The sequence below is a fragment of the Roseiconus lacunae genome, from assembly GCF_008312935.1.
Lineage (GTDB): Bacteria > Planctomycetota > Planctomycetia > Pirellulales > Pirellulaceae > Stieleria > Stieleria lacunae.
Genome location: NZ_VSZO01000009.1, coordinates 115,344 through 173,014 on the forward strand (window position 1 = coordinate 115,344; position 57,671 = coordinate 173,014).

The 57,671-nt window shown below is 54.8% G+C and carries 34 protein-coding genes (2 of these 34 cut by a window edge); 12 read left to right on the forward strand and 22 right to left on the reverse strand.

The window, feature by feature from the left end:
- The 6 genes from FYC48_RS13210 to FYC48_RS13235 form a co-directional block, all read right to left on the reverse strand.
- Positions 1 to 13 carry the beginning of a response regulator gene (locus FYC48_RS13210; RefSeq protein WP_149497186.1) on the reverse strand. Its footprint begins 1,184 nt before the window's first position, so 13 of the gene's 1,197 nt are visible here — the first part of the coding sequence; the start codon lies at positions 11 to 13; the stop codon falls past the left edge of the window.
- Entirely contained in the window at positions 10 to 1,812 is a 1,803-nt protein-coding gene (locus tag FYC48_RS13215; RefSeq protein ID WP_149497187.1) for a hybrid sensor histidine kinase/response regulator, read from the reverse strand. The genes FYC48_RS13210 and FYC48_RS13215 overlap by 4 nt, the downstream gene beginning before the upstream one ends.
- A 34-nt stretch (positions 1,813 to 1,846) precedes the next feature.
- A complete protein-coding gene (locus tag FYC48_RS13220; protein WP_149497188.1) occupies positions 1,847 to 4,225 on the reverse strand; it encodes a PAS domain-containing protein in 2,379 nt (792 codons plus the stop codon).
- Positions 4,222 to 4,830 (reverse strand): thioredoxin domain-containing protein, encoded by a 609-nt coding sequence (locus FYC48_RS13225; protein ID WP_149497189.1) that lies wholly within the window; start codon positions 4,828 to 4,830, stop codon positions 4,222 to 4,224. The genes FYC48_RS13220 and FYC48_RS13225 overlap by 4 nt, the downstream gene beginning before the upstream one ends.
- A gap of 448 nt (positions 4,831 to 5,278) precedes the next feature.
- Positions 5,279 to 6,736 (reverse strand): ATP-binding protein, encoded by a 1,458-nt coding sequence (locus tag FYC48_RS13230; RefSeq protein WP_149497190.1) that lies wholly within the window; start codon positions 6,734 to 6,736, stop codon positions 5,279 to 5,281.
- A 235-nt stretch (positions 6,737 to 6,971) separates the two neighbouring features.
- Positions 6,972 to 8,243: a DUF1559 domain-containing protein gene (locus tag FYC48_RS13235; protein ID WP_149497191.1), complete on the reverse strand. Its 1,272-nt coding sequence runs from the start codon at positions 8,241 to 8,243 to the stop codon at positions 6,972 to 6,974.
- Positions 8,244 to 8,745: 502 nt separating this feature from the next.
- Here FYC48_RS13235 and FYC48_RS13240 point away from each other — a divergent pair.
- Together FYC48_RS13240 and FYC48_RS13245 are read left to right on the forward strand one after the other, a co-directional pair.
- Positions 8,746 to 8,928, forward strand: coding sequence for an outer membrane protein assembly factor BamD (locus tag FYC48_RS13240; protein WP_149497192.1), 183 nt, complete (start codon positions 8,746 to 8,748; stop codon positions 8,926 to 8,928).
- Between the two features lie 405 nt (positions 8,929 to 9,333).
- Positions 9,334 to 10,599 (forward strand): DUF1559 domain-containing protein, encoded by a 1,266-nt coding sequence (locus FYC48_RS13245; RefSeq protein ID WP_149497193.1) that lies wholly within the window; start codon positions 9,334 to 9,336, stop codon positions 10,597 to 10,599.
- A 120-nt stretch (positions 10,600 to 10,719) separates the two neighbouring features.
- On the opposite strand, the gene FYC48_RS13250 is transcribed toward FYC48_RS13245, so the two are convergent.
- The 5 genes from FYC48_RS13250 to FYC48_RS13270 form a co-directional block, all read right to left on the reverse strand.
- Positions 10,720 to 12,108 carry an asparagine synthase-related protein gene (locus tag FYC48_RS13250; protein ID WP_149497194.1) on the reverse strand — a complete coding sequence of 463 codons (1,389 nt, stop codon included), beginning with the start codon at positions 12,106 to 12,108 and terminating at the stop codon, positions 10,720 to 10,722.
- 451 nt (positions 12,109 to 12,559) lie between these two features.
- On the reverse strand, positions 12,560 to 13,993 hold the full coding sequence (locus tag FYC48_RS13255; RefSeq protein ID WP_149497195.1) for a peptidylprolyl isomerase: 1,434 nt from the start codon (positions 13,991 to 13,993) through the stop codon (positions 12,560 to 12,562).
- Positions 13,994 to 14,137: 144 nt separating this feature from the next.
- Positions 14,138 to 15,649 carry a Gfo/Idh/MocA family protein gene (locus FYC48_RS13260; protein WP_235034238.1) on the reverse strand — a complete coding sequence of 504 codons (1,512 nt, stop codon included), beginning with the start codon at positions 15,647 to 15,649 and terminating at the stop codon, positions 14,138 to 14,140.
- 80 nt (positions 15,650 to 15,729) lie between these two features.
- Positions 15,730 to 17,094, reverse strand: a complete 1,365-nt coding sequence (locus FYC48_RS13265; protein ID WP_149497196.1) for a Gfo/Idh/MocA family protein — start codon at positions 17,092 to 17,094, stop codon at positions 15,730 to 15,732.
- Positions 17,095 to 17,276: 182 nt separating this feature from the next.
- Entirely contained in the window at positions 17,277 to 18,353 is a 1,077-nt protein-coding gene (locus tag FYC48_RS13270) for a formylglycine-generating enzyme family protein (protein ID WP_235034239.1), read from the reverse strand.
- Between the two features lie 490 nt (positions 18,354 to 18,843).
- Here FYC48_RS13270 and FYC48_RS13275 point away from each other — a divergent pair, with 490 nt between their 5' ends.
- The 4 genes from FYC48_RS13275 to FYC48_RS13290 all read left to right on the forward strand — a co-directional run bounded on the left by FYC48_RS13275 (position 18,844) and on the right by FYC48_RS13290 (position 23,221).
- A complete protein-coding gene (locus tag FYC48_RS13275; RefSeq protein WP_149497197.1) occupies positions 18,844 to 19,200 on the forward strand; it encodes a YbaB/EbfC family nucleoid-associated protein in 357 nt (118 codons plus the stop codon).
- Positions 19,201 to 19,294: 94 nt separating this feature from the next.
- Entirely contained in the window at positions 19,295 to 19,894 is a 600-nt protein-coding gene (gene recR / locus FYC48_RS13280) for a recombination mediator RecR (RefSeq protein WP_149497198.1), read from the forward strand.
- 406 nt (positions 19,895 to 20,300) lie between these two features.
- A complete protein-coding gene (rpoN, locus tag FYC48_RS13285) occupies positions 20,301 to 21,803 on the forward strand; it encodes an RNA polymerase factor sigma-54 (RefSeq protein WP_441347157.1) in 1,503 nt (500 codons plus the stop codon).
- Positions 21,804 to 21,823: 20 nt separating this feature from the next.
- Complete coding sequence (locus FYC48_RS13290; protein ID WP_149497199.1) at positions 21,824 to 23,221, forward strand: excinuclease ABC subunit UvrC; 1,398 nt, start codon at positions 21,824 to 21,826, stop codon at positions 23,219 to 23,221.
- 136 nt (positions 23,222 to 23,357) lie between these two features.
- Here FYC48_RS13290 and FYC48_RS13295 read toward each other — a convergent pair whose 3' ends face one another.
- The 6 genes from FYC48_RS13295 to FYC48_RS13320 all read right to left on the reverse strand — a co-directional run bounded on the left by FYC48_RS13295 (position 23,358) and on the right by FYC48_RS13320 (position 39,595).
- Entirely contained in the window at positions 23,358 to 24,677 is a 1,320-nt protein-coding gene (locus tag FYC48_RS13295; protein ID WP_149497200.1) for a Gfo/Idh/MocA family protein, read from the reverse strand.
- A gap of 923 nt (positions 24,678 to 25,600) precedes the next feature.
- On the reverse strand, positions 25,601 to 26,029 hold the full coding sequence (locus tag FYC48_RS13300; RefSeq protein ID WP_149497201.1) for a response regulator: 429 nt from the start codon (positions 26,027 to 26,029) through the stop codon (positions 25,601 to 25,603).
- A gap of 7 nt (positions 26,030 to 26,036) precedes the next feature.
- Positions 26,037 to 27,491: a sensor histidine kinase gene (locus FYC48_RS13305; protein ID WP_149497202.1), complete on the reverse strand. Its 1,455-nt coding sequence runs from the start codon at positions 27,489 to 27,491 to the stop codon at positions 26,037 to 26,039.
- A gap of 193 nt (positions 27,492 to 27,684) precedes the next feature.
- The gene (locus FYC48_RS13310; RefSeq protein WP_149497203.1) at positions 27,685 to 36,006 is read right to left on the reverse strand and encodes a cadherin-like domain-containing protein; all 8,322 of its coding nucleotides are present in this window, start codon (positions 36,004 to 36,006) and stop codon (positions 27,685 to 27,687) included.
- Between the two features lie 63 nt (positions 36,007 to 36,069).
- Positions 36,070 to 37,494 carry an outer membrane beta-barrel protein gene (locus FYC48_RS13315; RefSeq protein WP_160149505.1) on the reverse strand — a complete coding sequence of 475 codons (1,425 nt, stop codon included), beginning with the start codon at positions 37,492 to 37,494 and terminating at the stop codon, positions 36,070 to 36,072.
- A 1,183-nt stretch (positions 37,495 to 38,677) separates the two neighbouring features.
- Positions 38,678 to 39,595, reverse strand: coding sequence for a TIGR03009 domain-containing protein (locus FYC48_RS13320; protein WP_235034240.1), 918 nt, complete (start codon positions 39,593 to 39,595; stop codon positions 38,678 to 38,680).
- A 453-nt stretch (positions 39,596 to 40,048) separates the two neighbouring features.
- On the opposite strand from FYC48_RS13320, the gene FYC48_RS13325 reads away from it, so the two are divergent.
- Positions 40,049 to 41,140: a WD40 repeat domain-containing protein gene (locus tag FYC48_RS13325; RefSeq protein WP_160149506.1), complete on the forward strand. Its 1,092-nt coding sequence runs from the start codon at positions 40,049 to 40,051 to the stop codon at positions 41,138 to 41,140.
- 154 nt (positions 41,141 to 41,294) lie between these two features.
- Entirely contained in the window at positions 41,295 to 46,118 is a 4,824-nt protein-coding gene (locus tag FYC48_RS13330; protein ID WP_235034241.1) for an SdrD B-like domain-containing protein, read from the forward strand.
- Positions 46,119 to 46,235: 117 nt separating this feature from the next.
- On the opposite strand, the gene FYC48_RS13335 is transcribed toward FYC48_RS13330, so the two are convergent.
- The 3 genes from FYC48_RS13335 to FYC48_RS13345 all read right to left on the reverse strand — a co-directional run bounded on the left by FYC48_RS13335 (position 46,236) and on the right by FYC48_RS13345 (position 51,687).
- Positions 46,236 to 48,734, reverse strand: coding sequence for a polysaccharide biosynthesis tyrosine autokinase (locus tag FYC48_RS13335; protein ID WP_149497207.1), 2,499 nt, complete (start codon positions 48,732 to 48,734; stop codon positions 46,236 to 46,238).
- 255 nt (positions 48,735 to 48,989) lie between these two features.
- Complete coding sequence (locus FYC48_RS13340) at positions 48,990 to 50,624, reverse strand: glutamate ligase domain-containing protein (protein WP_149497208.1); 1,635 nt, start codon at positions 50,622 to 50,624, stop codon at positions 48,990 to 48,992.
- Between the two features lie 145 nt (positions 50,625 to 50,769).
- Positions 50,770 to 51,687 carry a uracil-DNA glycosylase gene (locus FYC48_RS13345; RefSeq protein ID WP_149497209.1) on the reverse strand — a complete coding sequence of 306 codons (918 nt, stop codon included), beginning with the start codon at positions 51,685 to 51,687 and terminating at the stop codon, positions 50,770 to 50,772.
- A 135-nt stretch (positions 51,688 to 51,822) separates the two neighbouring features.
- On the opposite strand from FYC48_RS13345, the gene der reads away from it, so the two are divergent.
- Together der and FYC48_RS13355 are read left to right on the forward strand one after the other, a co-directional pair.
- Positions 51,823 to 53,160, forward strand: coding sequence for a ribosome biogenesis GTPase Der (der, locus tag FYC48_RS13350; protein WP_149497210.1), 1,338 nt, complete (start codon positions 51,823 to 51,825; stop codon positions 53,158 to 53,160).
- 55 nt (positions 53,161 to 53,215) lie between these two features.
- On the forward strand, positions 53,216 to 54,574 hold the full coding sequence (locus tag FYC48_RS13355; RefSeq protein WP_160149507.1) for a hypothetical protein: 1,359 nt from the start codon (positions 53,216 to 53,218) through the stop codon (positions 54,572 to 54,574).
- On the opposite strand, the gene FYC48_RS13360 is transcribed toward FYC48_RS13355, so the two are convergent.
- Positions 54,552 to 55,574, reverse strand: coding sequence for a CPBP family intramembrane glutamic endopeptidase (locus FYC48_RS13360; protein ID WP_149497212.1), 1,023 nt, complete (start codon positions 55,572 to 55,574; stop codon positions 54,552 to 54,554). The genes FYC48_RS13355 and FYC48_RS13360 overlap by 23 nt on opposite strands.
- Before the next feature lie 4 nt (positions 55,575 to 55,578).
- Positions 55,579 to 56,235 carry a CDP-diacylglycerol--glycerol-3-phosphate 3-phosphatidyltransferase gene (gene pgsA / locus FYC48_RS13365; RefSeq protein WP_149497213.1) on the reverse strand — a complete coding sequence of 219 codons (657 nt, stop codon included), beginning with the start codon at positions 56,233 to 56,235 and terminating at the stop codon, positions 55,579 to 55,581.
- A 183-nt stretch (positions 56,236 to 56,418) separates the two neighbouring features.
- Between pgsA and FYC48_RS13370 the strand changes: the two genes are divergently transcribed.
- Positions 56,419 to 56,874, forward strand: a complete 456-nt coding sequence (locus FYC48_RS13370) for a 3-hydroxyacyl-ACP dehydratase FabZ family protein (protein WP_149497214.1) — start codon at positions 56,419 to 56,421, stop codon at positions 56,872 to 56,874.
- Positions 56,874 to 57,671 carry the 5' portion of an SDR family oxidoreductase gene (locus FYC48_RS13375; RefSeq protein WP_149497215.1) on the forward strand. The gene runs 36 nt beyond the window's last position, so 798 of the gene's 834 nt are visible here — the first part of the coding sequence; the start codon lies at positions 56,874 to 56,876; its stop codon lies beyond the right edge, outside the window. The genes FYC48_RS13370 and FYC48_RS13375 overlap by 1 nt, the downstream gene beginning before the upstream one ends.

The following is a 57,671-nucleotide window of genomic DNA, read 5'->3' on the forward strand; positions in this document are numbered from 1 at the left end:
GCAGAACGTTCATGAAACGGCCTCCATCTGGATCTCGTTTGCGTCCGTTTCCTCAATCGCGTCATCCACCGTCAGTGGCAATTCGATGATAAACTTCGTGCCTTCCCCCTCTTCCACATCGAACGAAAGTGTTCCCCCATGTTTATCGACAATCACTGACCTTGCGATCGCCAATCCCTGCCCCGTCCCTTTCCCAATATCTTTGGTCGTAAAGAACGGTTCGAAGACACGATCACGGACAGAGGAAGGGATTCCACCTCCGTTATCGGAAATTTCGACAATGACGGAAGACCGCTCCGCTCGGGTGGAAATCCGAATAACCCCTCGACCGATACGCTCACCCTCGATTTGGTCTCGAATCGCATGGACCGCATTGACGATGATGTTGAGGAATGCCTGATTTAGCTCGCTGGGAAACCCGAGTAGATCCGGTAAGTCATCTGAAAAATCCGTTTCAAGTTCTGCCGTATGCTTCCACTCGTTGCGGGCAACTGTGATTGTGGAATTCAAGATGTGATTCAAACTAAGCAATGACTTTTCGTCCCGTCCCGGATGGCAAAACTCCTTCATCGCCGAAACGATTTTTGCAACAGCATCGACCCCAACGATGGAATCCGAGAGTGCTTCCGGGATTTGAGTGATCCAGTCATCTAGCTTACGTTTGGTGGTCGATCCGATCACTTGCCCACGCAACGTCAAAAACTCTTCGTCACTGATCGAATCATCAATCAGGGAGGGAAGACAATCGAGAAGAGCTTTAAGCCGTTGGTACGTTTTGGAGACATAGCGAATGTTATCACTAATGTATTGCATTGGCGTATTAATTTCGTGGGCGACGCCGGCGGCGAGCTGACCAACGGACTCCAAACGTTGTGCTTGATCCAATTGAGACTTCAGCATGATTTGCAAGGTGATATCGTTAGCCAATATCAATCGAGCGGCGGAGGATGCTTCGTCAACGATCGGAAAAACATGAAATTCCAAAGTAAGCGTACTTCCCGCCGAATCCAGGAACTGGATTGATTCACGGACGGGACCTTTTGCAGATCCGGCAGAGACCAAACGCTGGACATTTTCCGGTACCAGCCAGTTGATCGAAAGTTCGTTCCAAGCCTTGCCGATTGCATCAGGCTCCCGGATACCAAACACTTGCTCGGCAATTGGGTTCCAGCGAGAGACTAAGCCATTTGAATCGAGGCTGACCAAGATTGAGGAGATCGACTGGATCAGCGTTTCGGCATTCTCCAACGCATCCTGCAATTCCAACGACTGTTCATCGACGGTATGTTCAAGCGATTCCATCTTCTGGCGTGAGAGATCTAGCAGGCGACGTTTTTCGCAGAGGGAAGTCGCCAACTGGACCACTTCGATCTCATCGAAAGGCTTCTTCAGAATTAGTAAGCGATCGGTCTGCCCAAGATTCTCAACAATCTTGGACCATTCATGATCTGAATACGCGGTGCAAATCACTACCTGTAGACATGGATCAACATCCCAAAGGTGCTTGATCGTTTCTACTCCGTCCCATCCCGGCGGCATCCGCATATCGACGAACGCCGCACCAAAAGTTTCGCCTTCGGAAAGTGACTTCTTCAATATCTCCAAGCCGTCTCTTCCTTGGAAAGCATGTTCCAGTTTGAAATCAACTTGCTCGACTTGTTCGTCGCCTGGACCGAACAGTTCGAGGTCGAGCTGATCGAGTTCAGAATGATTCGACGTATGCCGGAGGATTTTGTCGAAGTCGGCATGAATCGATTCGTTGTCATCGATTATCAGTATGTGTCGATATTCTTGATCACTATTTAGTCTCATAGTCCAACCTCATTCAAAGTGTCGCCGTCAATGTTCAACTCGTTTGAGCAACCGATTCGATTTCTCCCGAAGGACGTGTCTCCTTTTCCGGGCAAATCGGAATCGTCAATTCGAACGAGGCTCCACATCCCTCGCCCTCGCTAGCCACCGTCAGTCGACCACCGAGTTCTTTTGCCGCATTGGCACTACTGTGTAAACCAAAGCCAAACCCTCCCTTTTTGGTGGTGAATCCGTGTTGAAAGATTTGGTCGAGTCGATCTTGACGAATCCCCACACCGTTGTCCGCTACACGCATGCTGACATGATCAGCCTCTTTCTTCGCGATGACCGAAATCTTCGGTGATTGGACGTTCGAATCCCGAAGCGCATCGACTGCGTTTTTTATCAGGTTGACAAGGATTTGTAGTATTCGGTGCTTATCGGAAACGATCGTCGGAACGTCGTCGTCGATCGATTGACTCAGGTTGATACGATGACTCTGCAGTGATGCCTTGTTCGCCGAAATCGAATCATTGAGCAAATCACGAATTTCTAGACTTTGCATCAACCCAGATGACTTAGCCATCGTTTGCTGGACGGAGATGATTGCCTTGATATGTTCGATGTTCGAGACCAAGTCATTGACTTCGTCACGTACCGTTTGCCGTTCACCTTGCAACGCATCGGTGACATGACGAATATATTCCGGCACTTTTTGCCCACGCCGGTCGTCTTTAACGAAGGCAGGAAACGTTTGGCGATACTCATCGATCAACCCAGAGATCTTTTCCAGGTTGCGTAGCGGACTTGAGTCAAGTTGTTTCTGAATTTGTGTCGCCGAAACATTGACGCTATTTAGTATGTTCCCGACGTTGTGAAGAACTCCGGTAGCGATCTCCGCCATGCCGGCTTGCCGTGACGCGTCAAGCAAATCTTGTTGCAACTTCAGATTTTCTTGCTCGGCTTCGATCCGGTCGGTAATATCGAATAGCGTCCCGTCGACGATCGCACCTGAATCCGACTGTTCACTACATGTCCCGCGTTCCCAAACCCAACGGACATGGTCGTTCTTATCAGTGATCCGGTATTCAATCGAAAAATCCGATCTGTCATTGATCGCATCCTGGAAAGTCTTGTTGACGCGTTCATTGTCGTCGGGATGAACGAAATCCAGATGGGAGCGTTTGGAGAGCAAAAAGTCCGGATCCGGAGTTTCAGGAACGATAAACTCTTCCGCGGGATATCCGGTAATCGTTTCGATCCATCGACTCATAAAGACGCTTTTGTCGTCTTGTCCGAGATGGCGTCGGTAGAACGCACCGGGCACGTTGTCCAGGATCGACCGTAGTTGCTGCTCCGCTTCGGCGAGCGATAGTTCCACAGCTTTCCGTTCGCTGACATCACTATTGATGACGATAAATCGCGGGCTTCCGTTGTCTTTGTTTTTTGTCGGGCGGATCTCTGTGGCCAACCAATACGCGTCGCCGTTCTTTCTTCGGTTCTGCAATTCCAAATTGCAAGCGCTTCCGGTACGGAGCGCCTGACGCATCTTGTTCACCGCGGCAGCATCGGTTTCCTCACACTGCTGAAACTGCAGAACGTCTTCTTCAATTACATCCTCGGGTAAATATCCGGTGATCCTTGTATACCCTTCATTCACCCATTTGATCCGACCTTCGGCATCGGTGATCGCGACTGCATTGTCGGTATACCGAGCTACCATCGCCAGCATTTCAGCTTCGTCGGTTTTATGGAGTAACAAGTTATTCGTTTGGATCAAAGCCTGAGTTCGCTCGTTCACTTGTTGATCAACACTTCTTTTTGATCTTTCAATCTCACCCTGGCGATCGCAAAGCTCTTTGAATTCGCGCCGCAGACGGTGACAGCACGGAATTAGGAACGAAACCTCGAACAGTACCCAAGCGACATGCTCAAGCCAGCGAAACGAGCTTTCCGCGGTGACCCCAAACACAGACAGCGGGTAGAAGACGCCTCGAACCCAATGATCGATCGCGACGGTTGCGGTCGCCGTTACCAGCACTCGCCAGTCGCGGTAACTGCTGAGGATCGCCAACGATGCAAAGACGTGGAAGTGTGTTTCGATTCGTCCACCCGAAAGGTGAATCAGTAGCGCCGACCACATCATCTGACTGACAGCGATCACATGCCGAGAATGGGTCGCGTTAGGAAAAGTGGCCACCCACAAGGCGGCAAAACTTGATAATGCACCGCCGGCAAAGACTGCCGCCCAAACATGAAGATGAACGTAGCTGGTGCTACCAATCCATGTGTATGGTGACCAAAAGAATGCGAACAGAATGCCGACCATCCACTGGACGAGCATCAACTTCGCCATAAAGCGATGCACCCATCGGCACTCTTTGTTATAGCGAAAATCAAAAAGTTGGTGATCGGTGCTGTTGGACGACGTCATTGGAGCCTCTGCGAATTCGCTAGTGTGCAACCAAAGATGGGCCAACTGGTGTATGGTTCCCTGGCATCATTAACGCAGTGAATGAGTTGAGCGAGCGACGGGCAATCGCCCTCATGACCACGCAGTGGATTTATGCCGCCACTAAAGACGATGCCTCGTTCGTCTTCAAAAACAAGGCAATGGCCGGACGTCGTGATGCCGATCAACTTTGCCGTTTCACCATCAGGATCTGCAACGACCTTGGCCCCTTCGATTTGACGAAGCAGATCGGTCCCATCGGATTCGATCCAACTTTCCGCTTCCGATTGGGGATAAAACGCAAAGGCGTAGACTGATGCCGGTGACTTTAAAAGCGGAACCGCCCGCTGAAGGCTGCGAATTGTAGCGACGGTGCATGGACATTGAGGGTGGTAGAACAACAGGATCGATACGGTGTCCGGATCGGGATGGAATTCTTCCAATACCGAACGGATGGCCCCCGAAGAGTGAATCGGACTAGCAATAGCGGGACGAGTTGAATAGTCCGTCAGCATGAAAAAACCGGCCGCGTACGACAGCAGCAGCCCGGGAAGGGCAATGAATCGGATGAAACAATCGAAACTCATCGTGCCGAATTGTGTCTCATTAAGGCGGGGGTTCCGGTGGGACCGAGCAATGACAGCACCTTTGTTCGTTCCGACAATGGAATGAATGCTTCGCTACTCGAATGGGTGTGCAACGCTAGCACAGAGAGCGATGCCTGCGTCGGCGGAGTTCCCTTCCCGTCGGAAACCGGGCACGGGCTAACAGTGAAAATGAACACTCTTGTCGGCTACTGCTCAGCCAACGAGCGATAGCAGACATCGTCAGAGGAAGGCTTCCTACCAGAACCCTCAAGTATTTCGTCGACATACCAAACGAGGATAAATCGATTGACGTAAGCCACGGTTTCGGTGCACTAACCGAGGCTAACCCCTATTGGCTAAAGAGCCGAACGAAGAATTGGCTTAGACAATCACCGCGTGACGGCAGAACGCATGCCGACGAAGAATGAAGCGACGTGGGAAACCGCGATCAGAATCCGTTACTAGTGTTTTCCGGAGTGATCGTCATCTGAAAAGAAGCACCACCGATCGATGAATTTCGATGCGCGACAATAATGTCCCCGCCATGGGCATCGATAATGCGTTTGACGATCGCCATCCCCAGCCCCGTTCCACGTGTCTTCGTCGTATAGAAAGGCTCAAAAATTCGATGCGCTTGGTCTCGCGTTAGACCGGGACCGTTGTCTGACACCGAAACGACGGTGTCGCCATTGTCGGCCTGAGAAAGCGTGATGTGAATTTGTGCCGGATCGTTGGTAGCGGCAAGTGCGTTCTCAAATAGATTGCGAAAGACTTGTTCCATTCGCTGCGCGTCGAGCGACGTTTTGTGATGTTTGCGGTCATCGATTTCAATCAATTCGCAAGTGCGTCCCACACGCGAGGACTCCAGATTGCGCCATGCCCGGCGATAAATATCTTTGCAGTCGGCCTGAACTCGATGCAGGTGAATCGGTGCGGCGAACGAACGGATCTCTTCGAGCAAGGAATTGAGATCGGTCGCAGCCCGTTGTACGGTTTGCAAGTCTTTAGTCGCTTCAGGATCATCGCCAATATCCAGCTCGAGCAATTCCAAACCGGATTGAATTCGCTGCAAGGCGTTACGACTTTCGTGAGCCAGCGAAGCCATCGTCTGACCGATCGCCGCGAGTCGCTCGCTTTGTGCGATTTTTTCCTGCGCGTCAATGATGTCTGTCACATCGACTCCGACGGCCAGTACACCATCCAAGTTGCCCGCGCTATCTTCCAGCGTTGTGTTGCACCAACGGATCTGACGCTCTGTGCCATCACTGGTGATGATCGCATTGATCACCCCAGACGATGAACCCGACGTTGTCGTTGTCGAGAAAACATGCTGAATCAAGTCATGATCTTGAGGCGGAACGAATGTCGCGAACCATTCCTTACCGCGGACCTCATCAAGTTTTCGGCCAGACAATCGCTCAAAGTAAGGATTAAACCGAACGATCTTTCCTTCCGGATCAAGTACCAACACGATCGCTTCGGCTGTCGAGAGGACACGATCGGCAAACTGCTGCTCCTGCCGTAATTCAAGCTCAACGCGTTTGCTTTGCAAAATACGACAAACCGTGTGCCGCAACGCCTCGGGATTGATTGGCTTGATCAAGAAATCAGAAGCTCCGGATCGGAACGCTGAAATCGTGCTATCCATATCGGCATAGCCCGTGACCACGACGATGTCAGCCTGAGGGGCGAGATCGCGAAGGGTTGGGATATGGCGTTCGGCGGGTCCGTCGGGCAATTTTCGGTCAAGAATGATGATCGCGACCGCCTCGTCGATCAGCCTAAACGCTTCGGAAATCGTGCTGGCAACAAGAACATCATTCCCATCGATCTCGAGCACATCGGTCAGCGTCGCACGAGTGTCTTCGTCGTCTTCGACCAAAAGGATCGATAGCTGATCCTGCATCTTCGCGGTGTCGGGGCCCGAGGAAAAAACGGTTTTGAATCAGTATATCAAAGGGGAAGCCGATTCGGTGCCCCAATTGATTCCTGTCCCGTAGCGAGCCCCTGGCTTCCCCCAGATCGCATCGCTTGGCAGAAACGTTGCTTCACAAAGATTGGTTCCGGCAAGTCGCCTCGACAAGTTCAGATGACAAGTTGAATAGCGTCGCCCGCGGATCTCTCGTCGGTGAAAACGCGTCTTAGTTAAAACTTTCGGAAATGACCTCACGCGATGCTCGCGTTCCCAACGCTCCCCACAGACCGTAAGGACTTGACGACCCAACGCTGGAAGGCCCCGTTCCACCGCTCCAAACATTCGGGTGGTGGACGTCGCCTGCTTCGATTGAATCGGTGACAAACGTAATCGATCCATCTCCCATCATCACGTGAATGCCGCCGATGTGCCGGCTGCTCGCCGGAGCCACTCCCATGGACGAAGCGTCACCAGAGGCGCCGCCACCAAGGCAGATTTCCTTGTTAGGCGGCAAGATCGTATTCATCGCTGAGAATGAAGTCCCCCCGGATGCCCAGCGATAACCACGCCCGGCATCGAACGGCGCAAGCGTTGGCGCGACGCCGTATGTACCGTCCGACCAAAACGAAGGACGCTCCGGATCGATCAAGTTTTCATGCTGACAGTGATCCGGTTCGTCTCGGATCTCGACCGAATCCCTTTGAATCGAAGCGATCGTTCGCTTGTCCCGATCTCCTAGGTCCGTCGCGATCTCACCCGCAAAAACGGTATTGGAAAGTCCGTCTAGCACATCCCGAAACCGCATCGTACGGCGGGCGACAAACGGTCCTCGGCAGCTGGCGTTTGCTTCCACGGCAACGGTCGCGGACATCGGTTGTGCCAATATGCCACCTGACTGTTCGAAATGTCCCTGATCCATCATCCAGGCCGAGTCGCCCAAACAAGCCGCATAGTTGGTGCGTCCGAAGGCCGGCAATCCGACCCCGGGATCACTGGGACAACGCATTGTCGGGATTTCAGTACGCCACGGCGGGTAATTTGCCTGTGAAGTCGGCGGTCCCATCGGTGGCCAAGGCGGTGATCGCCTGGCGTCCGCATCGTAAATCTTGGTGTTGGGATTCGAGATTTGGTCCCAGAGGCCCTGTTGCTCAAAGAACGGTGTGATCCCAACCCAAATGGAAAGGTCCATCCGATTGTCACGGTTGTCCGAACCGTCCGACCCATTCGACCAAGTGCCACCTTTGTAGATCGGCAGCTTTTTGTACGCCGAATGGTAGTTGTGAATCGCAAGCCCCAATTGTTTGAAGTTGTTGCTACAGCTCATCCGGCGAGCTGCCTCACGAGCGGCTTGCACGGCCGGTAGCAACAATCCGACGAGGATGCCGATGATTGCGATCACGACCAAGAGTTCGACCAATGTAAACGCTTGACGATGGCTCCCCCATCGACGACCTCGCTGAAAAACTGAGGCAAGAAAAGCTGGCTGCGACTGGTGCATAAATAGTCTCGTGACGGCAATTGAGTGTTCGTTGCATTCCGCGACAGGGAACCTTCGAGTAGGCCAACACCTCGTAGATAACGCGTAAAGCGCAAGATCAATCTGCGGGCTGAACTTTTAAGTCCGGAATAGCGATCAAAATCGAACGGTCCGTAGGTACGGAACCTTTGTCTGAGCAAAACCCAAACATGAAGAGTAGATAAACGCGAGGAGGCGAACAGATGTTGCACTTTAGTCTGAAAAAGCAACTTTGGCGCCATGGTTTTTACATTGCAAGCCACTCCGATGCGAGCACCAACGCGATTGACCATATCGATCACCTTAAACACCGCGTTCTCGCCCGGAGCAGCCAACGTGAATTCGCCTTCACGGGGAGCCACCGAAGGGTTGTTTGCAGGCCGCCCAGATGTTCGCTAGGTTGAAAATGGGCTGCGATGACGCACCCCAAATCAACCGTTTTCCCAAACCGATCTCGATCGCGAGATCAATGAGCGTAGGTAAGATGAAAAAATTGTCGAAGCTTTTGGTAGCTGGATTGTGCGTCTCGTCGCTGACCCTGGTGGGTTGCGGACATAGTGAAGCCGTCGTGGAAGCCCCACCGGCAGACGAAGTCCAGGAGGATATTCCCGCGATGGAAGGGATGTCCGATGAGGAGTATTCCAAAGCGATGGACGCAGAAATGTAGCTCACCATCGATCCGCTACTTCGGATTGCGTGCCTAGGAATCGCCGATCGACGTTTGCTACGGATTTCCTTGAACGGACCATAGCAAACGGACTTCGGCGGAGAGGCCAAAGCCAACGCTGGGCGAGTCGCGACACTCGCCACAACTCAACAACGTACCACGAGAGTCATCCTGGGCGTCTCGCCTGACGCGGATCGGCCCGTACTTGGCAACCTACAAGGGTTAGCGAAAAGAAACCGCGACGTTGAGTCGCCAAAAACCCAGGTCGTCAAGAAAAGTTTCGCAGAGACCACATTTTTTTCTCTAATTCCGGCGAATCACACCTTTTTGCTACTCAACGGGGCCGCCGGCTCCGTTAAGGTCAGGAGGTGTGATATTTACATCCCCAGATTGATGGAGTGTTGTATGGACCGTCGGACGCGGCAAACGAAGGGTTTCACACTGGTGGAGCTTCTCGTTGTCATTGCCATTATTGGTATTCTTGTGGGCCTCTTATTGCCCGCAGTTCAGGCTGCCCGCGAGGCAGCGCGGCGAATGAGTTGTAGCAACAATTTCAAGCAGATCGGCTTGGCGATGCACAACTACCATTCCGCCTACAAACAGCTGCCGATCATGGGCGGCGGAACGGGAATCGGTTTGCAGAACAATCGTTGGTGGCAAACCGGTAACGATGCAAGTCACGAATGCAATAGCGCGTTGGTGCCCTTAACTTCGTTTTTCGAGCAACAAGGGATTTGGGATATGATCTCCAATCCCTCTACTCAAACGGTTACCGGCGGCGCGCCACCGGCAACCACCGGATTGACCAATCCACCGCGGTGGCCGGCGATGGGCCCCAACCCACGAAACTTCTCGCGCAACCCGGGCTACGTCCCTTGGGCGACCGAGATCCCAACGTTGCGTTGCCCAAGTGATCCGGGCGTTGGCTTGCCCGCATTAGGGCGAACGAACTATGCCTTGTGCATGGGGGATTCGCCACACGGTTGGCATACCAGCCTGAAAACAGGCGACTTACGCCCGGCTGGCAACGGTGCGGTGATGAACTTCAACTCGGTCAGCCGAGGCGTGTTTATGGTCCGCCGAGATGCTAAATTCCGAGACATTCTTGATGGATTGTCGAACACGATCGCGATGGGCGAAATCATCACCGACTTGGGCGACCGCGATATCCGTGCGGCAGCCTCTTGGTTGCAGCAAGGTGGTCACCTTGTCAACGACAACCCAAAGTATTGTGTTGACCAAGGCGAAATTGATCCCGAGCGTCCACGTTTTTGGTGTAGTGATTCGGCCAATTGCACCGTGCCACCACACTTGCGTCAACGTGTCTGGGACTCGCGGGGGAGTGCCTGGGCAAACTTTCGCCCACACTGCACGCAGGTCTACACCGTCTTACCGCCAAACTCGGAAGTCTGCGTTGGACGATGGATCGATGGGCCGGGAACGATGCCTCCGAGTAGTAACCACCAGGGCGGCGCTCACATCTTGATGACCGATGGTGCCGTTGTCTTCATGACCGATTCGGTCGAAGCGGGTAACCCGCGAAACGGAGCGGTGCGTCGGAATGCAGGCGGGGGCCCACGTGAACCGGGCCAAGTCAGCCCCTATGGGTTGTGGGGTTCGCTCGGCACAAAGGCTTCAAACGAAGTCATCGAGGAATCGCTGAACCAGTAGACCTGGACGACCGTGATAACAAGCGGACGATCCAAAATTGCCAGTCGCCTCGCCTGTCTTCCGACGGGCGAGGCGTTTTTTTTTTGCCCCGTTCGTTGACGTCGCACCGTTAGCGTCGGCCTATACACCGCCGGCATAGGCTTCCATTTGCCGTTTAAATTCGTCCCGGTAGGTCTGATCTTCAGTTGGAAAGATCTGCTGAAACGTATTCGAATCGGCCGCACCGTGTTGGAATCGGCGTTTTTCAAACACGGGCATTTCCACACCGGTGACATGTTTGATACCGGCGGCGACGATCTGCCCTTTGAGCGCGTACAGTTTCTGATGATCCCAGTCCGTCAGAGCGACGAACGGAACTGCCTCGGCAATTTCAATGACATCGGGTACGGCGTAAGGACTAAAACCGGTAAACCCGAATTGAGCTGCCGGCATACTGGTCCTGCTATGGCCACGACTTTGCCCACCGCTATAAACGAGCGAATGCTTGACCGCATCGACTCCCCAACCTTCCTGATACAGCATGCGGTTTCCGAGTACGCTGCGAATCGTCAATTCTGGATTGTCTTCGATCGGATAGTCTTTCAAGTTTTCGTCGCCGCCGTCGCCATCGATCAAGTACTTCCAATCAGGGTACTTCTTTCGCAATTCACGAAGCATGGCAAAGCCCATCGTCGCGGATTGCACATCCAGCGGCTTGTAGTCTTCGATCGAGGCGATCGCATCCTGCCAACGCACTTGGTCGGCGGGAACATCAATCGGCTCAAGCATCATTTCCAGATTGACCGCCTTGAGAAAACGGCGTGCCTGTTCGACATCGCCGGGTGACCCTTCGACCGCCAGGCTGAACGCCTTAATTCGCGACGGCGATTGCCCCCGTCGGCGAAGTAAATGATCGACCAGAATCAAAATTGAACCGCTATCGATCCCACCACTAAACATCACGCCAATCGGTTCTTTCTCGTCGATTGTGGCAAGGAACTGATCGATCACTTCGGCAAGGCGTTCGATGTAAGTTGCGCCAATCGCTTCAATATCTGCTGGCAAACGATTGCGTTCGGGGGCAAAGTAACGTGACAGTTTTGGATTGGGATCGGGGCATCCGACGAGCTGTAGTTCCAACAGATAATGGGCCGGAACCATCCGCGTGTAAGTCGGGTGAAATTGATCGGCCAAGCCTTCTTTCTTTAGTTGATCGACGATCTCACTGATTCGTTCGGCAATGATCAACGCCGGACCTTCGGCGCGTTTTGCCAGGAAGTATCGCATCGGACGCCCGATCGACCGGGCCATGCGAATCGTCTTCCCCTCTTGCTCGCAGATCGCGAACTGACCTCGGATGCGCCGGACCGCTTCGGGGTCGCCGCTACGAACCGCTTGGTGTGCCTCGTCGCGGGACATATTTAGGATCAGATCGCCCGCCGGATCCATCAAATTCACCACACGTTCGAGCAGTGCCGGGGCTTGACCATCGAACGCCAAATCGGAGGGCTGACTGGTTTGTTCTGACATCGAATCTGAAAGAAGGCGTACGGGTAAACTAACCTGCATGAGCTGCAAGCAAGACTTGGGTGGGCTACCCCAACTGAAATTTCTGGGAACCTCGGCAGTTTGCCCGCCAATCGTCAGTCCCCGTCATTCGCGCGAACCGGAAAAAGACGTTTCGTCCCAACCCGGGAACTAATTAGAACACCGCCCCGGTGCTTCGTCAAAACCAGAAACGAGGTTTGCCGATCGTATCAACCACGATCCGGGAATTCAGACCGACCCTCGATTCCTTTCTGCCCGAAGACGTCACGCGCCGTAGCGGTTTGGTTTGAGGTTAACCCAATGAAAGGCCAGTACCGACCGCCCAATCCCACATCTGACAAGAACGAAGGCCCACATCTGACAAGAACGAAAGCACTGCTCCGTGCGTCGCACGCTTTCGGCAAAACCTTCGATGACTTCCCCGCCGATATGGTCAACGGGTTGCTGGGGCGCCGAGGTTAAGAGGCGGCAAATCAGGGTTTGCAGGAACAGTCGCCGAGCGTCCGGCGGTCGGATCGACAAACTTGATCTCGGGGAGCGTGTCGGGACGATTGATCACCGTTGCCTCGACGATTCGATCAGGGGGGTAAGCGATTTCGTTTTTCTTCTTTTCTTTCGTCGGGTCCACGCGTTCGAGTGATCCGAGGACGTCGAAGCCTTCGATTACTCGGCCAAAGATGGTTTGCGAATGAGAGATGTGTGGCAGGGGACTGAACAAGATCGCGAATTGAGTCCCAGCGGAATTCGGCACGAAGTCTTTCGTATTGGGAACGGGCAACTTTGCCATCACAAGCGATCCATAAAGTGGCATCCGCACCGTATCACGCTTATCCTCGTCCTGTAAAAATTTCTCCGGAATCGAACTCCCGTCCCCCAGAGGGTCACCTGTGATTGCCAACACATGGTCAACGACCTGGAAAAAGTCCAAGCCGTCATAGAAACCTTCTTCAACGAGTCGAATAAAATTGGCCACCGTGGATGGAGCTTCGTTGATATAAAGCTCCACCAGAATATCGCCGCGTGTTGTCTTTAGCCGGACCTTCGGAAGATCATCCGGGTCATTATCTCGCAGCGCCTGTTCGATTTGAAACTGCTCTTTGAGTTCTTCTTGGGTGGCAAAAAGACGGCGATCGAGATCCTCCATTTCCTTCTCCGGATCCAGTTTTTCGTAGACACGCTGAGCCGTAACGAAATCACCGGTCATCGTCGCCGCCCGTGCCGTCGCAAGCGCCAAATGGACATAGGACGCGTTGTAATCGAGCAGCTTTGCCGCACCTTCCTTAGTTTCGGCATCGTAAACGCCATATTGCATTCGCTGCTGTATCATCGTGTTAACGAATTGCATCGCACTTGCATGTGGCATGAAATCGAGCAGGTCGAGGGCCGCCCGATAAGTCTTCCCTATTTGCTTTCTCGATTGATCGCGAAGTTCAATGTAGCGTGGTTGATCGTCGATGATGTGGTTGCGAATCTTGGTATGGACCACACGCATTTCCGTCACGACCTTCTTCAATTCCTCGGATTGAGATTTGAATCGCTCGAGTGCTTCCTGCCCCAGCTTGTATGTTTGCTCGTCGACTTGGCTGCGAAACATCTTCAACAGTTCGTCTTCGGTCATCTGTGCCGGATCAAAAGACGTCGGCCCATCGGATGCCGTTTCGGTGCCATGATCATGACCTTCGTGACCGGCTTGTGATTCGCCAGTCCCGGCCCCCGCCTCTGGAGGCTGAGCGGAGACGAAATGATTCAGACCGGAGAACCAGAGAATCGCAGCGACAGTGGCGACGAGCGTGAATGGTTTAAGCATCGAGTAAAACAGGCGTTCGCCGAGGAATTGAACTTTAGGATTTCGCTGTATACGCAGCATCAAGCGTCATGGTTTGCGACACTTTCGTGGCGCCCCGCGATCCCTCCTTTCTAACGGGGACGAACCGGCACGATAGCGGTGACGCAACGCATTTAAGCAGCCCACCCGACCTCTCGATCGGAGGTTCGTACTTACGGGGCTATGTTACCCAAGCTTCCACGGGGACCGATACTCGTAGTGCAACAGTTCATTGGCTTCGTCATCGTTCACGAAACGTTCTGCCTTTGCGTCCCACTCGAGGCGTCGTCCGACGGCGTGCGAAATGTTAGCGATCAAGCTCATCGTCGTGCTGCGATGACCGATTTCGATGTCGGCGTTGGGAAGATCGCGGCTCTTGATACAGTCCAGGAAATTTCTGGCGTGATCTTCCGTGAGCAGCGCGTTTCCGCCGGGCACCGATTTTTTCACCGGCTTCATTCGTGGACCGCGAGCGGCAAATTGGCCACCTGATTCCGGAACCACCTCATACTCACGTTCACTGACGTAACAAGTCCCATCGGTCCCACGCAATTCGATCTCGCCTTGCTGAATAGCTCGATTGCCGCTGGTTTCGTATTGCCCGAAGATTGCCAACCGTCCGGATTCGAATTCGAAGGTCACTTGCAACGTATCGGGAATGGTGCGGTCATCGTCGATGGCAAAGTTCCCGCCCATCGCACAAACACTCTTAGGAGCTTCGTCACCGGTACACCAGCGGATTGCGTCCAGGTAGTGAACGCCCCAGTTGCCCATTTGTGACGAGTAACTCTGCCACCACCGGAACTTGTAGGGTGCGATGTTGTCTTGATACTCGCGTTCGGGACGCGGTCCGAGCCACATGTCCCAATCGAGCGTTTGGGGTGGTTTGGATGGCATCCGCTTTCCGATCCCGTTGGGGTACATGTTGCTAGTCCGAAACGCTCGGCTGACACAGACCTTGCCGATCATGCCATCGCGGATCTGTGGCGCCAGTTCTCGATAAAGCTTGCTACTCCGGCGGTGGGTACCGACTTGGACAATCTGTCGATTACGCCGAGCCGCCTTGATCATCGCGCGGCCTTCATGAACGGTCACCGACAGTGGCTTTTCACAATACACGTCTTTGCCGGCGTCGCATGCGGAAATCGTTTGAATGGCATGCCAATGATCGGGCGTAGCGATTACGACCGCATCGATATCATCACGATCAATCACTTGGCGAAAATCTTTGTAAGCCTTCGGCCGACCGTCGAGCTTGGCGACCGCTTTGTCGAGAGCGATGGAGTCGACATCGCATACGGCAACGATTTCACAATCCTTGTGCGGCAAAAACGCATCGAGCAATTGCGTCCCGCGATTGGCCACACCGACGAATCCCAACCGGACCCGTTCATTCGGTGCCGCAATCGCGTTCGTGGCGGCGAGCGAGGCTGCGCTGGTGATCGTTCCGGCAGTAAATTGTCGACGGTTCGGCATGACATAGTCTCCGTGGTTGAACAGGCGAAATGGGGCGGGCAACGACAGGGCGGGACTGAAATCGCAACGGACGACCGTCATGATAGCCGGATTAAAAAAAGGGTGGGTCCCTGCATAGGCACCACCCTTTCGCATCAGGCTCGAATCGGTTTGACGCGTGACGACGACCGACAATTTATCCGCATACCGATGGATGCGACCTTGCCTATTGGTCGGGTTCATAGAAAACACCGCATTTCGCCCGGGACTGACGCCCCAGGCCCGGCGTGAGCGTTTTCGGACCACGCGACTCGGAGTGATCCCTAGAGATACTCGCGTTTCTTGACCAGGCCGGGCATCGGGATGCTGTACTTGCCGTCTTCGTTGGCCTTCAGTGGGGCTTCCGAATCCAGCGTCAAATCGGCGACGTTCGGCGCGAATTCATGATCGTGCTTCATGAATTCGTCCAGTGTAATTTCCTGGCCGGTGTGAGCGGCCATCCGTCCCATGCTGGTGACCGCACTGGCCATCACGCCGCGTTCGACTTCGTTGTACTGCTTGTCTTCACGGATCGCGGCGATCAGATCATCCCATTCGACTTGATACGGATTTGGTTCCGGTTGCGGATAAGCCCAAATCTCGTTTTGATCGTCCATCACTTGAGTATTAAACATTCGTGATTTCGCCGGTGTGTGCGACGCCGTCGAGATGATCGCGGACCCTTTGGTGCCATGCGCAAAACTGGCAAATTCGCGTTTACATCCCGGCACAGTTCGGCCGTCGACAAACAACTTAGCGCCGTCTTCGAAGGTGTACTCGATTGAGTAGGTATCAAAGTTTTGATCGACGCAGCCGTCGCGATAATGACGTCCACCGCAAGCGATTGCCTTCACCGGCCAAGCGTCCTTCATCCAGCAGGACTCGTCAATGTTGTGGATCAAAAAATCGCTGACCGCACCACCACTGAGCCACAAGAAGCCGTGGAAATTCTTGATTTGGAACTGCAATTCACTCAGGTCACCGGTATTCGGTTCGACGGCGGCCGTCGCTGTCGGCCCGGTCATTCGGTAGGCACGCATCATGGTGATGTCACCGATCTCGCCGTTCTTGATACGATCGTGCAATTCTTGACGAGCTTTGCAGTGACGGCACATCAACCCGACGCCGACTTTCAGATTTTTAGCGAGGGCGTCTTTATTGATTTCCAGAAACCGGGCCGAAGTTGGTGCGTCGATCGTCACCGGCTTTTCCATGAACACGTTCAAGCCGCGTTCGATTGCGTAGGTGTAGTGCACCCAACGAAATGCCGCAGGCGTAGCCAAAATCACGATATCGCCGGGTTCGAGTGCGTCCATCACTTTCTTGTACGCGTCGAAGCCAACAAACTGACGTTCTTCGGGAATGTCGACCTTGTCTTTCAGCTTACTGTCGGTCGTCAGCGACGCATGCGTGCTTTTCAATTTGTTCTCGAACACGTCGGCCAACGCGACCATTTTGACGGGTCCATTGTTCACCGAAAGCGATTGCTTCGCTGCGCCGGTTCCCCGTCCGCCACAACCAACCAATCCGACACGGATGGTATTGTCTTCGGCCGCATGAACGTTGCGTGTTGCGGCTGCGGCGATGGTCAATGCGGCGCTGGTAGCCGAGGTCTTCTTGATAAACTCACGACGATTGTTGTCTGTCATTTTTCTAGGCTCGGGGTTCAAAGCTGTGGGGGGGCGTGAGGGGAAAGGAGGGAAACGAGTGATCGGGCATCAAAATGCCCGGTTGGATACGCGCCGCATTCTGGACGTGCGCGGGATTCGATGTTCATTCCACACACCGCGATGAGATCGCGAGTGCCCGGATCATCGGGCGACGGCGGCCGCTATTCTTCGGGGTCTTTTTGCTCGGGTTCCGTTTTATCCCATTTAGCTTCGCGTTGTTCGGCGGAAGGGACATTCAAAGGTCGAACAACACGAAAACCGACGGACAAGGCGTCGGTGTGATACCAGATGCTCTTCGGGTCTTGGGGGTCCTGTTGTTTCCAATCTTCTTCGGATGCCTTGCGAGCCGCACTACGCAAGACTTCCGGATCATCGTCCCAACCGCCACCACGAACGATCCGCGGGTAAAGCGTCTTCGGAACGACCAACGGATTGAGTGTTTCTTTGATCGAGTCGTAGGGCGTGTATTGATCGAGCACCCACTCACTTACGTTGCCGTGCATGTCGTGGAGTCCCCACGGGTTTGGCTTTTTCTGGCCGACGCGTTGGTAGGTGTCATCGCTGTTGTCATAGTACCAACCATAGTCGTCGAGTTGGTCGGCATCATCGCCGAACGAGTAGGCGGTTTTCGTCCCCGCCCGGCATGCGTACTCCCATTCCGCCTCGGTCGGCAATCGATAATAACGACCGGTCTTGGCCGAAAGCCATTCGCAGTACATCCTGGCTGCGTGCTGAGTCATGCAGATCGCGGGGTAGTCTTCACGTCCCATCCCAAAGCTCATGTCGGTGTAGGGCTCGGTTGGTTTGGATACACCGTCCACGGCGATATCACGTGGCGTCTTGCCCTTCGCAAACATTCGCCGCATGCGTTGGTCAACCGACTCGTTCCAAATGTCGTACTGCTCCCAAGTGATCTCGCACTTGCCCATCCAGAACGGATCGACTTTGACGTTCCTCTGAGGCCCTTCGTCTTCGTTGCGGTCCGCTTCACTTTCGGGGCTTCCCATCAAAAATTCGCCACCGGGAATCGGAACCATCTGGATCGTCTGCTCGGTATGCTCAATCTTTTCGGCATACGGCTTCATCTCCTTTTCGTTTGTGGCGACCGCGTCCGGAACATCGATTGGCTCGACGTTACCGGCAGACGCGCCAGCGGGAGCTTCTGCGGGGACGGCCGTGGTGCATAAAAGGCAGGGGCTGACGATGCCTAACGCAAATAACAAAGTCGATCGAATCACTGCGAAGTTGATGGTCGTTGGAGGGTTCAGCGGATGACAAACGCGAAAAAATTGTCGCGTCACGAAGCGGTTTCATCCTAGTCTGTCTGAACCATCGCGGGAGGGCACCGAAGGGGCGTTGCCGAAATATTGCCCCATTGATTCGACGACTACGAAAGCAATCTCAATGGATTGGGAATGCAACGAATTTTACCAAAGCACGACAGGGGGGGCCGTCGTTTCGGCAACTTTCCTTCTGAGATACAATTTCGTCTGCACGCGGCAAACAATTCCGACGATCGGGAAAATTTACACTTCGCAATCATCGGCCGATAAACTTCGGCGACGATTTAGCAAATCGGCCATTCCAAATTGGCTCGCCCGACGACCAACCCATCGAAACAACCGAGCTGGCTTGGGGTGGCGAATCGGACAACAGCCCCGTTGCGCCGACGTCCGATTCGACGATGCCGTCGGCAACTAGATCGCACAAAAACAAAAGGGAATAAAGATGTTCAAAGGCCTCGGTAATCTCGGCAACATCGCCTCGATGATGGCCGCGTTCAAAGATCTGCCAGAGAAAATGCAGCAGCTGAATCAACAAATGCAGGCTGAGCATGTCACCGGTAAGTCCGTCTGCGGTCGAGTCGATGTGACTGTCAACTGCGTCGGTGAAGTCCAGACGGTCAACATCACCGAAGAATCGTTAACCATTGTCGAAACCGAACAGGCAACGTTGGAAGCGACCAACCAGGCCGGCGCGGCGGCGAAACAACGCTACGCCGAAGCGATTCGTGAAATGGTTGCCGACATGAATCTTGACATGCCGGGTATCGATGGCTTGTTGACATCTTTTACCGGACGATAGACGACGCGTCGTGTTACGACCGGCTGCGACTCGAACGTGACGTCGCCGCCCCCCATCCATCAACCGCTTCTCCGCCTAGCCCCGACTGGTTCGCGTGAACAAACACGAAGGCGCCGTTTCACAACTCGTCGACCTCCTCGGCCGACTGCCAGGAATCGGGCGCAAAAGCGCCGAACGATTGGCGTTCCATCTATTGCGCGTCCCCGAAGACGAAGCACTTGCATTGTCAGACGCGATCCGGCGGATTCGTAGCGACGTGCGCTATTGCTCGATGTGCTTCAATCTTTGCGAACAAGAACTCTGCTCGATCTGTCGCGACGACAGCCGCGACCAAAGTCGACTTTGCATCGTCGAACAGCCACGTGACCTGATGAGCCTGGAACAATCCAAAGCTTACAACGGCTTGTACCACGTTTTACTCGGCCGGATCGCACCACTCGACGGAATCGGCCCTGATCAGTTGACGATCGACGCCCTGGTCGATCGCGTGCGCGAAGGCAACTTCTCCGAAGTCATCATGGCAACCAACCCCACGGTTGAGGGCGACGGCACGGCACTCTATATCAGCAACCAGCTTAGCGAATATCCTGTCCAGATGACGCGTCTGGCACGGGGGATCACCGCCGGCAGCGTGCTCGAATACGCCAATCGCGAAATGATCGCCGACGCGCTCTCCGGCCGGCAGAAACTGTAATCCGACTGGGGCGGACGAGGGGTTTTCCCGCGATCGAACATTTCCCGCTCGCGGCGCGTCGTGGCTGCTTCCAGAGTTCAAGCGTTCCCTGAATTCGAAATTACAGCGTGACTTCAACGTTCCCCTCGGAAGTCCCACTCATGTCACTGCGACCGATAATGTCGCGACACTTAGGTAAATTCGGGGCATTGAGGCACGATCGGGTGCGTGAACGACGTGATTGTCCGCTTCGCAGGACTTTTTCAATTGAACTTGCCGAAATCGGCGAAAGTTTGGCACAAGATATGCTCGCCAACTCGCGAAAAACGGATATCATGGAAGTGACTCGGCGGACGCCAAGCTCGCCCATGGTTTTGACTACAGGACTTAGGCGAGGGCGCATCCCTCCACGCAAAGACATAAATTCATGAGCGGAATGCGAATGTCGATGGGCCTTCAGGCCCGATTGGTGCAAACTCAAAAGCTGGCTCCACGGATGATCCAGTCGATGGAGATCTTGCAGTTGCCGATGCTGGCGCTTCAAGAACGCATCGAACAGGAAATGAACGAGAATCCGTTGCTGGAGCAACAGGAAGGGGACACGATGGGCGTCGACGACGTCGATGACATCAATCCCCGCGACAACCGAAGTGAAGACGAAAAGGAATTGGTGGTCCGCGATAGCGGTGACAATTCCGAAGACTTCGAGCGTTTGCAAAACATGGTGTCGGAACTGCCGAGCACGTTTGACGATTCGTTTCGGCGCTCGTCCAACCGCATGCAAGAAGAAGCGGACCGGCGGCACGACATGATGGCAAACGCCCAGTCGCGCCCCGAATCATTGAACGATTTTTTGCTGCATCAACTCGCCGAATTAGATATCGACGACGAAGTCGAACGGGTTGCCGAGCGGATCATCAGCACCCTCGATGCCCGCGACGGCGGTTACTTGCGAACGCCGCTGGCCGACCTGTTGCCCAGCGATCACTCCGCCGAACAATTTGCCGTCGCCGAAGAAGCCTTGCGAGTTGTCCAATCGCTCGAACCGGTAGGAATTGCAGCGCGCAGCTTGAGCGAATGCCTTCTCATGCAGCTTCGCCCTGAATTCGAACACTTCGAAGAAATGCAAAAGCTAATCGGCGAGCACCTTGAGGACTTGGCCGCCAACCGCTTACCACAGATCCAGAAGGCGACGGGGTATTCGATTGACCTGATCCAAACCGTCCGCGAAGAACTGCAAGTGCTGAATCCAAAACCAGGCGCGGCGTTCATGGAAACATATGTGCCCAACGTGACGCCCGATATCATTCTCGAACAGGATGACAACGGCGACTACAAAATTCGCTTGGATGACGATCGCGTTCCGATGCTGCGAATTAGCGAGTACTACCGACGTCGGTTGCAAGACCCAACGTGTAGCAACGAAGAACGCGAGTACATCAAACGAAAAATTAACGGCGCCCAATGGCTGATCGAATCAATCGAACAACGACGTAGCACGCTCACAAAAGTTGCCGAAGCGATCGTCGAACACCAAAAGAAGTTCTTCGAAGATGGCCCCGAGGCGATCGAGCCGCTAAAGATGCAGCAAATCGCCGAGAAGGTAGGCGTCCACGTGACGACGGTTAGTCGGGCGGTCAATGACAAATGGATGCAAACGCCCCGCGGGATCATCCCCTTGCATCGCCTATTCGTCGGCGGCACTCAAACCGAAGACGGTGAAGATGTTGCCTGGGATACCATTCGGCTTAAACTGCAAGAGCTCATTGACAACGAAGATAAAAGCGATCCGCTGAGCGACGAGAGCCTGGTCAAAAAACTTGCCGAAGAGGGCATGACCGTGGCACGACGAACGGTCACTAAATACCGAAAGCGAATGGGTATCCCCAGTAGTCGCCAACGGAAGGATTGGTCACTGGCGAAAAAGTAATACGAACGGATTGAATGTCGATGGATGAAAAACGGAAGGACGGAAAAGAGAGCAATTCTGTGCCTTCGGAGGAAACGACAGCCGCCGCGAACGGCGGCCAATCCGAACCGCTCGGTTTTGCCCACGCCGCGGTGAAGGTCAAAACATTCCCTCAAACACCCGGCGTGTACCTGATGAAGGACATCGCCGGACGCGTGATCTATGTCGGCAAGGCGAAGAACCTACGCAGCCGAGCCGGCAGCTACTTTCTCAAGGCTGCCGCAGAAGACGCTCGCACCGCAGGTTGGATCGGTGACATCGCCGACATTGACTTCATGGACTGTGACAGCGAAGTCGACGCGCTGCTGATGGAGTCTCGGCTGATCAAAGACATCCAGCCGAAGAACAACAAAGAACTCAAAGACGACAAGACATTCCCGTATCTCATGATCACCACGCGCGAGGATTTTCCGCGTGTCGAGGTCACACGGGAACCGAAAGCGAAAGGCGTCAAGCTTTATGGCCCGTTCCCAAGCGCCGGTGCACTCCGTGGTGCGATCCAAGTCTTACAGCGGATCTTCAAATTCCGCACTTGTTCACTTGACATCGCCGAAGCTGACGAGCAGTGGAAATGGTTTCGTCCATGCTTGCTGGCCAGTATCAATCAGTGCACCGCTCCATGCAATTTAAGAATTAGCAAGGACGAATATCGTCGCGATATCAAGCGACTGCAAACGTTTCTCGATGGCGGTAAGAAACGACTGCTTAAAGAAATGCGCGACGAGATGATGGCCGCCAGCAAACAACTTGATTTTGAAAGAGCGGCGGTCTTACGCGACGAGCTGAAGATGCTCGAACGATTAGAGGAACGCGGTGAACTTGACACCCACGCTCAGCCAGAAGTGTTTTACATCGATCCCAAGAAAGGTCTCGCCGGTTTGCGCAAAGTCCTGGGCCTTAGCGAAACACCACGCGTGATCGAAGGAATGGATATCGCCCACCTTGGCGGCGGCGAAACAGTCGCCAGCCTCGTTCAGTTCATCGATGGATTGCCGTTCAAACCCGGCTATCGACGGTTCAAGATTAAAGACGTCGATGGCATCGATGATTTTCGCAGCATGTACGAAGTTGTCTCGCGCCGATTCCGACGCCTATCCGATGAAAGCGAAGCATTCCCCGACATACTTCTCATCGATGGCGGGAAAGGCCAATTGAATTCGGCGATGGCCGCTTTCCGCGACCAGGAGATCACGCCACCGACCGTCATCTCGCTTGCCAAGCGTGAAGAGGAAATTTTTCGCCCCGGTATCAGCGAGCCGTTGCGGTTGAGCAAGAATTCGTTCGCCTTGAGATTACTGCAGTACGTCCGAGACGAGTCGCACCGATTCGCACAACACTACCACCACATGCTCCGAAATAAGTCAACGTTTCAGCGATAGGACGTCATTGCGATCGACGTCCGATGCCTCAGATCAGACACAGTGCTGGCGACGCGAGAGCCGCCGAAGCGATGAAAGTTAAATCGAAAGCCCCTCAACGAGTTTCCGCAATCTATCACCGGAAACTGACAACACGCTACCCAGCCACGGTCGGCGCGACGGGTGTAATTTCCCAGCCGGCGCGATAATCGCGTTTCAGATACCGATTGGCATCCGGATGGTTTGGGAACTCCATCGCTTGCCCATCCCATTGCAACGCTTGACCGCGAAACCGAACGGCAACGTTTCCTAATAAGACAGCTTCGGTTAGCGGCCCGCCATATTCAAATCCATCCGATGGTTGTTCGCCGGACAATATCCCGTCGACCCAGCCGTGGTAATGATTCTGACCGGGGAGCTCTTGTAACGACGCCGCGTTGCTTAGATAACACGCGCCGACGTGTGGGATGACCATCGTTGCTTTTTCGCCGATCAATATCGAGCCACTTTTGGGAAACGCGTGGTCGGAGGGAAAGCCGGTGCCACGATGGCTCGGTTGCCGACCACCGTCGTACCAAGTGACATTAAGAGTGTTCCCGACGGTCATCTCATTTCCGGGAAATACATACCGAACGGTGTTTTGGGCCGGCCAAACTTCTTCGTTCATACCGCTGTGATCGGCAGTGATGCTTGTCGGAGCCTTCTTGATATTCAGGGCCGTGAAAACTGGATCAAGAATATGGCATCCGAAATCGCCGAGAGCCCCGTTGCCAAAATCCTGCCAGTCTCGCCAGCCCCATGGATGATAGACCTTCCATTCGCCGAACGGGCGTTCCTGGGCAACCCCGAGCCATTTGTCCCAGTCGAGCGTGCTCGGGATCGCCGCGTTCGTCTTCGGGCGATCGATGTGGAATGACTTTCCGTGCCCTGTCGCCGAACACCAACTGTGAACTTCGTTTACCTTGCCGATCGCACCATTTTGAACCGCATGTGCGGCGGTACGGTAAAATTGATGCGAATGGATCTGATTGCCAAGCCGCGTGATCAAGCCACTTTGCTTGGCCAACATGCTCATCTGTCGTGCTTCCCAAACGTTATGCGTGAGTGGTTTTTGGCAATAGCAATGCTTGCCCTGACGCATCGCTTCGATCCCGATGAACGCGTGCATATGATCGGGTGTTGAAACCGTAACGGCATCAATTTTCTCCCCTTGCTTGGCGAGCATCTCACGAAAATCTTGGAACACGGGTGCGTCGGGACTGAGCTTTGCAATCCGCTGCGTTCGCGCAAGATCCACATCACAAAACGCCACCAATTTCGTCTTCTGATGGCCGTGCATTTCGCTAAGGTCCGAGTAGCCTTTACCATCGCACCCAATGCCGGCGATCTGCACTCTTGAATTGAGATTCTGGCCACGAACAATCGCAGGAGCTGCCACGGTCGCGGCGGCACTGACTAAGAAACGACGGCGCTTCATCAGGGTAAATCCTTGAAGGTGGGATAACAGTGGGGCCTTGAACTGATCCGTAATACGTGAGCCCAAGCCATCCGTTTTCGGATCGGTTCTCCGTCGAAACATTGTTCCCAATCAAGGGCGTGACGTACTTTGCTAATTTGTAATGACAACCAGCTTGAACGTCCGTCGGCTGAGCAACCGAATCCAATATCGCGTTTCGACAAAGCAGCAGGTGAGATAGCGCCATAGTCTAACAACGCCGCCGCCCCCGTGGTTGCTCGGCGGAAGCTCAATACAAAATGGAGTAAGCCGTCTCGATAAAACGCGAGCGGAGCTGATAATCGTCGGATAATGTTGCGAGCAGCAGCGATTTTACAAAAAAAATTCCTGACCGTTTCGGATGACTTTGGGCCGCTGAAACGCCAGTCGAAGAGCTGTAGGCGCGAATCCGTTCAGAACGCTCAGCCAAAAACGACCAAAACTTTGCTGGCAAATTGCACGTCTAAATCCCCGTCGTGAAACTGGTGTTGGAGGTTTTGCGACCAGGGCATAGACTCTGCGTATTCAACCGTTTGGCGGGGCAACCCGCCACGATCTGGGATTCAGATTCGGCGCCTTTTGGCCAAGCGGTTGATCACAATGGGGCAGCGGATGCAAGATGCATTCGCTATTGAGTCGCATGATGCGATCGAATTGAGATGGAATTTATTTCGACTCGGATGTCGGCTCTTATTAAAACCCCAGTGGGTCTCTGGATTGAGGCTCACTGGGGTTTTTTCTTTGCCATGCCATCGATATAGCGAAGGCAACGAGTGCTTCGTTAATCATTGAAATTAGGGTTAGCCGCAGAGCGTTCGCAACAGCTTCGGCGCGATCCCCCCGGGGCAAACAACCGTTGGCTGATGAGCCAAACACGACCATTTGGTCTCGACGGAGCAGGAGCTTTAGCCGCTGATGTTCAAACAGTGCTTGTCAACTAAGCGTTGCGCGTCCGACTTTGAGAGCGGCTTGATGACATAGTCTTTGACAAAATCATAACCATGGGCTCGTTCCACATCGTCTTCGAAACTGGACGACGTGTACATGCTCACGATCACTTCCCGATTCGATTCAGCACCGAAGTGATCTTTGATTGCTGATAAGACGTCGAACCCATCCAGACGCGGCATGTTGATGTCGAGGAGTACGAGAATTGGCGGCGGTGTTGTGCCAATTTCAATCTCCCGAGACTTCGCATCGGTGAACTTTTCCAGAAAATGATCGCCCGCACGAAACTCCACAACGTCGATGTCATAATCGAGCATCTCAATGACGCGTTTGGCGAGGTATCGATCATGTTCGCTGTCATCGACCACAACGATCGGAATTGCCATAGTTGGCCTATTGAAAACTTGTTTCTGGTTGAGGAAGGGTCAGGGTAAAAATGGTCACTCCATTTTCGCATTTGACCTCCAAGGTTCCATCGAGCTGCTGGGCGTTTTTTAAAGAGATCGCCAAGCCCAGACCGCTCCCCGCAATCATACTTTCTGCGACACGCTCGAATGGTTTAAAAACCCTGTCAAAATGCTCCGCAGCAATTCCAATGCCATTATCGACCACTTTCAACCGAAATTCTCCCGGCATCTGCTCCGTAATGACCCTCACGAAGGGAGCGGACTGACCGGTATCCCGAAATTTAATCGCATTGGAAAGCAGGTTCTCGACAATCGTTGTAAACCGAGCTGGCACCGTGTGTACCGGTTTCGAATGTCCCCACTGGGTTTCTAAGCGAACTGACGCGGGCCGAAGGTCCGCCCAAATCGAGGGCAGATGAGACTCAACGTCCAATTCAGTCCACTCGGCTGCCACCGAATCGGCTTGTGCGAGTTGCAGTGTATTTTCAATCCTGTCCGCTAGCAATTGTACCAAATCAACACACTTGTCCAAATTATGGCGAACTTCGTGTAGCGCGTCGCTTTCGATATCAACTTGACACAAATGAAGCAGCCCGAGAACCGACGTGAGTGGCGACTTCAAGTCATGCGAAGCGCTGTAGGCAAATTGGGCGAGCTCTTCGTTAAGTTGCTTTAGCTGCGCATGGCTGTCTCGAATCCGATCTTCTCGAGCCTTTCGATCGGTGATATCAAGCACGGTTGCCATCGTCGAATGACCGCCAGGCAAGTGGATCGGGGTCAAGGTAATCTCCACGGGAAATTCGCTCCCGTCACTCCGCAAGCCGTACAAATCTCGCCCGACCCCCATGCCGCGTGAACTGTGGTCGGAAAGATAGCCCGTTCGATACACGGGATGCTTGCGACGATAACGCTCTGGGACCAACAACTCGATTGACATCCCCAGAAGTTGATCCGGTTGATAGCGAAACATCGTCCCGGCGCGATGGTTTGTAAGCTCGATGATCCCCTTCTCGTTGACTTGGATCATCGCGCTCGATGCGGCGTTGAGTGCTCGACTGATAAATGCCTCACGACTCTTCCGCTCTCGGATATCAAGGACTGTCGCGAGCACCATCGGGCGGTGGTTCATCGTCAGATGATCGAGCCCGATTTCGACGGGGACCAGTGATCCGTCCTTGTGAACTCCAAATAGATCGCGTCCGGCTCCCATCTGACGACTGGTGGGGATCTCGAAGAACGCGTTTCTAAGCTCCTCGTGGTAGCGACGCACATTTCTAGGCACCAAGATTTCTAATTGCTGCCCGTGAAGCTCGCCGCGTTCGTAGCCGAACAACTCGTCAAGCCTGCGATTTGATTTTTCGATCACGCCATCGGCTGCCACCAGCAACAGCGGAACCGGACTGAACTCCGCATCAATCACAAACCGGTTGTGATCATCCATCTATTCTTGCAACCACGTGTGTTGTCCTCCAAAGCTGAGCGGCAAACGGGCGCCATTATTAGCCCATGTTCATCGCAGATGGGTTTGTCAGTGACAAGTAGCCCGTCAATCTTTGATGTTCGGATTAACCCTGCATCTATTTTGCTTAGAATCCAGTGTTTTGCCCACCAGCGGTCCGACAATCGAGATCTGACTAGAATAGCGTCGGAACAAACTCTCGATCATTCCATGGTCCGAAGCGTCCGAATAACTCATCGACATTGTCGGGCTCGAGCCCACCAGTAATCGATCGATTCCTTTCGAGCGGTGCTTCATGATCAGGCAAGGCCGGATTATCGAGTACAACAGGAATGTTTAATTCCTCTTCCGATGCGATCGATACCAAAGGAGCGGCTACCGGTAGTACATCGATGTTGATTAGTCCGAGCACCACATCGGTGCCTCCGCCAGAACCGGACTGTCCGCCGTCGTTCACCGTTACCGTCAAAAGATCCACATCTTCGCCGAGAAGCCCCAATCCGGGAAATAGTCCGAGATTCGTTGTGACATCAAGGTAGGCATTCAAATTGGCGAGCGTACCGGTCAGTGTCAACGTATCACTACCGCTGCCTCCCACGGTTACCCCGCCACTATCGGAAGCAAATAGATCGCTCGCCACCGCAGAGAGCGTCACGGCTAGCAACCCGTTTGCGACATCTACGTCGGCGATTTCCAGCGACGAAAGGTCAATCCCACCTAGCAGCCCGGTGACCAGTGATAGATCGAGCGGAAGACTGCCAACATTGGTCGGATCGTCATTAACGGCCGCAATGTCGATGTTGATATTCCCTAACGAAATGTCCGATCCGCCGCCTGATCCGGTATTTCCTAAATCATTCACGACGACACTCAATACATCGGCGTCATCGCCGGCCAGATTCAAGTCTCCGAGTAACTGAATATTGGACGTCACATCGAGGAAAGCATTCAAATCTGCGAGAGTTCCCAACAGTGTCAGAACATTTGTCCCTGAGCCACCGACTGTGACGCCACCACTGCTAAGCGATGTAAGGGTTCCGTTGGTCGAAGTCAACGTGACTCGCAACAGCCCTCCACCGACATCCGCATCAAGAATCGTGATCGAACTCAAATCCAAATTCGACGTCAAATCTTCGACGATCGATAGGTTGGAAGGGAATACGCCAACGTTCACAGGGTCATCATTGACGGCACTGATGTCAAGATTCAGAGTCCCGAGCACGATGGGTCCACCACCATCATTCACTGATACGCTCAATGTTGCGGCATCGTCACCAGCAAGGTTCGTTGGCCCGGTGAAAAGAATGTTTGTAGCAACCCCAAGAAACCCATTTAGATCAGCGGGGGCCCCCGCAAGAGTCAGTGTATCAGAGCCGCTGCCACCGACGGTCACGCCTGCACCAGAGGACGCCGCTAAGATGCCACTACTGGCTGTCAGCGTTAACGTCAATGAATCGCCGTCTGGGTCGGTCAGCGTCACGGCACTGAGATCTACGTTGCTGGCTACATCTTCGGTAACGGCAAGGTCCGATGGCAAAGATCCAGTATTACTTGGCGGGTCGGCAACATTCGTAATGTCAACGTTGATTGTGCCAAGCCCGACCGGGGCCCCACCATCGTTGACCGATACAGCGACCGTTGCCGCGTCATCACCGAAAACATCACTCAGCCCCGTGTACTGAATATTCGTGGTTGTATCGAGGAACGTGTTCAGGTCGGTCGGCGAACCGCTTAGTGTCAGGGTTCCCGTACCGCTACCTCCGGCAGTCACGCCGCCACCCGAAGACGCAGCCAATGCGCCGCCGCTGGCGGTCAACGTTAACGTCAACGAATCACCATCAGGATCGGCAAGCGTCACGCCGCTTAAATCAACGTTGCTGGCCGCATCTTCGGTCACCGTGATGTCCGATGGCAGCGAACCGCTGTTGCTAGGCGGGTCGGCAACATTCGTAATGTCAACGTTGATTGTGCCAAGCCCCACCGGGGCCCCACCATCGTTGACCGAAACAGCGACCGTTGCCGCGTCATCACCGAAAACGTTGCTTGGCCCCGTGTACTGAATGTTCGTCGTTGTATCAAGGAATGTGTTCAAGTCGCTCGGCGAACCGCTCAGTGTCAGCGTTCCCGTGCCGCTTCCTCCGGCAGTCACGCCGCCGCTCGATGACGCAGCCAATGCGCCGCCGCTGGCGGTCAACGTTAACGTCAACGAATCACCATCAGGATCGGCAAGCGTCACGCCGCTTAAATCAACGTTGCTGGCCGCATCTTCGGTCACCGTGATGTCCGATGGCAGCGAACCGCTGTTGCTAGGCGGGTCGGCAACATTCGTAATGTCAACGTTGATTGTGCCAAGTCCGACCGGGGCCCCACCATCGTTGACCGATACAGCGACCGTTGCCGCGTCATCACCGAAAACGTTGCTTGGCCCCGTGTACTGAATATTCGTGGTTGTATCGAGGAACGTGTTCAGGTCGCTCGGCGAACCGCTTAGTGTCAAAGTTCCCGTACCGCTACCTCCGGCAGTCACGCCGCCACCCGAAGACGCAGCCAATGCGCCGCCGCTGGCGGTCAACGTTAACGTCAACGAATCACCATCAGGATCGGCAAGCGTCACGCCGCTCAGATCAACGTTGCTGGCCGCATCTTCGGTCACCGTGATGTCCGATGGCAACGTTCCACTGTTGCTAGGCGGGTCGCCAACATTCGTGATGTCAACGTTGATTGTGCCAAGCCCGACCGGGGCCCCACCATCGTTGACCGATACAGCGACCGTTGCCGCGTCATCACCGAAAACGTTGCTTGGCCCCGTGTACTGAATGTTCGTCGTTGTATCAAGGAATGTGTTCAAGTCGCTCGGCGAACCGCTCAGTGTCAGCGTTCCCGTGCCGCTTCCTCCGGCAGTCACGCCGCCACCCGATGAAGCCGCCAATACGCCGCCGCTGGCGGTCAGCGTTAACGTCAACGAATCACCATCAGGATCGGCGAGCGTTACGCCGCTTAAATCAATGTTGCTGGCCGCATCTTCGGTCACAGTGATGTCCGATGGCAACGTTCCACTGTTGCTAGGCGGGTCGGCAACGTTGGTGATATCAACGTTAATTGTCCCGAGTCCAACCGGAGCTCCGCCATCATTGACGCTTACCGCAATGGTCTCCGCATCATCCCCCGAAACGTTGTTCGGGCCCGTATATTGGACATTCGATGACGTATCAAGAAATGCATTTAAGTTTGACGCCGAGCCTGAAAGTGTCAGAGTTCCGGTCCCACTTCCTCCGGCAGTCACGCCGCCACCCGATGACGCAGCCAATGCGCCGCCGCTGGCGGTGAGTGTTAGCGTTAACGAATCACCATCAGGATCGGCAAGCGTCACGCCGCTCAGATCAACGTTGCTGGCCGCATCTTCGGTTACCGTGATGTCCGATGGCAGCGAACCGCTGTTGCTAGGAGGGTCGGCAACATTCGTAATGTCAACGTTGATTGTGCCAAGCCCCACCGGGGCTCCGCCATCGTTGACCGATACAGCGACCGTTGCCGCGTCATCACCGAAAACATCACTCAGCCCCGTGTACTGAATATTCGTGGTTGTATCGAGGAACGTGTTCAGGTCGCTCGGCGAACCGCTTAGTGTCAGGGTTCCCGTGCCACTTCCTCCGGCAGTCACACCGCCACCTGAAGATGCCGCCAAAACTCCGCCGCTGGCGGTGAGTGCTAGCGTTAACGAATCACCATCAGGATCGGCAAGCGTCACGCCGCTTAAATCAACATTGCTGGCCGCATCTTCGGTCACCGTAATATCCGATGGCAGCGAACCGCTGTTGCTAGGCGGGTCGGCAACATTCGTAATGTCAACGTTGATTGTGCCAAGTCCGACCGGGGCCCCACCATCGTTGACGCTTACCGCAATGGTCTCCGCATCATCCCCCGAAACGTTGTTCGGGCCCGTATATTGGACATTCGATGACGTATCAAGAAATGCATTTAAGTTTGACGAAGATCCTGAAAGTGTCAGAGTTCCGGTCCCACTTCCTCCGGCAGTCACACCGCCACCCGATGACGCAGCCAATACGCCGCCGCTGGCGGTGAGTGTTAGCGTTAACGAATCACCATCAGGATCGGCAAGCGTCACGCCGCTCAGATCAACGTTGCTGGCCGCATCTTCGGTCACCGTGATGTCCGATGGCAGCGAACCGCTGTTGCTAGGCGGGTCGGCAACATTCGTAATGTCAACGTTGATTGTGCCAAGCCCGACCGGGGCTCCACCATCGCTGACGCTTACCGCAATGGTCTCCGCATCATCCCCTGAAACGTTGCTTGGGCCCGTATATTGGACATTCGATGACGTATCAAGAAATGCATTTAAGTTTGACGCCGAGCCTGAAAGTGTCAGGGTTCCGGTCCCACTTCCTCCGGCAGTCACGCCGCCGCTCGATGACGCTGCCAATACGCCGCCGCTGGCAGTCAGCGTAAGCGTCAACGAATCACCGTCAGGATCGGTCAGCGTCACGCCGCTTAAATCAACGTCGCTGGCCGCATCTTCGGTCACCGTTATATCCGATGGCAACGTCCCACTGTTGCTAGGCGGATCAGCAACGTTCGTAATGTCAATGTTGACACTTCCTAGGCTCACAGGAGCTGCACCATCATCGACCGTGACGCTAATTGTAGCGACATCATCTCCCACTACATCGATGGGGCCGATGTAGTGGATGTTGCTAGTTGTATCAAGATAAGTGTTTAGACTCGCGGGGGATCCACTAAGAGTGAGAACGCCTGTCCCACTTCCCCCGGCTGTCACCCCTCCCACCGACGCCGCCGTCAGGATTCCAGCGCTAGCGGTCAATGTCAGCGTCAAGTTGTCTCCATTGGGATCCGTCAGAGTCACCGCACTAAAGTCGACATCACTTGCAGTCTCTTCAATGACGGTGATTTGCGATGGTAGCGTTCCGCTATTGCTAGGTGGATCTGAACCGTCAACGACATCGATATTCACCACTCCCAACCCAATCGTGGAGTTTCCATCTCCGACGGAGACCGTCATCGTTGCAACATTGTCTCCAGTGACATCGGTCGCCCCGGTATATTGGATATTGGTGACTGTATTCAGGAAAGCATTGAGATCGCCAATTGTACCAGCAAGTTGAATCGTAGCAGATCCCGCTCCACTTACAGTCACCCCACCTCCCGACGAAGCGTTAAGTGTTCCACTGCTAACCACCAAGTCTAGAGTAAGCGGATCACCATCAGCATCAAACAGCTCCACACTTCCCAACGGTACGTTACTGGGAGTATTCTTGGTTGCAACAATATCCGAAGGCAAGGATCCGCTGTTACCAGGCGGATCGGCGACGTTGGTGATATCAACGTTGATTGTCCCGAGTCCAACTGGAGCTCCGCCATCATTGATGCTTACCGCAATGGTCTCCGCATCATCCCCCGACACATTGCTCGGCCCCGTGTACTGAATGTTCGTCGTTGTATCAAGGAATGTGTTCAGGTCGCTCGGCGAACCGCTCAGTGTCAGCGTTCCCGTGCCGCTGCCTCCGACGGTTACGCCTCCACCTGATGAGGCCGCCAATACGCCGCCGCTGGCGGTCAGCGTTAACGTCAACGAATCACCATCAGGATCGGTCAGCGTCACGCCACTTAAATCAACGTCGCTGGCCGCATCTTCGGTCACCGTGATGTCCGATGGCAACGAACCGCTGTTGCTAGGCGGGTCGGCAACATTCGTAATGTCAACGTTGATTGTGCCAAGCCCGACCGGGACCCCACCATCGTTGACGCTTACCGCAATGGTCTCCGCATCATCCCCTGAAACGTTGTTCGGGCCCGTATATTGGACATTCGATGACGTATCAAGAAATGCATTTAAGTTTGACGCCGAGCCTGAAAGTGTCAGGGTTCCGGTCCCACTTCCTCCGGCAGTCACGCCGCCGCTCGATGACGCTGCCAATACGCCGCCGCTGGCGGTCAGCGTAAGCGTCAACGAATCACCGTCAGGATCGGTCAGCGTCACGCCGCTTAAATCAACGTCGCTGGCCGCATCTTCGGTCACCGTGATGTCCGATGGCAACGTTCCAGTATTACTTGGCGGGTCGGCAACATTCGTAATGTCAACGTTGACTGAGCCAAGTCCCACCGGGGCCCCACCATCGTTGACGCTTACCGCAATGGTCTCCGCATTATCGCCCGACACATTGCTCGGCCCCATGTACTGAATATTTGTCGGCGTATCAAGGAACGTGTTCAGGTCGCTCGGTGAACCGCTCAGTGTCAGGGTTCCCGTGCCGCTGCCTCCGGCAGTCACGCCGCCACCCGATGACGCAGCCAATACGCCGCCGCTGGCGGTCAGCGTTAACGTCAACGAATCACCATCAGGATCGGTCAGTGTCACGCCGCTTAAATCAACGTCGCTGGCCGCATCTTCGGTCACCGTGATATCCGATGGCAACGTTCCGCTGTTGCTAGGCGGGTCGGCAACGTTGGTGATATCAACGTTAATTGTGCCAAGCCCGACCGGGGCCCCACCATCGTTGACGCTTACCGCAATGGTCTCCGCATCATCCCCCGACACATTGCTCGGCCCCGTGTACTGAATATTTGTCGGCGTATCAAGGAACGTGTTCAGGTCGCTCGGTGAACCGCTCAGTGTCAGGGTTCCCGTGCCGCTGCCTCCGGCAGTCACGCCGCCACCCGATGACGCAGCCAATACGCCGCCGCTGGCGGTCAGCGTAAGCGTCAACGAATCACCATCCGGATCGGTCAGCGTTACGCCGCTCAGATCAACGTTACTGGCCGCATCTTCGGTCACCGTGATGTCCGATGGCAGCGAACCGCTGTTGCTAGGAGGGTCGGCAACATTCGTAATGTCAACGTTGATTGTGCCAAGTCCGACCGGGGCTCCACCATCGTTGACGCTTACCGCAATGGTCTCCGCATCATCGCCTGAAACGTTGCTCGGCCCCGTGTACTGAATATTTGTCGGCGTATCAAGGAACGTGTTCAGGTCGCTCGGTGAACCGCTCAGTGTCAGGGTTCCCGTGCCGCTGCCTCCCGTAGTCACACCGCCACCCGATGAAGCCGCCAACACGCCGCCGCTGGCGGTCAGCGTTAACGTCAACGAATCACCATCAGGATCGGCAAGCGTCACGCCGCTCAGATCGACGTTACTGGCCGCATCTTCGGTCACCGTGATATCCGATGGCAACGTTCCGCTGTTGCTAGGAGGATCGGCTACGTCGGTGATATTGACATCGAAGCTACCAAGAACACGACTTTCATCGTCCGATTGGCTTGTCATCGTAACCGTATCAGCTGACGCTCCAGTTGCATTGATCGGGGGCGTATAGGTGATTGCGTTCGGATTGGCAAGGAACGTGTTTAAGTCAGAACTTGATCCGGTCAATCGAATCTGATTCGTGTCCGCCCCGGAAACTGTCACTCCGCCTCCGTCTGTTGCCTGGAATTTACCTTCGTCCGCATCAAGAACGATCGTCGAACTCCCTCCATCTGCGTCGGAGAATGAAACGCTGCTCAAGTCGAGCGCACCACTCTCATCTTCGTTGAATGTTGCTGACGCGGGTAAGCTTCCCGAATTACTCGGGGCGTCATCAACTGCGGTCACGGTAAAACTAAACGTCCCCGTTGTGGGTGTAACGCCGTCTTCGTTCCCGTCGGCCAACTGAAATTGAAACGAATCTGCCCCCGATTCATCTCCATTGTGAACGTAGAGGACTCGTCCCACGTCGATGTCTTGCTGGGTAAATGAGTGAATTGTTGTTGCCAAGTCGTCACTGAACTTCAATGCACCGTGGGACGGAGCGACTAGCACTGTAAACGTTAATTCGTTCGGTGCATCATCCGGATCTGTAAAGCGAAGCTGTTGAGGTGTGATCGCACTGTTCGCTCCTTCCGACACCGTTCCACCACCGTTGTTCGACAGTGCCGGGGCTGTGTTTTTACCGCTAACGGTCACCGATGCGCTCGAAACGGTCTGTCCTCCGTCTGCATCTTCGACAACGAATTCGAACGTGTCGACAGACGTCTGCCCTGGCTTGAGTTGCTTGAGTAGTACGCTAGTCGACGAATCGTAAGTGAAGCTTCCATCGGCGTTCCCGAACAGTGTCGCACCGAAGGCCGATTGACTTGCGATCGCCGAAACTCGTACGGGCGTCCCTTCCGGGTCGCTCGCATTCTGTAGCAGTCCTGGCGCCGCCTCGTTCAAGACCTCTCCTTCGTTTGAGGCAAAACTTACTGCACCAACATTAGGTGGTCGGTTGTTCGTCCCGGGTTGATTGCGTGACGTGATGATTCCGCCGATACTTAGCGGATGATCGACAAAGAAGTCCTGCACGCTACCGCCGCCATCGGGGGCAAACAAATCGACCGTCCCCACGGCATCCAAGTCAAGTGAGTAAGGATTAACAGCAAGCACTCGCCGTTCCTCTAGACCTTCGATGCGGAGACTACGTTTTCGTCGACGAGAATGGACTGGCATCTTTCCTTCCTAGTTGGATGCAGGGCGGGAAGCCGCGGTGTAGAGAGGTGAATTTGAATCGATTTAGAATCGGATAGTGACGTCGCCGCTTAGCAACCACTGGTCGACGGAATGACGATCGCCGAAGGCTCGGATTTCAGGATCACCTGACGGAACATTTCCGTTGCCTTTGAAGTCAGAAATATCCCAGCGGAGCTCCGATCGGAGACGGATGGAACTGTTGATCCATTGGCTAATCACGCCGGAGATGGCAAAGTAATTTCCACCGGTAAAAACCGGACCAAACGGAACATAGTCGACTGGCACTGCGATTCGGCTTTGATCTGCGTCACGAAACCATTCCATTCGTACGCCTGCGGTCGACCATTGAGTAGGAGTCCAAATCAGGTATTGACTCAGTCCATACCAATTCGCCTTGTCGAATCCGATCGTATATTGTGGGATATCTACCCGGACGACGGACTCATCCTGTTCACCGTAAATGGCGTTGAACGCATAATTCCAATAAGAACCAATTCGTTGTTCGATCGATGCCCGGATTGACAATCGACGGTCAGAGTCGTGTCCACCTTGATAGATCACGTTTGTCGCATCGCTGCCGAACGAGGCAAATACGGAATAGGATCGTGACCTATCGAGACTGGCTCGCTTCAAACCAAGCAAAGTGGACCAGCGACCTCTCCCCGCATGCCAATTATCCCATCCCGTGGTGACTCCTGCGTATGCCTCAATCCGGTCCCAAAATGCAACCTTTGCGAGGATTCCGCTGTAGGTGAATGGGGTGGCAAAATTAAATGCATATGAACGTGAGTAAAATACATTGGATAGCGATGAGAATGACTCATAACTTTCTGGAGCGAGAAAGTGCCCAAGCTTTAGTTCAACCGGAAGCCCTCCGTTATTTTTAATCAGCACGTAAGCTTGCGGAATCGCGATCTGCAACTCATGACTCTCTGAAGACCATTTGTTGCTACCGTCATGATGTTTTTCCAGACCTGGAACCGCAATAAACCGAGCATCGTTCCCCAGCAGAAAGTCAATTCGTGTTTCTACATTCCAATTCGCAGACTCCCATTCCAAAACGCCATACGCTTGATCGAGCGTAAATTCGTTGGCTTGATCATTGAATAGCACCGGACGATTTAGTCCGTTTTCTGGATTTAGCGGATTCCAAGTAAATCCCGTAGTCCCCCACCCGCTGATGGAAAAACCTGTCGCAGCTCGATTCCGATCCGACCGCGTGGATGCGATATTTGCGGATGATGATTCGATGGTGAATTTATCGACGCCAACCGTTTCTGATCGAGCCGAGTCGGATTGATCAGTGATGTGCTCCTGAACCACATCAGTGATCTCGTTTGGCGAAAGCGAAGAGTTCTGATCAACAGTCGATTCTGTCGCCCAGAGACCGTCGGTTAGCAATTCCCCAAATTCAATTTCGTCGCCACGGCAGTCCGAATACAGACCTCCCAGACATACCAATATCATCAAGCATCGTGTGCAAAACGTCTCTCTATTGGCCATGGCGTTCCAGTCAATTCTATCGAACAACGATCACTTCAGAATGAGGGCCGGCCGCCACACCAGGTGGATGCAGTCCCCTCACAAGAGAGTGTGATTTAGGAATCGCCGTTGTTGCAGTAAAGATCGTCTTGAGCCAAAATGCAGATTCAAGTGCATTACTTCGTGGGGCAAACTCCCACATACACCGCAATATGCGGTCCAAAGCACTTGCACATGCGATGATGAGGGAGTTGCTTCACACCATGTAGGAAATCCGCCAGTGTGTAGAGAGATTGCACCTTACCGCGCAAATTCAACTTCCAGAATAAGAAGTGTTGGAAACAGACCAACGCTTTGCGTCGCGGCGTTTCTGCTTTGATCCGATTCGAATCTGGGACGAGCCGGATTACTTTTGCTAAGGTTTTCGCGCCACCATGTTGCGGATGCTCGTCGCCTGAAGACTCGCGTCTGAACCTTCAAACTGAATAAAGCACTCAGGGCACCTTCAACAACTTGAACGGTACTGAGCCTCGTTTCGACATCCACCAGTCGAAGGTGCAAGCGTCAAACAGCACCGCAAAAACGTGGCGTACGCAATGGCCGACGGTGAGCGCGATCGGTTCACAAACTCACTCACGCCAAGCATTGGCAATGAAGGAGGAATCGCGCGGCGCAGAAAAAACGGGAGAGATCCTTGAAGATTGCCGCGATTACGAATCGCGACCGACCGATCGCCTGGTCTCTCAACATGCTAGACAAAACGCCCATGAACAACATCTCGAAGTGCTCATGGACGCATGCGGTATTAACGGGCATCTTTCTTGATTCGCACTTTGACGAAACAAGCGCCTTCCTATCCAGAGTTGCACCTGGCGCGGTGGAACTTTTGCTTTCCTTTAGTTCAAGTTCAAAACGAGCCGAATCGTGCTCGCCAAGGTTTCGATGCAACCACCGAGGATCAAGCTCCTCGGCTGAAGGCTCGCAACCGAGTTATCTAAAGGAACTATGCACTCGCCGCGGTAGAACCGATTCGATTGCCGATAGGACGACGAATCGAAGCGTTGGATACGATTTTATGGCAGCATGTGCGAAGGTGGTTGCGGGTACCGCCCGACCGACCTTCCACAACTTGATCGGCAGTTCTGCCAAACTCGAATTCGACCGAACGTCACTGTGGCGCAGAACCTTGTGGTGCCTGGTTGCCCTGCGCGATTTGCGGCGGCAAGAAGTTTTGCTTTGTGATCTTCCAACTTGCCGGCGGCTGCTTGGGAATGAAGTTCCCCATGAATTGCTGAATACCGGCGCCAATCGCGTTTCGTTTCACGTCGGTGAACTCATAGTGATCCCACTGTGGTGCGAGCTTTTGGTGAAAGTTCGGCGCGTACATGATCATCACTTCCGGTTCATAGTCGGCACTTAGCACGACCTGGACCATTTTGTATTGGGCGCGATCCTCTTGCAGTTTTGGAAACGCCTGCACAAGAAAGGAGTTCGGCTTCGGTGATTCCCCAAGGCAAACCCAGTACCGTTGCTGAATTTGTTTGGCATCCAGGTTAAACACGAACGGTAACGGGCTATTAAAAATCTGCGTGCCCTGCATGTTCGGTGGCAACTCTTGAAGGTTGCACTGTTGTTGCTCACGGTCATACTCGATCAACTGAGTTCCGTTGCAGATCCAGTACTCACCGAACTTGTTCGCGGTCGGCCCATATTCGGGCTTCTGATCCTTCATGCCTTTGTAGAACATGATGTTGTCAACGCGAAACAATCCTTTGTCGGGATTGGCGTATTTGACAACGCCCTCTGCCTTGTGTGCGTGAACGCCCGCGGGCGCGGCTAACAGATCGTAGTGCCAACGCTCGAATTTGCATTCAAGTGTCTTCGTCGATTGGCTCTTCTGCTGCCAAGCGAGCAAGACGCGATCGAGCTGCTGCTGCTGCTGTGCGTTCAGTGGCGGAAAGGGCTGCACCGGGGCGGCTGGTTTTGCGGCCGCGGCGGCGGGTTGTTGCGCGTCCAACTTGGGAACCGCGATGAGCAATCCGGAAAGGACGCCGAGCAATAGAAGTTGACAGCGAGTGGTTCGCATTTTCATAGCCAAAAGCACCATCCTTGAAGGCTTTGGTTACGGAATCAATTTGGAAAGCCCTTCGTTTGGCCTACCAAGGTCCACGTTGTATCAAGTTGATCGGGACAACAGAAAGACCATTCCGACGCCGCAGAGCTGTTTCATCCGTTTTGAACGTCTGTCCGCCACCGGACAACAAGGACGATTCCTGTGGAATCCCGCCAAATCGACAAAAACATCGCCGAATGTCAAATCTGACCTACCTTTGTTAGCAAACATTTCGAGCGCCTGTTCAGCGCCAACCCGCCGAATCGGTACTTCCTAGGCAACGTGCGTGCCCCTCACCTGAGCCTGAGTGTTTGCTATCAACCGAGTCTTCTTGATTTAGCGGTTAATGGCGATCGCGCGAATGTGCCGATGAGTGAAATGTTTCGGGCTGCGCCAACCGTTTCCAATAGTCCAATGGGGGGATCGATGCGACGTTTTGATCAAGCGAGTCAACTGACGCTCAATCGGCGGCAGGTGGCGGGTCTCGCGCTCGGCGGAACCTTGCTGCGACATCCATGGTTGGCGGCGGCGGATGACGCGACGAACGCCTCGGGCGCATCGTTTCGTCCGCAAACGCCGGTCAGCACCACGGTGCGTTTGCAACCGGTGAGCGCGGACTTCGATGGGGCGATTATCCAGGCAATCGCCGTCGACCCCGCGGGTAAGATCTTGGCTGTCGCGGGCGATGATCATGGTATTCGAATCTTGGATGCCGTCAGCATGCGTCGGATTGCGCTGCTCACCGGTCATTCGGATTTGATCCAAAGTGTGCAGTTCGATCCGTCGGGACGCCGACTCGTTTCGGCGGGAAATGATGGAGACCTCGTGATATGGGATTGCCGCGATTGGTCGATCTTGCAGCGAATGCCTACCTCCCATGCTTTCGCAGGCGTCCGCTTTGCCCCGCGAGGACAAGAATTGGCGGCGGTGGGATTCACCGACGAAGTATTCATCATCAGCCAGCAACCGATCCATTCCCAACCCCGCGTCCGTTGTGACTGCACCGATTTACGGTCAGTCGAGTACCGCCAGGACGGCAAGGTTGTCGCGGTCGCCGGTCGCACCGGGAAATTGCACCTATTCCAACGTGGTGGCTACCAACTGATCGATGAATTCACGATTCATAGTGGGCGCACCCATGATATGAAATTCGTTGGTTCGACGTCGATCCTGGCATCGATTGGCGAAGATGGCGGGCTGACCTTGTTTGATACCGATTCTAAGCAAGTGGTCCGACAAGTTAACGTGACGCGAGGCAAACTGTATGCCATCTGTTTGATCGATGAAAAGTACGCGGCCGTCGCCGGGAGCGACAACTTAATCAGTTTGGTCGACATCGCGACAGGCAATCTGGTCGAACGCTTGACCGGACATTCCGGAACGGTGACGTCGCTGGCCGCGATCGGTACAACGCTGTATTCCGGCGGGTATGACGCGACACTTCGTAAATGGCAACTTGAAAGTGTGCTTGGGGGTGCCGAACGGATCGCCGAACGTGACAACGCACTGGAACGTTGACCCGGTTGTGCCATGCGAAATTGGTTATTGCCGGAACGATTAGGGCTTTTGATTGCCAGCCCCACGACGTGTTGAAAGGATTCCTTCCTCTCATGCGTTTACGCTTGAATTAGTCTTTCGCTTTGCTTTGGTTGGGCACACGGAGGTGCCACGAGTGATTCTGAACAAGAAACGATTGCGACGCCCCGCGCGGCCTCAAGTATTGGAGCGCCGAGAGCTGTTCGCTGCCGATCCGATTCACGTCGGCGTCGTTTATCTAGAAACGGACTACTTAGAATCGGACAACGATTACGGTAGCGATTCGCAAGGCGACAAGTTTCTGTTGACCTTCACCGGTGGCGCCGAAGGTACGACGCTTAACCAAGTCCGAATCCGCACCGATAAAGACGGGGACGGGATCTCCGTCGGTGATCCGATATTCGATACCGCCGCCGGTGGACGCGGGAAAGAGGGGTGGCATGACTTCCAAATCCTGACCATCGAAACCACCGACGGACGCACCGCAACGGCTCGGGCAACGGTTGCCGACGGCGGACAGGAACTGATCCTTGATTTGACCAATTTTCGTGCCGGCGACCGATTGGAGTTCACGATCGATGTCGACGAAGTTCTCCGTAACCTGCCGAACCTAGATGAATTCAATGATCGATTGGATGTCATCACGTCGGGCCAAGAGTTTCAAGATTCCATCCTGGAAGCATTTTTTGAGGCGCCGCATTACGAGCCGACGACGGCGGACAGTGTCTTTCTGAACAACTACGGTTCGCCCCGACAAGACTTTGGCCTCAACCTTCCTGACGACGAAGGCACCGGACCGAATAGCCGCCCCAACCGTAGCGCCGCTGCGGTGATGGAATTGACGCAAAAACCAAAACCAATTTCGATCAGCGGGTCCGTTTGGCTGGACAACAATCTTGATGCGGTTTGGCAACCCGGTGAAGTCGGTTTGGCCGACGTTGAACTCACGTTGCTGGCGGTCGACAACAGCGGTGCCTACAGTGACACGGGGCATCGTGTCCGCACCGACGCATCGGGAAACTATACCTTTGACCGCTCGCTGGGATTGATGCCTGGCACCTACCGAATCGTCGAAACGCAACCCGACGGACTGTTTAGCGTCGCCGCGATTCCCGGATCGGTCGACGGTGCGGCTACCGGCGCCGCGATCGGTTTGGACGTCCTCTCATCGATCGAAATTCCTCTCGGTGATACCGATGCGATCGAAATGAACTTTGCCGAAGCCGAGTCGGCATCGATCGGTGGCTACGTTTACCGCGACAACAACGACAACGGCCTCCGTGAAGCCGGTGAAACCGGAATCGCGGGCGTTACGATTCGCATCGTCCCCGTTCAAACGGTTGGCCCACAAGAAACCGTCACGACGGTGACGCTCAGCGATGGAAGTTACTTCGTCAGCAACCTCGCTCCGGGATCCTACGAAGTTATCGAAGTCACTCAGCCGAGCGGCTTGATCGACGGCAAGGACACCGCGGGCACGATCGACGGGATCACTGTTGGCGTCGCTGACATCGACGGCGATGCGATCCGACAGATCGATCTTGATGGCGGAAGCGTTGGTATCGAATACAACTTTGGCGAGTTGGAAACCGGTGAAATCAGTGGGATGGTTTACCTGGCTCGGCCTGGTCAAGCTTGCTATCCGACATACGATCCGGCATTGGCCGAGCCACTTGGCGGCGTGATCGTCGAACTGCAACAACCCGATGGCAACGTCATCTCACGGGTCACGACGACGCCGATGGGAACCTACCACTTCGACGATGTCGTTCCCGGTGACTATCGAATCGTCCAGTACACGCCCGAGGGATTGCTGGACGGTTCGTCGTTTGTCGGGCGGATCGATGGCAGCACCAACGGTGAGTCCGTCAATGGAATGCTGATCCGCCAAATTAGCATGAATCCGGGCGGAACCGGCGTCGACTATCATTTTTGCGAGATCGCCCCGGTGACCTTATCGGGGTACGTCTATCATGATCGCTCGATGGATGGATCGCGCGACTCCGGCGAAGAAGGCATCGCAGGGACTCAAATCTCACTGATCGATGACTCCGGGCAAACCGTTGCAACGACGACCACGGATGCTTCCGGATTCTATCAATTCGAAGACCTTCAACCCGGAACGTACACGGTTGTCGAACAGCAACCGTCCGGGTATCTCGATGGGATCGACAGCGCCGGAACGGTCGGCAACCAAACGGTCGGAATCGCTGGCAACGATCGCATCAGCGAGATCGTAATTCCGCAAGGCATGGGTGGTTTCGAATACAATTTCGGCGAATTGCTACCTGCATCGCTCTCCGGGCAAGTTCACCTTGATCTTGACCGTGATTGCATTCGCGACCCCAACGAAGTCGGTTTGGAAGGCGTCGTCATTCGACTGCTTGACGAAAACGGCACGGTGGTGAAGGAAGTGGAAACGTCGGCCGACGGGACTTACCGCTTTAGTGACCTTCGCCCCGGGCGTTACACCGTCGTTCAAGAACAACCCCAGGGCTTGTTCGACCGCGGCGTCAAAGCGGGTTCCGCCGGAGGAACGGTTGGTACGAATACGATCGAAGCGATCCAACTGGGGTCGGGAATCGATGCGACGGACTACGATTTCTGTGAAGAACCTCCGAGTGAGATTTCCGGTAGCGTCCACATCGACAACGACGGAGATTGCATTCGATCGCCCGACGAGCGCGGTATCGGCAACGTCTTGATCGAACTGCGTGATTCCGACGGTTTGGTGGTCGCGACGACACGCACCGATCCGGACGGACACTACCAATTCGTCGGACTTCGCGGCGGCGAGTACACGGTTTATGAGGTTCAGCCAGAAGGCTATTTCCAGGGCGGGCAAGTACTCGGGTCCGCCGGCGGCGTGATCTTAGGTGTTGACCTAATGTCGTTGACGGTCGCCCCCGGTGAAAAAGCCGTCGACTACCGATTCTGTGAATACGAACCGAGCAGTCTGTCGGGTACCGTTTGGACGGACACCAACGAAAACCAACGGTACGACAACGACGAAACTCCGATCAGCGGTGTCTCGATTAAGTTGATCGATGAATCGGGCAACGTTGTCCAGACCACAGTGACCGACGCGAGTGGCCATTACACCTTCGTAGGACTCGACCGCGGCGTTTACCAAATCGAGGAAGTCCAACCGGAAACGCATTTCCACGGAGGACAGATTGTCGGCAACCTTGGCGGCCGACCTTCCGGTGACGATCGATTGACAAACATCAACGTCGGTGCGGCAATGACCGGTGTCGGATATGACTTTCCCGAAATTCCACCGGCAAAGATTGTCGGTGTCGTGTTTATCGACGGTGAAGCGATCGAAACAACCGGGTTCATCACTCCGGATCAACTACGCGATTACAAAGATGGCCAATTGACGAGCGACGACCGTCGACTCAATGGCGTTCAGATCACTATCCTTGATCAGTTCGGGCAACCACTATCTGATGGCGATTTCCTCTCCGGCGATGCGGTTACCAACAGCGTCGTGATGACCGATCACGACGGCGTTTTTCAATTCGCCGGTCTGCGTCCTGGCACGTATGTCTTGGCACAACAGCAACCGATCGGCGGCAACCTGATTGACTCGATCGATACACCGGGTACCACAGGCGGACTTGCCGTCAACGCGGCCGACGAATACGACGACCAACAACTGTTGTGGATCCAGTCGGTGCCTGCGACGCAGAGCTTTGACACCATCCTTGGCGTCACCGTCGGGGGCGGAGAGACGTCGCACGACAATTACTTTAGCGAAGTCGAGATTGATCTTACGATTCCGCCGCCTCCACCACCTCCTCCGCCGCCACCGCCACCGGTGGAGCCGCCACACAACATTCTGCGACCGCGCACGCCTGAACCGGAAAACATCCTTCCGCCACCGCTGGAGGAATTCCCCGATCCAGAACCGATCGTAATGACGATGCCTCCCGAACGGCTGCTTCCCCAGCCAATCCTCGGTGAAGTCGATTTTGTGACCTGGCACCTTAGCGTGATCAACGGTGGACATCCACGGGGAAAAATAGCTTCGCGCGATGCCTTTATGAAAGTCGCGATGCGAAGCGATACGCAGCTCGACTCAGTCGAACACGAAAAGGACCGCGGCGAATGGCAACTGCTCACCATGGACGGCCAAGTTCGCAAAGAGAGCGAGCAAATAAACTTGGGATCCGAGGACGCGATCGGACTCGCCGGAGACTTCAACGGTGACGGTGCCGACGAGGTCGCGATTTACGTCGCCGGACACTGGTACGTGGACCTGAACGGAAATGGTGTCTGGGACGAAGGCGATTTGTGGATCCTACTGGGAACGGAGATGGATCGCCCGGTCGTCGGCGACTGGGACGGTGACGGAAAAGACGACATCGGGATCTTCGGCCGGAAATGGGAACGTGACTGGCGGCGGATCAAAACCGACGCGGGGCTTCCCGACCCATCAAACCGCTGGCGGCGCTACCTGGAGAATCGCAAAACGTTAGGTTTGGTTTCGATCGAAATACGTCCTGAGGATTGTCGCCGCATGCTGCGTCATGGCGCCGACAGCAGTTTGCGAGCCGACGCGGTCGATCATGTCTTCCAGTACGGAGAAGACGTTGACACGCCCGTCTCGGGTGACTGGAACGGGGACGGAATCGATCAAATCGGAATCTTCCGTGGTGGGCTCTGGATGCTTGATGCCGAAGGCGACGGAAGACGCAAAGCGGGCGAAGAACGTTTCGAGTTTGGACAGCCAGGTGATCAACCCATCGTCGGTGACTTCGACGGCGATGGGATCGATGAAATCGGTGTGATCCGAGGCAACCGAGTGATCATCGATACCGATGGCGATCGCAAAGTCACGGCGGCAGACGATCAATTCGACCTTCCCGATACTCCTTCCGATAGCCAACCGGTCGTCGGCGATTGGGACGGTGACGGGCGTGACGAATTAGGCTGGTACAAGAAAGCCAGCTAGTACGACCGTATCATGTCCTTACGATCAAATCCGACGACGCACCCGATGTTAAACCTTGGGTGCGAACTCGGCTGTGTCAATCGGTTCGGTTGATTCGGTCGTTCGGTGACACGCAAACTAACGGCGTTCCGATTTAACGGCTGGCGTATTGGCAAGGTGATCGCCTTCGAGATCGCTTTCCGGCTCCGGACCATCGATGCGATGGGTCGATCCATGAGCTTTGATCAAATAGGTTTCGCGCGAATTAACTTCGCGCTGATATCGTCGGCGGTACTTGTCGCCGTATCCGTAGCCGATCGTCTGGTACCCTCCGCTAGCGCTGGCCCGGTAGGCTTGGCGGCGCGTGTTGTGCTTGTTGATGACCACACCGACGACTTTCGCCCCCGACCAGCGAAGCATCGACAAAGCTTCCCTCGCGTTCGGCTTACAACGATGAGCAATCCGCATCACTAGGATCGCCGCATCGACATAGCTGGACACTATCGATGGATCGCTGACCATCAACAACGGTGGTGTGTCGATGATGATGCAATCGTAACGCTCACGGGCCCAGTTGATAATGTCTACCAAGTCGGGCATCGTCAACGCTTCGGCCGGGTTCGACGGTAACGGACCACATGGCAACACATCCAAGTATTCGATTGATGATTGATGAATGACTTCTGAGACACCAACTTCACCGTTAAGCACGTTTGCCAACCCCTTGTCGGCCTGCAGATTGAAACGCAATGACAACCGCGGACTGCGCAAATCCAAATCGATCAACAAGGTGCGTTTTCCGGTTTGTGCGATCGAGCAACCGACGTTCGCCGCGAGTGTGCTCTTGCCGTCGCCGGGCAGCGGGCTGGTGATTTGAAACACCTGACTGCCATGCTGCTTTCGCTCCAAAAGAACCGCGGTACGTACCGCACGCACGGCTTCGGCTGCCGGCGAATGGGGCCGATGAACGACCGCGATCTTGTCACACAGCCCCGTTGAACTTGACTCCGTTGACGTCTGAGCCGGCTTGGATCGATGAATATCGAGCGGGATATGCGTGAGCACGGGAACGCGAAGGGTACGCTGGATCTCGGCCGCGCTGCGAAACGTCATCGACCAGAACTCAAGAACGATCGAAAGCACTCCGCCTAGGATAAAACCAATGATCGCACCGGCGAGCAAATCTTTCTTCTGATCCGGACCGATCAACGCGGCACCACCGCTGCCCCACAATTGATCGACCAAGATACCGCCCTCGATGTCGACCAATTTCAGTCCGGCCAATTGTTCTTCGAGCTGAATCAACATGCCTTGAACACTGGCAATTCGCCGGCGATACGATGCCTCGTCCTCTTCAAACCGTTTCAATTCATCGGCGGCGAGTCGTTCGGCCTCAAGCTGTGCGTCGAGATCTTTGATCTCTTTTTGAGTCACCTTCAAGCGTTCTTTCAAACCGCAGATAAACGTGTCGACCAAATCTGTCGCGGTTGAATCGGCGCTGATACCGGCGGTATCAAACTGCGGATCGCCGTCGTCGCCATCGATCTCACGCCGTCGTTGGTGGACGAGGCGATTGAGTTCACCCAACCGTCGCTGCGAGGCTTCGATCTGGGTCGTTAGCGATTTGACCTCTGGATGCGAAGCTCCGAAGGCCATCTGCATCTGCTCGAGCTTGATCTTCAATGGAACGAGAGACTTCTCGATCTCGATGTGTTGAATCTCAAGATCATCCTTCATATTCAATAGCTTGGCCATTCCGATCGGCGCGTCACCAAGGTCGTGTGCCTCGTCACTGAGCTCGCCGATCACTCGCGCGACCAACTCTGCGTTCTTGTCTTGCAACTTCATGTTAGACACGAACATCAATTCGGTTCCGAGCTGTCGCTCACGCCGCTCCAGTCCCTGGCGGATCGATTGCAGATGATCGTATCTCTGACGATGTGGATTCACCGCTTTACCATGCCGATCCCATTGCAACGGGGCTTCGCGACGAAACCGTTGATACTCGCGTTCGAGAGCGACCTGCTGGGGAAGCAACTTGTCCTGGGCTCGATTGATCAATCGAGTGAATTCGTTGATCGTCGACTCACGCTCTTCCTGGAAATGTTCGCCGATCGCACGGCAAACCGCATCGACAACGGCCTGACAAACCGTCGGGTCAGAGTGTTCGAACGACAGATTCGCGATCAAACGATCGTGTGAATCCTTCAAATCGGTAACCGATTGGAATCGGATCCCGCCCCGGACCAACCTGACCAGGGCCCGATCCGTCAGCGCTTCCAACGCCGGGACTTGGCGGAGACGGTTATTGTGCTTCACCCGTCCGACGATCGCACGCGAATTGATGAGCGACTTGAGTAGCTGTCCGCTGGGCAAACCACCTCGCACCAAACCTGTCGACGCATCCAATGTGATCGGTGCGTCGCTACGAAACATTAACTTCGCGGTCGCCCGGTACTCGGCAGGCTTTCGGCCGTGATACCAATGCCCGAGAATCAGGCCGACGACGATGCAAGCGGCCATCAAATAGCGAAATCGCCACAAGATGGAGTGGACCGATTGTCCTTGCTCCTCCAGATTCGCATCGACGATGAGTTGGCTCTCATCTGATCGCGGGGACGAATCGTTTTGGAACATGGGAGGTGGCTGCTATGGAAATCGTACGACAAAACCGTATCCATTTCTGAGCATAGGTTGACCGTACGATCGGGCTGCCGGGATCTCCCCTTTCCTATGAGGACCTTCCCTCAATTCGACCAACTGGACTGAACCACATGCGACAGACCACCCAACAGAGCGGCTATCGACAGCATTTCTATGTTCGCCCAAAACGAGTGTTTCGCCAACATCCAAGATTGCAAACGGCACCAAACGGCACCCCGGGGCATCTCGCTAGCGATACAACTTGAGCGAAATCGTTTCAGCTTGAGCGTTCTCTGTTTCAACACGATCGACGTGCGTTCGTTCGTCATCGACGACGCCTCGCAAATCGTCCCAAGTCGTACGGTCGTCGTGCGCCGAACTCGCCTTTCGATTGGTAAAGACGACAATGGTGTCGCGTGGATCGGCATGTCGAATCGCCCACCGAAGTGCCTTGTCCGAATCGGCTACCAAACGGATCGCGGCGCATTCCTTGACACCATCAAGTAGTTGATGGGCTCGTTTTAGAAATGCGCCACCGACCGTTTCACCGGTGACGATACAGCGATGGGCATTGCGCTCGATCGTCGTCCCGATCCGAGCCAATTCGCTCTCGTTCGCAAACTCACCAAGAGCCAGCACGCACCAGACCTTCCCGCCAACCGTCGTCGCGCGCGCCGTGCGTAACGACGCGGTGATACGATCGGCGCGACCCCCGTTTTCGAGTACGACGGTCGCACGGCCAAAATCAGGCAGACGCTGTCCACGCCCGGGAATCGAACGCAGCGTCGATAAGCTTTCGGCGACTTGATGAACCGAATAACCCAGCAGTACGCCGAGCGTCGACGCGGCGGCCAGATTCGACGCCATCGTATAACCACACAAGGGCGTTTCCATCATCGCACTGGTATCGCCAGCGGACAACATAATCGTCGACATGCCGCCGGATTGATCGATGATACTCGCCCCAAACTCGCAGCCGGTTGTTGTCCCATAACCCAGACTTTGACACTCAGCCTTTTCGATGACGCGATCAATTCGTTCGCTGCCTTCGGGAGCAATGATGACGCCGGTCGAAGTCAATCGATCCGCCAAGCACTGTAGCGAACTCGGCCCGAAATCTTCCCCCGGGGCATCCTTGCCGGTGACAATCAAAACATCAAATTGGATCGCATCGTAGTGTCCATCACGCGCCGCCTTGTCATCGACTTCGATGATCGCGGCCCGACTCAAACAGTCCGCTGACTCTCCGAGCCAATTGATCAATGCTTCGCCGACAGGAAGCGACGTCGTCGACGTATCGGTCATCACGCCGTCGCTGCTACCTAAGTCAGTTTGATAGGCAATCCGCATACCGAACGATTTCATCATCGTTGCTAACATCAAACAAGTCGATGTCTTGCCGCTGCTTCCAAGGACACCGACGGTTAGCAAACGCCGATCAGGTCCGTCGTTCTTTGCCGACGCGATCTTTGCCAGCGCATGATCCGCCTGGCTGACGACGCACTGCGGCAACGGACACGGCAATAACTGTTCGGTCAGGATCGCCTTCGCGCCGCGAGCCAGGGCAGTGGAGACGAACTCAACGGGATCCATCTCGCCGACGCGATAAACCACCGTCTCGCCTTCGACACAACGATTCACATCATTGGTAATCGCATCGACAGAAATGTCGTCGCAACCAAAAAACTTTGCATGAGAAAGTACCGACGCCAGCCGAACCGCAGGTTCGACAACCTCTTCTTCGATCTCAATCGAAGCGGACGTCATTGGTGGCAACCAACACCGCGGCTCGCTTTTTTTAATAGCGACGGTCCGCTCGTAGGCGTCTGCTTTGATCGACGCAGGAAATACAACCGATAGACGATCGTCGAATGCGTGACGCATAGGATGGCCTCCGTGCACATCATGGTTTTTAGATGCCCCAACGTGCCGAGCGATCCTTTCGCTCTCCTTTACGCACGTGCGACAACCATGATTGTTCTTCGATCGCAAAATCGGTCAAGGTCGATTTTGCAGATCAAACAACACTTCACAGCAGTCCGGCATCACGCAACATCATCTGAAGATCAGTCCATGCCGCTTTTTTCGCGGCCGGCTCGCGCAAGAGGTACGCCGGATGATAAGTCACAACCACTTTGCTATCAAAATAACTATGGAACCTTCCTCGCATGCGGCCGACGGACAGTTTGTTTCGCAGCAACGCTTGGGCACTCACGACACCGAGGCAGACGATGTACTCGGGGCGTAAAACTTCCAATTGAGCTTCGAAGAACTCGCGGCAGTTATCGATTTCAGTCGCTTCGGGATTCCGGTTGTTCGGTGGCCGACATTTGACCGTGTTCATGATGTAGACCTCCTCGCGTTCGAACTTGCAAGCCTGGATCATCTTGGTCAAAAGCTGGCCCGCCTTCCCGACGAACGGGCGACCGGAAATGTCTTCATCGCGCCCGGGGCCTTCGCCGAAGAACACGACCCGTGGAGTCACGCTACCTTCACCATAAACCGTTTTGGTACGGCACTTGGCGAGCACATCACACTTCAAACACGACGAGACTTGCTCTGCGTCGGCGGCCAACCGCGCTACACGTTCCTGCTCCGAGAGCGGCATTCCAGGATAACTGCCGCCACCGGATCCGAGGTCATTGGAAAGCTGAAACCCTCCGGCAGGTGACGCAGCGGATTTAGCGGCAGTGGATTTCGCCGGTTTGGCGGGCCGCTGACTGGCACCGGGTGTATTGGCAGACGATTCCGACGCCGCCGGTTGGACAAACGAATTCGATTCGGTCTTGATTGCGTCGTCAAACGCAAAAAACTCGGCGAGCGCGGTGACTTGATCGGCATTCGCCTGGGGCAACCACTGGACGCCGAGTCGCTTCAAGTGATCGGCAAGACCACCGGCCTGGGCCAGGACATCGGCCGGATCGAGCTTCGAAGAGGAATGATTCATGAGCGTTTGATAACACACCGGCTACTGAAATTGCACCACGCGGTTTAACATACCAGTGGCGCGCGTCCACGATTTAGGGGTAGCTGCCTGCTTTTTGTTCCGATTTCAAGTTTACGAGTCTCAGACAGTCCCACCATGCCCGTTCCCCAAGTTGCCATCGTCGGCCGCCCCAATGTCGGTAAAAGCAGCCTCTTTAATTGGTTGGCGGGGCGTCGCTTAGCCATCGTAGACGATTTTGAAGGTGTCACCCGCGACCGGATGACGACCCTAATCAATAACGAAGACGCTTTTTTTGAACTGACCGATACCGGCGGGTTGGGAATCGAGGATCCCGATGACTTGACCGCCGACGTCCGCCGACAAATCGATTTGGCGATCGAATCAGCCGACGTGATCTTGTTGGTCGTCGACGTATTGACCGGACCGATGCCGCTGGACGAACTGGTGGTCGAGCGGTTGCGTGGCATCGAACGGCCCGTAATTCTAGTCGCCAATAAGGCCGACCAACCACATCAAGACACACTGGCCGAAGAGTTCCACCGGCTCGGCCGTGGCCGATTGGTCACCGTCAGTACGACCCAGAATCGTAACCGTTCAGATTTGATGGAGCTGATTCTTGATCGACTGCCTCCGTCGGATGAGTCGATCAACGAACCGACGATGAAGATCACAATCGTCGGCCGACGTAACGTCGGAAAAAGCACATTCGTCAACACGCTCGCCGAGTCTGACCGCATGATCGTCAGCGAAGTCGCCGGGACGACCCGTGACAGCGTCGACGTTCGCTTCGAGGTCGACGGGCAGACGTTCATTGCCATCGATACTCCCGGTCTTCGAAAACGAAAGAGCCAACGCACTGACCTTGAGTTCTACGGCATGCACCGAGCCCAGAGAAGCATTCGCCGGGCCGATGTGGTGCTGATGTTCTTTGATGCCGCCGAAACGGTTAGCAAGGTTGACAAGCAACTTGTCGGCTACGTGATCGACAATCACAAACCGGTGATCTTTGTGATCAACAAGTGGGACCAACTTCATGGCACCGTCCCGACGGATCGCTGGGTGCGCTACATCCGCCGCCAGTTTCCGACGCTTGCCTACGCCCCGATCGCGTTCATCACGGGCCAATCAGGGAAGAACGTTAAGGCCCTTTTAAACCATGCGACGATGCTTTTCAAACAAGCTCGCGAGCGAGTGTCGACGGGACAACTCAATCGATTGTTGCGTTCGGCCGTCGAAGCCCACCAACCGCCGCTGTATCAGAATCGCCGTCCCAAAATCTACTACGCGACTCAGGTTGCGACCGAACCACCGACGATTGTCATCATGTGCAACGATCCAAAAGCGTTTGCCAATGACTACCAGCGTTATCTGCTCAGTGTGTTGCGCGACCACCTCAAGTTTGGCGAGGTCCCGATCAAACTGTATCTGCAAAAGCGACCGCGTAACGACGACATGGACGCAGTCAACAAGTAGATCCGTCAGCCATTAATCACGCATGCCGCCACCGCCTGCCCCCGGCACAAAACCAGTGTCGCTATTGCGATGGATCGTTCCACTCGCGATCGCCTTCGTTCTGGCCGCGATCACCGGACGGTTGTCGGTCCATCATGTCAACGACTCGCCCAGCTATTTGAACTATCCGTTTGATTCGCTGCGGCAAGCGATGCTGTCGATCCGACCGCCGGTCTACCCGATCTTCCTTCGACTGGCCGAATCAAGCCTTGGTGTGGCGATCGTACCGTTACTGCAAGCCTGTATGCATGCGATCGCTTGTGTTTGCTTCGGCGAAGAACTTCGACGACGAGGGCTTTCTGATCGCGCTTCGTTGGTAGCCGCTTTCACCGTGTTGGCCGGGTGCACCGCGACCGATCACATCAGTACGATCAGCACCGATGCGCCGGCTGCTTCACTGGGGGTGCTCACCGCAACGTTACTGATGCGGACGTCGCGAACTGGCGGTCTGGCCAGCAGCGTTGGCTGTGGGCTTGCGGCACTGCTTTGTATTTTCGCCCGCCCGGCTTATCTGTTTTTGGTTCCTTGGGTTGCAATTGCCGGATGGATGCTCAACCGCTGTGATCGGCGGCGACGGTTACCGGCCGCGGCGGATGGAAGGCGAGGCCTTTGGATCGCGACACATGTTGGCGGAGTGATCTTGATTTGGATGTCATGCCGGGCTTTCATCGTCCACGACTTCTCTTTCTTGCCCTTCGGTCATCAAAATCTGTCCGCCGTCGCGGCGCAGTTGGTTTCGCCGGATGACATGCGACGCTACGCAGGCGATGCCGCACCGGCAACCGGCGAATTGCTCCGCCGTGTCGCCGATGATTTGGAACGAGGCGACTTTCGGCTTCCCGAATCTGCCGAAGCGAGCATTCCGACACTGACGCTCGAATCGCAGTGGGGACAAATCAACTATGGAGTCATCTGGCCGGCGGCAAAGGCCGTCGGTCAACGCTCAGCAGACCTTGACTCGGAAACGCCGGATCGAGTCCGTGTCCATCGACTGATCGGTGATTTCAATCGCACGATTATCGCCAACGCACCACTGGCCTACGCCCGCTGGATCGTGCTGGCGATCCGACGCTCGGTTTGGGGATCGCTCGCCAATCTTGCGATGCACCCGCTGTTCCTGGCGATGATCCTTGTCGCGATCGTTTGGTTGCTCGTTCGATCGGCTAGCGGAAGCACAATCACCCTGCCGCCCTTTGCAGCGGGCTGGTACGGATTTGCGATCATCGCGCTGACCTATTGCATCGGCAGCGTCGGCTTAATCATTTTAACGAGCCCACCGATCGGACGCTTTGCTGACGCGGCGGCGATCTTCCTACCCGGCTTGCTGGCTTCACCCTTTATCGGCGATACGACTAAACCGTCAGCCCCGCGTTGAGGCGGCAAAACTCTAGACAGATCGTCGCGCTATTGAGAATGATGTGAACGACGATCACGATCCAAAGCCGTCCGGTGCGTTGATAGACAAGCCCCAAACCCATCGCCAGAAAGAACAACGGAATCGGTGCGGCCCCCTGGCCGAAGTGCATTAGCGCGAACACGAAACTGGACACGAGCAGAGGAACGAGCGATTCAAACGTCCAAGCCGGATCATCATCATTCCAGGAAGCGTCACCGACCAGTTTTTGTAGCCCACCTTGTAACAGCAACCGAAACTGAAACTCTTCGACGACCGGCGTTACGATGGCGGCCGAAAGAAACAGCGCCGCAAACGTTCGGAAACTATTTCTCTCGGCCAACAAGTCCGTCACGGTGTGCTTGTATTCCACCAATTGCGATGCCACGAGGTTGATCAGCAACACCGGGGCGAGAATCCAAATCGTTGCCAGAATTCCGCGCCGAAAGTCCGACAACCGCGGCACCAAGGACAAGCTTTCCGGCGTCGCATCGCGTGTTAGAAACAAAAACACCAACATCAACGAAAACGCGCCGGCGTTGGCCACCATTTGCGTCGCGACCCGCCGCGTCAAGTCGCGTTTAGGTGGCGTGCCGGCAGAGTCGTCTTCCTGAGCAGCCATCTCACCGTCAACGGACTCGCCAGAACCTGTCTCCGCCACATCGGCCGGCCGCGTCGTTTCAGCCTCGCGTGGCGTCGTCGAAACGGCGGCAGGCTGCGCACGTGGTGCCATCAATGACCCGATGACAATGATCATCCCGAACATCACGAAGAAATCGGTCACCGACCAACGCTGCGGCGGACGTGGCAGACGCGTGACCAAGAAATCGGATTCGTCGCCGCAGAGATTTCGGTGTCGATAGCCGGCGAACCACGCGAGCCACAGGCCGGTACCGATCAGAACGGAGCAGAAGACAACCCCGGTGATAATGAAGAAGCCGCCCAGGAAGAACTGCTCGTTGAACATTCCCGCGTCGTCCATCAAGTCAGTTTGCCTCGTCAGGCTCGTCCTGCATCAGGCGAGCGGCGACGATGGTGTAATCGTAACCTGAGTAAACGGTCAAACCGATCGCCGCCCAGACCAGTCCATACGTCGTCACTTTCAGCCAAGCGGCGGGCTCAGCGGATTGCAAAAACAACAGTGCCGCGACGACGGCCGCACACTGAAGCACCATCTTCCATTTGCCCAGCTGGCTGGCCGAGAAATCTTTTCCGCTGCCTTCGATCATTCCGCGCAAACTGGTCACCAACAGCTCGCGTCCGACGACCACCGTCGCCATCCACGATGCGATCGGAGTTCCCACGACGCCGACGAGCGCGATAAAGGATCCGCAGATGATGATCTTGTCGACAAAGGGATCGAAAATCCGTCCGAACTTGGTCACTTGACCGTATTTGCGGGCCCAGTAACCGTCCATCCAATCGGTCGATGCGGCGACCAGAAAAACGATCATTGCGGCCAGATAATACCCCAATGGGATCAAAGTCATCACAGCGATAGCCAATCCGAACCGAATGCTGGTCAGCAAATTCGGCACGTTGTAGATCGATCGCGATGCGGGGGGATTCGTTTCGGCCAACGTCAGAGAAGAGTCTGGTGAGAGGAAAACCCGACGGGGAGTGGTGGGGCTGATTTGATTCATGTTTCCGTTTCCCTATTTATCATGATCTCAAGAAGCTACTGGGGAAAGGGCCCGCCGACGGGGGCATTGTGCGCATGGCACCGCGTGTTGGGCGATTCCGTTGCCATGCCCATCGGTCGAGAGTCGGGAAATCACGGGACTTGCCGCCTTGGCGCGGGTCGACCGAACCCTTCAATTACGGCGATGAGCAAACAAGAAATCGAAACCGCGATCCCCCATCGAGCTCCAATGCTGTTGCTCGATGAGATCGTCGAGCGTGACGAGTCATCGATCGTCTGCAAAAAAACGTTTTCCGACCAAGAGTTCTTCGTTCAAGGCCATTTCCCGGACCAACCGATCGTGCCGGGCGTGATCCAGTGCGAATGCTGCCTCCAAGCCGGAGCGGTTCTGCTGGAACGCTTCATGTCCGGCTCGCCGGATCTACTCCCCGTCGCGACCCGATTGGACGCGGTCAAGTTCAAGCGAATCGTGCGCCCCGGGGACACGATCGAAATCAAGGTGACGCTCAACGAACAGGTTTCCAATGCGTACTTCCTGACCGGCAAAGTCATGCTGGATGGTAAACTCGCCACACGACTCGATTTCGCCTGCAGCGTGACCCCGATCAGCAACCCGCCCAGTAAAACAGGAGACGCGTGATGAGCGACGCGACCACCTTCGACTTTCTGCAACTTGCCGGAAAGACGTTCCTCGTACTGGGCGTTGCCAACCGCAAAAGTGTCGCCTACGCGATCGCCAAAATGATCGAACAAGCCGGCGGAGATGTGATCTACGTTGTCCGTAGTGAATCCCGCCGCGACAGCACCGCCAAATTGCTCAACGATCGTGACGTACGAATCTGCGACGTCGAATTCCAAGACCAAATCGCCGACTTGGCGGCACAACTCGAAGCCGACAACATCGAACTAGCCGGCATGGTCCACTCCATCGCCTTCGCCGACTACCCCGACGGCATTCGCCCATTCCACGAGACGACGAAACAACAATTTCTACAAGCGGTCGATATTTCCGCCTTCTCGCTCACCAACCTCTGCAACGCACTGAAAGATCGGTTTGCCAATGATGCCTCGGTCGTCACGATCGGTATCAGCACGACCCGGATGGCCAGCGAAAGCTACGGATTCATGGCCCCGATCAAAGCCGCACTGGAATCGTCGTTGGCGTTCTTAACAAAATCCTTCAGCCGTTTCAGCCAAGTGCGTTTCAATTCTGTTTCGGCGGGACTGCTAAAAACAAGTGCGTCGGCGGGTATCCCAGGTTACGTCGACTCCTACTTGTACGCCGAGCAGGTGATCCCACGTGGCAAAGCCGTTCATACTGATGAGGTTGCCGCGACTGCTACGTTTTTACTTTCGCCACGAAGCAGTGGCATCACGGCCCAGTCAATCGTTGTCGACGCCGGGATGTCGATCAACTATTTTGACGCCGCGGTTGTC

Bases quoted from the DNA above. Each gene is read 5' to 3' on its own strand.
- FYC48_RS13215 (WP_149497187.1), bottom strand. From the start codon at position 1,812: ATGAGACTAAATAGTGATCAAGAATATCGACACATACTGATAATCGAT.
- FYC48_RS13220 (WP_149497188.1), bottom strand. From the start codon at position 4,225: ATGACGTCGTCCAACAGCACCGATCACCAACTTTTTGATTTTCGCTAT.
- FYC48_RS13225 (WP_149497189.1), bottom strand. From the start codon at position 4,830: ATGAGTTTCGATTGTTTCATCCGATTCATTGCCCTTCCCGGGCTGCTG.
- FYC48_RS13230 (WP_149497190.1), bottom strand. From the start codon at position 6,736: ATGCAGGATCAGCTATCGATCCTTTTGGTCGAAGACGACGAAGACACT.
- FYC48_RS13235 (WP_149497191.1), bottom strand. From the start codon at position 8,243: ATGCACCAGTCGCAGCCAGCTTTTCTTGCCTCAGTTTTTCAGCGAGGT.
- FYC48_RS13240 (WP_149497192.1), top strand. From the start codon at position 8,746: ATGAAAAAATTGTCGAAGCTTTTGGTAGCTGGATTGTGCGTCTCGTCG.
- FYC48_RS13245 (WP_149497193.1), top strand. From the start codon at position 9,334: ATGGACCGTCGGACGCGGCAAACGAAGGGTTTCACACTGGTGGAGCTT.
- FYC48_RS13250 (WP_149497194.1), bottom strand. From the start codon at position 12,108: ATGTCAGAACAAACCAGTCAGCCCTCCGATTTGGCGTTCGATGGTCAA.
- FYC48_RS13255 (WP_149497195.1), bottom strand. From the start codon at position 13,993: ATGCTGCGTATACAGCGAAATCCTAAAGTTCAATTCCTCGGCGAACGC.
- FYC48_RS13260 (WP_235034238.1), bottom strand. From the start codon at position 15,649: ATGAACCCGACCAATAGGCAAGGTCGCATCCATCGGTATGCGGATAAA.
- FYC48_RS13265 (WP_149497196.1), bottom strand. From the start codon at position 17,094: ATGACAGACAACAATCGTCGTGAGTTTATCAAGAAGACCTCGGCTACC.
- FYC48_RS13275 (WP_149497197.1), top strand. From the start codon at position 18,844: ATGTTCAAAGGCCTCGGTAATCTCGGCAACATCGCCTCGATGATGGCC.
- rpoN (WP_441347157.1), top strand. From the start codon at position 20,301: ATGAGCGGAATGCGAATGTCGATGGGCCTTCAGGCCCGATTGGTGCAA.
- FYC48_RS13290 (WP_149497199.1), top strand. From the start codon at position 21,824: ATGGATGAAAAACGGAAGGACGGAAAAGAGAGCAATTCTGTGCCTTCG.
- FYC48_RS13295 (WP_149497200.1), bottom strand. From the start codon at position 24,677: ATGAAGCGCCGTCGTTTCTTAGTCAGTGCCGCCGCGACCGTGGCAGCT.
- FYC48_RS13300 (WP_149497201.1), bottom strand. From the start codon at position 26,029: ATGGCAATTCCGATCGTTGTGGTCGATGACAGCGAACATGATCGATAC.
- FYC48_RS13305 (WP_149497202.1), bottom strand. From the start codon at position 27,491: ATGGATGATCACAACCGGTTTGTGATTGATGCGGAGTTCAGTCCGGTT.
- FYC48_RS13310 (WP_149497203.1), bottom strand. From the start codon at position 36,006: ATGCCAGTCCATTCTCGTCGACGAAAACGTAGTCTCCGCATCGAAGGT.
- FYC48_RS13315 (WP_160149505.1), bottom strand. From the start codon at position 37,494: ATGATATTGGTATGTCTGGGAGGTCTGTATTCGGACTGCCGTGGCGAC.
- FYC48_RS13320 (WP_235034240.1), bottom strand. From the start codon at position 39,595: ATGCGAACCACTCGCTGTCAACTTCTATTGCTCGGCGTCCTTTCCGGA.
- FYC48_RS13325 (WP_160149506.1), top strand. From the start codon at position 40,049: ATGCGACGTTTTGATCAAGCGAGTCAACTGACGCTCAATCGGCGGCAG.
- FYC48_RS13335 (WP_149497207.1), bottom strand. From the start codon at position 48,734: ATGTTCCAAAACGATTCGTCCCCGCGATCAGATGAGAGCCAACTCATC.
- FYC48_RS13340 (WP_149497208.1), bottom strand. From the start codon at position 50,624: ATGCGTCACGCATTCGACGATCGTCTATCGGTTGTATTTCCTGCGTCG.
- FYC48_RS13345 (WP_149497209.1), bottom strand. From the start codon at position 51,687: ATGAATCATTCCTCTTCGAAGCTCGATCCGGCCGATGTCCTGGCCCAG.
- der (WP_149497210.1), top strand. From the start codon at position 51,823: ATGCCCGTTCCCCAAGTTGCCATCGTCGGCCGCCCCAATGTCGGTAAA.
- FYC48_RS13360 (WP_149497212.1), bottom strand. From the start codon at position 55,574: ATGGACGACGCGGGAATGTTCAACGAGCAGTTCTTCCTGGGCGGCTTC.
- pgsA (WP_149497213.1), bottom strand. From the start codon at position 56,235: ATGAATCAAATCAGCCCCACCACTCCCCGTCGGGTTTTCCTCTCACCA.
- FYC48_RS13370 (WP_149497214.1), top strand. From the start codon at position 56,419: ATGAGCAAACAAGAAATCGAAACCGCGATCCCCCATCGAGCTCCAATG.